The sequence below is a fragment of the Rhizobium sp. BK399 genome (assembly GCF_014194695.1).
GTDB lineage: Bacteria > Pseudomonadota > Alphaproteobacteria > Rhizobiales > Rhizobiaceae > Rhizobium.
In genome coordinates this window covers 112531-167233 of sequence record NZ_JACIAH010000001.1, presented here as the reverse complement: position 1 = coordinate 167233, position 54703 = coordinate 112531, and the positions used below count along the sequence as shown (strand labels likewise).

The 54703-nt window shown below is 59.5% G+C and carries 66 protein-coding genes and 2 pseudogenes (2 of these 68 running past the window's edge); 44 read left to right on the top strand and 24 right to left on the bottom strand.

Annotation, left to right across the window (positions count from 1 at the left end; all coding sequences use genetic code 11):
* A protein-coding gene (gene rpoB, locus FHT97_RS00885) for a DNA-directed RNA polymerase subunit beta (RefSeq protein WP_183859270.1) crosses the window boundary here: on the top strand, positions 1-628 show its 3' portion. Its footprint begins 3512 nt before the window's first position; 628 of the gene's 4140 nt are visible here — the last part of the coding sequence; the start codon falls outside the window, past its left edge; the stop codon is at positions 626-628.
* 186 nt (positions 629-814) lie between these two features.
* Positions 815-5026 carry a DNA-directed RNA polymerase subunit beta' gene (rpoC, locus tag FHT97_RS00880; protein WP_016553545.1) on the top strand — a complete coding sequence of 1404 codons (4212 nt, stop codon included), beginning with the start codon at positions 815-817 and terminating at the stop codon, positions 5024-5026.
* A gap of 78 nt (positions 5027-5104) precedes the next feature.
* Here the strand turns inward: rpoC and FHT97_RS00875 are convergent.
* Positions 5105-5533 (bottom strand): annotated as a pseudogene (locus FHT97_RS00875) (NUDIX hydrolase).
* Between the two features lie 7 nt (positions 5534-5540).
* On the bottom strand, positions 5541-5834 hold the full coding sequence (locus tag FHT97_RS00870) for a hypothetical protein (protein WP_007792012.1): 294 nt from the start codon (positions 5832-5834) through the stop codon (positions 5541-5543).
* Positions 5835-6319: 485 nt separating this feature from the next.
* Between FHT97_RS00870 and rpsL the strand changes: the two genes are divergently transcribed.
* From rpsL to FHT97_RS00710, 32 genes and pseudogenes are all read left to right on the top strand, one after another.
* Positions 6320-6691, top strand: a complete 372-nt coding sequence (rpsL, locus tag FHT97_RS00865; RefSeq protein ID WP_003547537.1) for a 30S ribosomal protein S12 — start codon at positions 6320-6322, stop codon at positions 6689-6691.
* A 77-nt stretch (positions 6692-6768) separates the two neighbouring features.
* Entirely contained in the window at positions 6769-7239 is a 471-nt protein-coding gene (gene rpsG, locus FHT97_RS00860; RefSeq protein WP_016553547.1) for a 30S ribosomal protein S7, read from the top strand.
* Positions 7240-7268: 29 nt separating this feature from the next.
* Entirely contained in the window at positions 7269-9368 is a 2100-nt protein-coding gene (fusA, locus tag FHT97_RS00855) for an elongation factor G (RefSeq protein ID WP_114712282.1), read from the top strand.
* Between the two features lie 70 nt (positions 9369-9438).
* Positions 9439-10614, top strand: a complete 1176-nt coding sequence (tuf, locus tag FHT97_RS00850; RefSeq protein WP_016558834.1) for an elongation factor Tu — start codon at positions 9439-9441, stop codon at positions 10612-10614.
* Positions 10615-10925: 311 nt separating this feature from the next.
* Positions 10926-11234 (top strand): 30S ribosomal protein S10, encoded by a 309-nt coding sequence (rpsJ, locus tag FHT97_RS00845; protein WP_003547547.1) that lies wholly within the window; start codon positions 10926-10928, stop codon positions 11232-11234.
* Positions 11235-11268: 34 nt separating this feature from the next.
* Positions 11269-11910 carry a 50S ribosomal protein L3 gene (gene rplC / locus FHT97_RS00840; protein WP_183756879.1) on the top strand — a complete coding sequence of 214 codons (642 nt, stop codon included), beginning with the start codon at positions 11269-11271 and terminating at the stop codon, positions 11908-11910.
* A 13-nt stretch (positions 11911-11923) separates the two neighbouring features.
* Complete coding sequence (rplD, locus tag FHT97_RS00835; RefSeq protein WP_016553550.1) at positions 11924-12544, top strand: 50S ribosomal protein L4; 621 nt, start codon at positions 11924-11926, stop codon at positions 12542-12544.
* On the top strand, positions 12541-12834 hold the full coding sequence (locus tag FHT97_RS00830; RefSeq protein WP_016553551.1) for a 50S ribosomal protein L23: 294 nt from the start codon (positions 12541-12543) through the stop codon (positions 12832-12834). Before rplD ends, FHT97_RS00830 begins: the two co-directional genes overlap by 4 nt.
* 11 nt (positions 12835-12845) lie before the next feature.
* Complete coding sequence (rplB, locus tag FHT97_RS00825) at positions 12846-13682, top strand: 50S ribosomal protein L2 (protein ID WP_183756878.1); 837 nt, start codon at positions 12846-12848, stop codon at positions 13680-13682.
* Positions 13683-13697: 15 nt separating this feature from the next.
* On the top strand, positions 13698-13976 hold the full coding sequence (gene rpsS, locus FHT97_RS00820) for a 30S ribosomal protein S19 (RefSeq protein WP_007531666.1): 279 nt from the start codon (positions 13698-13700) through the stop codon (positions 13974-13976).
* 2 nt (positions 13977-13978) lie between these two features.
* Positions 13979-14368 carry a 50S ribosomal protein L22 gene (rplV, locus tag FHT97_RS00815; RefSeq protein WP_018857110.1) on the top strand — a complete coding sequence of 130 codons (390 nt, stop codon included), beginning with the start codon at positions 13979-13981 and terminating at the stop codon, positions 14366-14368.
* Entirely contained in the window at positions 14368-15087 is a 720-nt protein-coding gene (gene rpsC, locus FHT97_RS00810; RefSeq protein WP_007531669.1) for a 30S ribosomal protein S3, read from the top strand. Before rplV ends, rpsC begins: the two co-directional genes overlap by 1 nt.
* A gap of 36 nt (positions 15088-15123) precedes the next feature.
* Entirely contained in the window at positions 15124-15537 is a 414-nt protein-coding gene (rplP, locus tag FHT97_RS00805) for a 50S ribosomal protein L16 (protein WP_003573792.1), read from the top strand.
* A 12-nt stretch (positions 15538-15549) separates the two neighbouring features.
* Entirely contained in the window at positions 15550-15750 is a 201-nt protein-coding gene (rpmC, locus tag FHT97_RS00800) for a 50S ribosomal protein L29 (protein WP_007531673.1), read from the top strand.
* A gap of 11 nt (positions 15751-15761) precedes the next feature.
* Complete coding sequence (rpsQ, locus tag FHT97_RS00795) at positions 15762-16001, top strand: 30S ribosomal protein S17 (RefSeq protein ID WP_007787739.1); 240 nt, start codon at positions 15762-15764, stop codon at positions 15999-16001.
* Positions 16002-16261: 260 nt separating this feature from the next.
* Complete coding sequence (gene rplN, locus FHT97_RS00790) at positions 16262-16630, top strand: 50S ribosomal protein L14 (RefSeq protein ID WP_007787738.1); 369 nt, start codon at positions 16262-16264, stop codon at positions 16628-16630.
* A gap of 12 nt (positions 16631-16642) precedes the next feature.
* Positions 16643-16945 (top strand): 50S ribosomal protein L24, encoded by a 303-nt coding sequence (gene rplX, locus FHT97_RS00785; protein ID WP_037127218.1) that lies wholly within the window; start codon positions 16643-16645, stop codon positions 16943-16945.
* Entirely contained in the window at positions 16945-17502 is a 558-nt protein-coding gene (gene rplE, locus FHT97_RS00780) for a 50S ribosomal protein L5 (RefSeq protein WP_016553557.1), read from the top strand. The genes rplX and rplE overlap by 1 nt, the downstream gene beginning before the upstream one ends.
* A 32-nt stretch (positions 17503-17534) precedes the next feature.
* Positions 17535-17840 carry a 30S ribosomal protein S14 gene (gene rpsN, locus FHT97_RS00775; RefSeq protein ID WP_016553558.1) on the top strand — a complete coding sequence of 102 codons (306 nt, stop codon included), beginning with the start codon at positions 17535-17537 and terminating at the stop codon, positions 17838-17840.
* Between the two features lie 12 nt (positions 17841-17852).
* Positions 17853-18251: a 30S ribosomal protein S8 gene (rpsH, locus tag FHT97_RS00770; protein ID WP_183756877.1), complete on the top strand. Its 399-nt coding sequence runs from the start codon at positions 17853-17855 to the stop codon at positions 18249-18251.
* Positions 18252-18293: 42 nt separating this feature from the next.
* On the top strand, positions 18294-18827 hold the full coding sequence (gene rplF / locus FHT97_RS00765) for a 50S ribosomal protein L6 (protein WP_016553559.1): 534 nt from the start codon (positions 18294-18296) through the stop codon (positions 18825-18827).
* A 12-nt stretch (positions 18828-18839) separates the two neighbouring features.
* Positions 18840-19202 carry a 50S ribosomal protein L18 gene (rplR, locus tag FHT97_RS00760; protein WP_037127225.1) on the top strand — a complete coding sequence of 121 codons (363 nt, stop codon included), beginning with the start codon at positions 18840-18842 and terminating at the stop codon, positions 19200-19202.
* 133 nt (positions 19203-19335) lie between these two features.
* Entirely contained in the window at positions 19336-19905 is a 570-nt protein-coding gene (gene rpsE, locus FHT97_RS00755; RefSeq protein ID WP_016553561.1) for a 30S ribosomal protein S5, read from the top strand.
* A 14-nt stretch (positions 19906-19919) separates the two neighbouring features.
* Positions 19920-20129, top strand: a complete 210-nt coding sequence (gene rpmD, locus FHT97_RS00750; RefSeq protein WP_007531681.1) for a 50S ribosomal protein L30 — start codon at positions 19920-19922, stop codon at positions 20127-20129.
* Between the two features lie 15 nt (positions 20130-20144).
* Positions 20145-20621 carry a 50S ribosomal protein L15 gene (gene rplO, locus FHT97_RS00745; RefSeq protein WP_114712283.1) on the top strand — a complete coding sequence of 159 codons (477 nt, stop codon included), beginning with the start codon at positions 20145-20147 and terminating at the stop codon, positions 20619-20621.
* Positions 20622-20860: 239 nt separating this feature from the next.
* Positions 20861-22201: a preprotein translocase subunit SecY gene (gene secY, locus FHT97_RS00740; protein WP_016553564.1), complete on the top strand. Its 1341-nt coding sequence runs from the start codon at positions 20861-20863 to the stop codon at positions 22199-22201.
* Entirely contained in the window at positions 22198-22848 is a 651-nt protein-coding gene (locus FHT97_RS00735) for an adenylate kinase (protein ID WP_183859268.1), read from the top strand. The genes secY and FHT97_RS00735 overlap by 4 nt, the downstream gene beginning before the upstream one ends.
* Before the next feature lie 224 nt (positions 22849-23072).
* Positions 23073-23441, top strand: a complete 369-nt coding sequence (gene rpsM, locus FHT97_RS00730; protein ID WP_007531685.1) for a 30S ribosomal protein S13 — start codon at positions 23073-23075, stop codon at positions 23439-23441.
* 135 nt (positions 23442-23576) lie between these two features.
* On the top strand, positions 23577-23966 hold the full coding sequence (rpsK, locus tag FHT97_RS00725) for a 30S ribosomal protein S11 (RefSeq protein ID WP_003547577.1): 390 nt from the start codon (positions 23577-23579) through the stop codon (positions 23964-23966).
* A gap of 100 nt (positions 23967-24066) precedes the next feature.
* Positions 24067-25077: a DNA-directed RNA polymerase subunit alpha gene (locus FHT97_RS00720; RefSeq protein WP_007787729.1), complete on the top strand. Its 1011-nt coding sequence runs from the start codon at positions 24067-24069 to the stop codon at positions 25075-25077.
* 44 nt (positions 25078-25121) lie between these two features.
* On the top strand, positions 25122-25547 hold the full coding sequence (gene rplQ / locus FHT97_RS00715; protein ID WP_183756874.1) for a 50S ribosomal protein L17: 426 nt from the start codon (positions 25122-25124) through the stop codon (positions 25545-25547).
* Between the two features lie 169 nt (positions 25548-25716).
* Positions 25717-26098 (top strand): annotated as a pseudogene (locus tag FHT97_RS00710) (VOC family protein).
* A 54-nt stretch (positions 26099-26152) separates the two neighbouring features.
* Here FHT97_RS00710 and msrQ read toward each other — a convergent pair.
* Positions 26153-26809, bottom strand: coding sequence for a protein-methionine-sulfoxide reductase heme-binding subunit MsrQ (gene msrQ / locus FHT97_RS00705; protein WP_183859266.1), 657 nt, complete (start codon positions 26807-26809; stop codon positions 26153-26155).
* Positions 26809-27756, bottom strand: a complete 948-nt coding sequence (gene msrP / locus FHT97_RS00700; protein WP_183859264.1) for a protein-methionine-sulfoxide reductase catalytic subunit MsrP — start codon at positions 27754-27756, stop codon at positions 26809-26811. Before msrP ends, msrQ begins: the two co-directional genes overlap by 1 nt.
* 318 nt (positions 27757-28074) lie before the next feature.
* Here msrP and ilvD point away from each other — a divergent pair, with 318 nt between their 5' ends.
* Entirely contained in the window at positions 28075-29913 is a 1839-nt protein-coding gene (gene ilvD / locus FHT97_RS00695) for a dihydroxy-acid dehydratase (RefSeq protein WP_183859263.1), read from the top strand.
* A gap of 36 nt (positions 29914-29949) precedes the next feature.
* Here ilvD and FHT97_RS00690 read toward each other — a convergent pair whose 3' ends face one another.
* Positions 29950-30300 (bottom strand): hypothetical protein, encoded by a 351-nt coding sequence (locus FHT97_RS00690; RefSeq protein ID WP_183859261.1) that lies wholly within the window; start codon positions 30298-30300, stop codon positions 29950-29952.
* A gap of 13 nt (positions 30301-30313) precedes the next feature.
* Complete coding sequence (locus FHT97_RS00685) at positions 30314-30703, bottom strand: DUF1232 domain-containing protein (protein WP_183859259.1); 390 nt, start codon at positions 30701-30703, stop codon at positions 30314-30316.
* A gap of 138 nt (positions 30704-30841) precedes the next feature.
* Between FHT97_RS00685 and FHT97_RS00680 the strand changes: the two genes are divergently transcribed.
* Together FHT97_RS00680 and FHT97_RS00675 are read left to right on the top strand one after the other, a co-directional pair.
* The gene (locus FHT97_RS00680) at positions 30842-32245 is read left to right on the top strand and encodes a DegQ family serine endoprotease (protein ID WP_183859257.1); all 1404 of its coding nucleotides are present in this window, start codon (positions 30842-30844) and stop codon (positions 32243-32245) included.
* Entirely contained in the window at positions 32242-33558 is a 1317-nt protein-coding gene (locus FHT97_RS00675) for a replication-associated recombination protein A (RefSeq protein WP_183859255.1), read from the top strand. The genes FHT97_RS00680 and FHT97_RS00675 overlap by 4 nt, the downstream gene beginning before the upstream one ends.
* On the opposite strand, the gene FHT97_RS00670 is transcribed toward FHT97_RS00675, so the two are convergent.
* From FHT97_RS00670 to FHT97_RS00655, 4 genes are all read right to left on the bottom strand, one after another.
* On the bottom strand, positions 33559-33861 hold the full coding sequence (locus FHT97_RS00670; protein WP_016553576.1) for a DUF1883 domain-containing protein: 303 nt from the start codon (positions 33859-33861) through the stop codon (positions 33559-33561).
* 105 nt (positions 33862-33966) lie between these two features.
* Positions 33967-34230, bottom strand: a complete 264-nt coding sequence (locus FHT97_RS30730) for a hypothetical protein (RefSeq protein WP_246712541.1) — start codon at positions 34228-34230, stop codon at positions 33967-33969.
* A 111-nt stretch (positions 34231-34341) separates the two neighbouring features.
* Positions 34342-35253: a 4-hydroxy-tetrahydrodipicolinate synthase gene (gene dapA, locus FHT97_RS00660; protein ID WP_183859251.1), complete on the bottom strand. Its 912-nt coding sequence runs from the start codon at positions 35251-35253 to the stop codon at positions 34342-34344.
* A gap of 7 nt (positions 35254-35260) precedes the next feature.
* Entirely contained in the window at positions 35261-35404 is a 144-nt protein-coding gene (locus FHT97_RS00655; protein WP_183860776.1) for a hypothetical protein, read from the bottom strand.
* A gap of 289 nt (positions 35405-35693) precedes the next feature.
* Here FHT97_RS00655 and FHT97_RS00650 point away from each other — a divergent pair, with 289 nt between their 5' ends.
* Positions 35694-36584, top strand: coding sequence for an aminoglycoside phosphotransferase family protein (locus tag FHT97_RS00650; protein ID WP_183859249.1), 891 nt, complete (start codon positions 35694-35696; stop codon positions 36582-36584).
* 166 nt (positions 36585-36750) lie between these two features.
* Positions 36751-37158: a DoxX family protein gene (locus FHT97_RS00645; RefSeq protein WP_114712294.1), complete on the top strand. Its 408-nt coding sequence runs from the start codon at positions 36751-36753 to the stop codon at positions 37156-37158.
* 15 nt (positions 37159-37173) lie between these two features.
* On the opposite strand, the gene FHT97_RS00640 is transcribed toward FHT97_RS00645, so the two are convergent.
* From FHT97_RS00640 to FHT97_RS00605, 8 genes are all read right to left on the bottom strand, one after another.
* Positions 37174-37950, bottom strand: a complete 777-nt coding sequence (locus FHT97_RS00640; RefSeq protein WP_183859247.1) for a DUF4239 domain-containing protein — start codon at positions 37948-37950, stop codon at positions 37174-37176.
* A 101-nt stretch (positions 37951-38051) separates the two neighbouring features.
* Entirely contained in the window at positions 38052-38843 is a 792-nt protein-coding gene (locus FHT97_RS00635) for a sulfite exporter TauE/SafE family protein (RefSeq protein ID WP_183859245.1), read from the bottom strand.
* A 15-nt stretch (positions 38844-38858) separates the two neighbouring features.
* Entirely contained in the window at positions 38859-39791 is a 933-nt protein-coding gene (gene argC / locus FHT97_RS00630) for an N-acetyl-gamma-glutamyl-phosphate reductase (RefSeq protein WP_183859244.1), read from the bottom strand.
* Positions 39792-39854: 63 nt separating this feature from the next.
* A complete protein-coding gene (speB, locus tag FHT97_RS00625; RefSeq protein ID WP_183859242.1) occupies positions 39855-40814 on the bottom strand; it encodes an agmatinase in 960 nt (319 codons plus the stop codon).
* 97 nt (positions 40815-40911) lie between these two features.
* The gene (locus FHT97_RS00620) at positions 40912-41214 is read right to left on the bottom strand and encodes an antibiotic biosynthesis monooxygenase (RefSeq protein WP_183859240.1); all 303 of its coding nucleotides are present in this window, start codon (positions 41212-41214) and stop codon (positions 40912-40914) included.
* A gap of 135 nt (positions 41215-41349) precedes the next feature.
* Positions 41350-41817 (bottom strand): 30S ribosomal protein S9, encoded by a 468-nt coding sequence (rpsI, locus tag FHT97_RS00615; protein WP_183756858.1) that lies wholly within the window; start codon positions 41815-41817, stop codon positions 41350-41352.
* Positions 41818-41819: 2 nt separating this feature from the next.
* Complete coding sequence (rplM, locus tag FHT97_RS00610; RefSeq protein ID WP_183756857.1) at positions 41820-42284, bottom strand: 50S ribosomal protein L13; 465 nt, start codon at positions 42282-42284, stop codon at positions 41820-41822.
* Positions 42285-42508: 224 nt separating this feature from the next.
* Positions 42509-42940, bottom strand: a complete 432-nt coding sequence (locus FHT97_RS00605; RefSeq protein WP_183859238.1) for a PaaI family thioesterase — start codon at positions 42938-42940, stop codon at positions 42509-42511.
* A gap of 73 nt (positions 42941-43013) precedes the next feature.
* Between FHT97_RS00605 and FHT97_RS00600 the strand changes: the two genes are divergently transcribed.
* A complete protein-coding gene (locus tag FHT97_RS00600; protein ID WP_183859236.1) occupies positions 43014-43847 on the top strand; it encodes an enoyl-CoA hydratase in 834 nt (277 codons plus the stop codon).
* Here the strand turns inward: FHT97_RS00600 and FHT97_RS00595 are convergent, their stop codons facing one another.
* The gene (locus FHT97_RS00595; protein WP_183859234.1) at positions 43848-44684 is read right to left on the bottom strand and encodes an EamA family transporter; all 837 of its coding nucleotides are present in this window, start codon (positions 44682-44684) and stop codon (positions 43848-43850) included.
* Between the two features lie 410 nt (positions 44685-45094).
* Positions 45095-45424 carry a hypothetical protein gene (locus FHT97_RS00590; RefSeq protein ID WP_183859232.1) on the bottom strand — a complete coding sequence of 110 codons (330 nt, stop codon included), beginning with the start codon at positions 45422-45424 and terminating at the stop codon, positions 45095-45097.
* A 104-nt stretch (positions 45425-45528) separates the two neighbouring features.
* Between FHT97_RS00590 and FHT97_RS00585 the strand changes: the two genes are divergently transcribed.
* From FHT97_RS00585 to FHT97_RS00575, 3 genes are all read left to right on the top strand, one after another.
* Entirely contained in the window at positions 45529-45957 is a 429-nt protein-coding gene (locus FHT97_RS00585) for a CoA-binding protein (RefSeq protein ID WP_183859230.1), read from the top strand.
* 109 nt (positions 45958-46066) lie between these two features.
* Positions 46067-47350, top strand: a complete 1284-nt coding sequence (locus FHT97_RS00580; RefSeq protein ID WP_183859228.1) for an O-acetylhomoserine aminocarboxypropyltransferase — start codon at positions 46067-46069, stop codon at positions 47348-47350.
* 3 nt (positions 47351-47353) lie between these two features.
* Entirely contained in the window at positions 47354-47698 is a 345-nt protein-coding gene (locus tag FHT97_RS00575; RefSeq protein WP_183859226.1) for a cupin domain-containing protein, read from the top strand.
* A 68-nt stretch (positions 47699-47766) separates the two neighbouring features.
* Here the strand turns inward: FHT97_RS00575 and FHT97_RS00570 are convergent, their stop codons facing one another.
* A complete protein-coding gene (locus tag FHT97_RS00570) occupies positions 47767-49125 on the bottom strand; it encodes a sigma-54 dependent transcriptional regulator (RefSeq protein ID WP_183859224.1) in 1359 nt (452 codons plus the stop codon).
* Entirely contained in the window at positions 49122-50984 is a 1863-nt protein-coding gene (locus FHT97_RS00565; RefSeq protein WP_183860702.1) for a sensor histidine kinase, read from the bottom strand. Before FHT97_RS00565 ends, FHT97_RS00570 begins: the two co-directional genes overlap by 4 nt.
* 240 nt (positions 50985-51224) lie before the next feature.
* Between FHT97_RS00565 and FHT97_RS00560 the strand changes: the two genes are divergently transcribed.
* Positions 51225-52559 carry a dicarboxylate/amino acid:cation symporter gene (locus tag FHT97_RS00560; protein WP_019279768.1) on the top strand — a complete coding sequence of 445 codons (1335 nt, stop codon included), beginning with the start codon at positions 51225-51227 and terminating at the stop codon, positions 52557-52559.
* Positions 52560-52632: 73 nt separating this feature from the next.
* Here the strand turns inward: FHT97_RS00560 and FHT97_RS00555 are convergent, their stop codons facing one another.
* A complete protein-coding gene (locus FHT97_RS00555; protein WP_183859222.1) occupies positions 52633-53877 on the bottom strand; it encodes a cytochrome P450 in 1245 nt (414 codons plus the stop codon).
* A gap of 41 nt (positions 53878-53918) precedes the next feature.
* On the bottom strand, positions 53919-54703 hold the 3' portion of the coding sequence (locus tag FHT97_RS00550) for a GGDEF domain-containing protein (RefSeq protein ID WP_246712540.1). The gene runs 421 nt beyond the window's last position; only the last 785 of its 1206 coding nucleotides appear in the window; the start codon falls outside the window, past its right edge; it ends in the stop codon at positions 53919-53921.

Here is a 54703-nt window from a genome sequence, read left to right as displayed (position 1 = left end):
CGACGTTGTCGGCGACGGTCCGAAGGCGGAACAGGTCAAGGACTTCGACGATGACTCGGTCCTGCGTCTGGCTGACCAGTGGAAGCGCGGCGTTTCGATTGCAACGCCGGTCTTCGACGGTGCGCATGAAGGTGACGTCAACGCTATGCTGGCTCTGGCTGGGCTCAAGGAAAGCGGTCAGTCGACCCTGTACGATGGCCGTACCGGCGAGCAGTTCGACCGCCAGGTCACGGTTGGCTACATCTACATGCTGAAGCTGAACCACCTGGTTGACGACAAGATCCACGCTCGTTCGATCGGTCCTTACTCGCTCGTTACCCAGCAACCGCTGGGCGGCAAGGCGCAGTTCGGCGGTCAGCGCTTCGGCGAAATGGAAGTCTGGGCTCTGGAAGCATACGGTGCGGCCTACACGCTGCAGGAAATGCTTACGGTCAAGTCGGACGACGTCGCCGGCCGTACCAAGGTCTACGAAGCCATCGTCCGTGGCGACGATACGTTCGAAGCCGGTATTCCGGAAAGCTTCAACGTTCTCGTCAAGGAAATGCGCTCGCTGGGTCTCTCCGTCGAACTCGAGAATTCGAAGGTCGAGGAGCAGCAGGCCAGCCAGTTGCCGGACGCTGCCGAGTAACCACCAATAGGGTGTGCGCTGTCATGCAGCGCACACCGTTCCCGCTCTGGCCCCGTATGTGTCGGCCGGGCAGGGACGATTTCGCCGCATTCTGCGGTTATTGTCGTTTTGAGCGTTGGCGCGGCTCCCGGGATTTGCCGCCGTCCATGCAAGATAAGGGCGCATTCGCCCATGAAGGAGACAGGCATGAACCAAGAGGTCATGAATCTTTTCAATCCGCAGGTGCCTGCACAGAACTTCGATTCCATCCGGATTTCGATTGCTTCTCCGGAGAAGATTCTTTCCTGGTCTTACGGTGAGATCAAGAAGCCGGAAACCATCAACTACCGTACGTTCAAGCCGGAACGCGACGGTCTCTTCTGCGCGCGTATCTTCGGACCGATCAAGGACTACGAGTGCCTGTGCGGTAAGTACAAGCGCATGAAGTACAAGGGCATCATCTGCGAAAAGTGCGGCGTCGAAGTCACGCTGTCGCGCGTTCGCCGTGAGCGCATGGGCCACATCGAGCTCGCAGCTCCCGTTGCCCACATCTGGTTCCTGAAGTCGCTGCCGAGCCGTATTTCGACGCTGCTCGACATGACGCTGAAGGATGTCGAGCGCGTTCTCTACTTCGAAAACTACATCGTCACCGAGCCGGGCTTGACTGCTCTCAAGGAGCACCAGCTCCTCTCGGAAGAAGAGTACATGCTCGCCGTCGACGAATACGGCGAAGACCAATTCACGGCCATGATCGGTGCTGAAGCGATCTACGAGATGCTGGCCTCGATGAACCTCGAAAAGATCGCTGGCGATCTGCGCTCCGAGCTTGCCGACACCACGTCGGATCTCAAGCAGAAGAAGCTGATGAAGCGCCTGAAGATCGTCGAGAACTTCATGGAGTCCGGCAACCGTCCGGAATGGATGATCATGAAGGTCGTTCCGGTCATCCCGCCGGACCTGCGTCCGCTGGTTCCGCTCGATGGCGGCCGTTTCGCAACGTCGGACCTCAACGATCTGTATCGTCGCGTCATCAACCGTAACAACCGTCTGAAGCGCCTGATCGAACTGCGCGCTCCGGGTATCATCATCCGCAACGAAAAGCGCATGCTGCAGGAATCTGTAGATGCGCTGTTCGATAACGGCCGTCGCGGCCGCGTCATCACCGGCGCCAACAAGCGTCCGCTGAAGTCGCTGTCCGACATGCTGAAGGGCAAGCAGGGCCGCTTCCGTCAGAACCTGCTCGGCAAGCGCGTCGACTATTCCGGTCGTTCGGTCATCGTGACAGGTCCGGAACTGAAGCTGCACCAGTGCGGTCTTCCGAAGAAGATGGCGCTCGAACTCTTCAAGCCGTTCATCTACGCCCGCCTCGACGCCAAGGGTTACTCCTCGACCGTCAAGCAGGCCAAGAAGCTGGTTGAAAAGGAAAAGCCGGAAGTTTGGGATATCCTCGACGAGGTCATTCGCGAGCATCCGGTTCTCCTGAACCGCGCACCGACGTTGCACCGCCTGGGCATCCAGGCCTTCGAACCGATCCTGGTCGAAGGCAAGGCGATCCAGTTGCATCCGCTCGTCTGCACGGCCTTCAATGCCGACTTCGACGGTGACCAGATGGCCGTTCACGTGCCACTGTCGCTCGAAGCCCAGCTTGAAGCCCGCGTTCTGATGATGTCGACGAACAACATCCTGCACCCTGCAAACGGTGCACCGATCATCGTTCCGTCGCAGGACATGGTTCTCGGCCTGTACTACCTCGCGATCATGAATCAGAACGAGCCGGGCGAAGGCATGGCCTTCTCCGACCTCGGCGAACTGCATCATGCGCTAGAAACCAAAACCGTTACGCTGCACACCAAGATCCGCGGTCGCTTCAAGTCGATCGACGAGGACGGCAAGCCGTACTCTAAGATTTACGAAACGACGCCGGGCCGCTTGCTCATCGGCGAGCTCCTGCCGAAGAACGGCAAGGTGACCTTCGACGTCTGCAACCAGGAAATGACCAAGAAGAACATCTCCAAGATGATCGACACGGTCTACCGCCATTGCGGCCAGAAGGACACGGTCATTTTCTGCGACCGCATCATGCAGCTCGGCTTCAGCCATGCCTGCCGCGCCGGTATTTCGTTCGGCAAGGACGACATGGTCATTCCGGAAACCAAGGCAAAGATCGTTGGCGACACCGAAAACCTGGTCAAGGAATACGAGCAGCAGTACAACGACGGCCTGATCACTCAGGGCGAGAAGTACAACAAGGTCGTTGACGCCTGGGGCAAGGCAACCGAAAAGGTCGCTGAAGACATGATGGCCCGCATTAAGGCTGTCGAGTTCGATCCGAACACCGGTCGTCAGAAGCCGATGAACGCCATCTACATGATGTCGCACTCGGGTGCCCGTGGTTCACCGAACCAGATGCGTCAGCTGGGCGGCATGCGCGGCCTCATGGCCAAGCCGTCGGGTGAAATTATCGAAACGCCGATCACGTCGAACTTCAAGGAAGGTCTGACAGTCAACGAGTACTTCAACTCGACGCACGGTGCCCGTAAGGGTCTGGCAGACACCGCGCTGAAGACGGCTAACTCCGGTTACCTGACCCGTCGTCTCGTCGACGTCGCACAGGATTGCATCGTCAACCTCGTGGATTGCGGTACCGACAAGGGCCTCACGATGACCGCCATCGTCGATGCCGGTCAGGTCGTTGCCTCGCTCGGCGCGCGTATCCTCGGTCGTACGGCCCTGGATGATATCGATCATCCGGTTACCGGCGAGCGTCTTGTCGACGCCGGCAAGATGATCCTCGAGCCCGATGTCATCGAGATCGAAAAGGCTGGTATCCAGTCGATCCGCATCCGTTCGGCCCTGACCTGCGAAGTGCAGACCGGTGTTTGCTCGGTTTGCTACGGTCGCGACCTTGCACGCGGTACGCCCGTCAACATGGGCGAAGCAGTTGGCGTTATCGCGGCTCAGTCGATCGGCGAGCCAGGCACGCAGCTCACCATGCGTACGTTCCACCTTGGTGGCACGGCAAATGTGGTCGACCAGTCGTTCCTGGAAGCCTCGTACGAAGGTACGATCCAGCTCAAGAACCGCAACGTTCTGCGCAACTCGGAGAACGTCCTGGTCGCGATGGGCCGCAACATGACCGTCCAGATCCTGGATGAGCGTGGTGTCGAGCGCTCCTCTCAGCGCGTTGCTTATGGTTCGAAGCTGCACGTCGACGAAGGCGACAAGGTCAAGCGCGGTCAGCGTCTGGCAGAGTGGGACCCCTACACCCGTCCGATGATGACGGAAGTGGCCGGTACCGTTCAGTTCGAAGACGTTGTCGACGGTCTCTCGGTTCTCGAAGCGACCGACGAATCCACGGGCATCACCAAGCGTCAGGTCATCGACTGGCGTTCGACCCCGCGCGGTTCGGACCTCAAGCCGGCGATCGTCATCCTTGATGCAAGCGGCAACGTCGTTAAGCTGCCGCGCGGTGCAGATGCACGCTTCCAGCTGTCGGTCGATGCGATCCTGTCGGTCGAGCCCGGTCAGAAGGTGTCCCAGGGTGACGTGCTTGCGCGTTCGCCGCTGGAAAGCGCCAAGACCAAGGACATCACCGGTGGTCTGCCGCGTGTTGCCGAACTGTTCGAAGCTCGTCGTCCGAAGGACCACGCGATCATCGCTGAGATCGATGGTACGATCCGCCTCGGCCGCGACTACAAGAACAAGCGTCGCATTATCATCGAGCCGGCGGAAGACGGTGTCGAGCCTGTCGAATACCTGATCCCGAAGGGCAAGCCCTTCCACCTTCAGGAAGGCGACTATATCGAAAAGGGTGATTACATCCTCGACGGTAACCCGGCTCCGCACGACATCCTGGCGATCAAGGGCGTCGAAGCACTCGCTTCTTACCTGGTCAACGAAATCCAGGAAGTCTATCGCTTGCAGGGCGTTGTCATCAACGACAAGCACATCGAAGTGATTGTTCGTCAGATGCTGCAGAAGGTGGAAATCACCGATGCAGGCGACTCGACCTATATCGTCGGCGACAACGTCGACCGTATCGAGCTCGAAGATGTCAACGATGCACTGATCGAGCAGGGCAAGAAGCCTGCTTACGGCGATCCGGTTCTGCTCGGTATCACCAAGGCGTCGCTGCAGACACCGTCGTTCATCTCGGCTGCGTCGTTCCAGGAGACCACCAAGGTTCTCACGGAAGCTGCGATCGCCGGCAAGACCGACGGCTTGCAGGGTCTGAAGGAAAACGTCATCGTCGGTCGCCTGATCCCGGCGGGTACTGGTGGCACGATGACCCAGATCCGCCGCATCGCCACGTCGCGCGACGAGATGATCCTCGAAGAGCGCCGCAAGGGCACGGGTGCGGATGTCGCAACCCCGATGCTGCAGGATCTCGCAGGCGAGAGCGCACCTGCTGCCGAATAATCGGCAGTCTGGTTCTCAGAATTAAGAAAGCCGCCCGGAGCGATCCGGGCGGCTTTTGTTTTGGGTTCGTGCGACGTTTCAGCTAAGCAGGGGCAGTCCATGCTGCATGCCATAGCCCAGCCACGTTCGGGCGTCGTCGAAATTTGAGCCAGAAGAAACGGAAGAGGATTGGACCACCGCCGCGAGCGGCGTCATTTCCTGACGCAGCCAGGTGGCGGATTGTTCGCCCTTGAGGGGAGTGTGGAAGTAGTGCCGTCGGTGCCGAACCTCGGTTCCGCTTTGGCAAAGCAATAGTCGTGAACGGTAAGAGGGGTGAGGGGCGTTTCCGGTCAGATACCGGTCTCTTCATAGAATTCGCGAAGTGCTGCGGTGGCTATATCTTCGTCGGTCTCCACTGTGCCGCCTGGAGCCTGAAGCTCGCGCTCCGGAACGTCGGGGCATGTCGAAAACCGGGAGCCGGTTGCGCCAGGTGGCATAGTTCAGCACCTTGAGCGCATCCGGCTTCATCGGAGTCTCAGCTGAAACGGATGATCGCGACTTCGCCGTCGACCGCGCCCTGATAGGCGGAAGCGTGTGGCTCCTCTTCCGGCACTTCGGTCAGCATGCCGATCTGGTCGAGGTCGGCCTCGATGAAGCCTTCCTCGGCGAGGGCATTCAGGGCCTCACGCACGGCGCTGTCGTCATCGGCGGCCTTGAGCATTATGTGGAGGTCGACGCCGTCGCTGTCATCGGACTGATAGCCCTTGCCGATGATGATGAAGACCATCGGTCCTTCGGAATTGTTGTCGTTGTCGGGGGCGGTAATCATCGGATGTCCTTCGATTCGAGATTTGAATCTGATTTCATGCGCTTAGCGGCTGCAGTCAGTGATTCCATAGCTGCTTTTTGATCCAATGCTCAAGTTTATCTTGGCGACCGGTGGCGAATTCCCTTAGAAGCCGCAAAAGAGCGCGCAATGGCCGGGTTTCAAGGCGTTCCGCCGAAGTTTATTTCTTAACGGCCTTGACGAGACGACGGGAAACCAGTAGTACCCGCGCCATCCGGACCCATGTGAGGCATGGCCATTCGAGGCGACGCGCCCCGGAGATCACCTCAAACAAGGTTCGAAACGCACGTTGAAGATATGTTGCCTGCACGCATGACGCATTTCTTTTGCGTCCTCTGCTCTCTGTGGTCCATCTGCGAAAGCGGATCGGGCCACGTTTTGCGCATTGAGACAAGCGTGTGGTCTTGCCGGAGACGGCGCGAGTTACGCCCGTAAGGGATTGAGATATAAACGTAAGGGATGGTTGAATGCCTACCGTAAACCAGCTTATCCGCAAGCCGCGTCAGGCGAACGTAAAGCGTAATAAGGTTCCTGCGCTGCAGGAAAACCCACAGAAGCGCGGCGTTTGCACCCGCGTTTACACGACGACCCCGAAGAAGCCGAACTCGGCTCTCCGTAAGGTCGCCAAGATCCGTCTGACCAATGGCTTTGAAGTCATCGGCTACATTCCGGGCGAAGGTCACAACCTGCAGGAACACTCTGTCGTCATGATCCGTGGCGGCCGCGTAAAGGACTTGCCGGGCGTTCGTTACCATATCATTCGCGGCGTTCTCGATACCCAGGGTGTCAAGAACCGCAAGCAGCGCCGTTCGAAGTACGGTGCGAAGCGTCCGAAGTAATTCGGTTTTGAAATCCCGGCGCTGCGCGAGGTCCTCCGCGTGGTAGAGCGCCTTTAACAATTGAAGAGACGAGAAGTATGTCCAGACGTCACAGAGCAGAAAAGCGCGAGATCAACCCGGACCCGAAGTTCGGCGATCTGGTTGTTACCAAGTTCATGAATGCAATCATGCTTGACGGCAAGAAGTCCGTCGCTGAAAGCATTGTCTACGGCGCATTTGACTCCGTACAGGGCAAGTCCAAGCAGGAGCCGCTCGGTGTGTTCCATCAGGCTCTGGACAACATTGCTCCGCACGTAGAAGTCCGTTCGCGCCGCGTGGGTGGTGCTACGTACCAGGTTCCGGTTGATGTCCGTCCGGAGCGCCGTCAGGCCCTGGCGATCCGCTGGCTGATTGCTGCCGCGCGCAAGCGCAACGAAACGACCATGGTCGACCGACTGTCGGGCGAGCTTCTCGATGCATCCAACAACCGTGGTTCCGCGGTCAAGAAGCGCGAAGACACGCACAAGATGGCTGACGCCAACCGTGCGTTCTCGCATTATCGCTGGTAATCCCGAACGGGTTCGAAAGGCAGTCCACAATGGCTCGCGAATATAAAATCGAAGACTACCGAAATTTCGGTATCATGGCGCACATCGACGCCGGCAAGACCACGACCACCGAGCGTATCCTTTATTACACCGGCAAGTCGCACAAGATCGGTGAAGTCCACGATGGCGCAGCCACGATGGACTGGATGGAGCAGGAGCAGGAGCGTGGCATCACGATCACCTCCGCCGCCACCACGACCTTCTGGAAGGGCCGTGACGGCAAGATGCGCCGCTTCAACATCATCGACACCCCCGGCCACGTCGACTTCACCATCGAAGTCGAGCGTTCGTTGCGCGTTCTCGACGGTGCGATTGCTCTTCTCGACGCCAACGCAGGCGTAGAGCCGCAGACGGAAACCGTCTGGCGTCAGGCTGAGAAGTACAACGTTCCGCGCATGATCTTCTGCAACAAGATGGACAAGACCGGCGCAGACTTCTACCGCTCCGTCGAGATGATCAAGACCCGTCTCGGCGCAACGGCTGTCGTCATGCAGCTGCCGATCGGCGCCGAAACCGAGTTCAAGGGCGTTATCGACCTGATCGAGATGAATGCTCTCGTCTGGCGCGACGAATCGCTCGGCGCCCAGTGGGACGTCGTCGAAATCCCCGATGACATGAAGGCGAAGGCTGAAGAGTATCGCGAAAAGCTGATCGAGACCGTTGTCGAGATCGACGAAGCCGCGACCGAAGCCTACCTGGAAGGCAACCTTCCCGACAACGATCAGATCCGCGCGCTCGTTCGCCGCGGCACGATCGACGTGAAGTTCCATCCGATGTTCTGCGGCACCGCCTTCAAGAACAAGGGCGTTCAGCCGCTTCTCGACGCGGTTGTCGACTACCTGCCGTCGCCGCTCGACATTCCGGCGATCAAGGGCATCGACTTCAAGACCGAAGCCGAGATCGAGCGTCATGCCGATGACAACGAGCCGCTTTCGATGCTCGCTTTCAAGATCATGAACGACCCCTTCGTCGGCTCGCTGACCTTCGCCCGTATCTACTCGGGCAAGCTCGAAAAGGGCGCGTCGGTCATGAACACGGTCAAGGACAAGCGCGAGCGCGTCGGCCGCATGCTGCAGATGCACTCGAATTCGCGTGAAGACATCGAAGAAGCCTTCGCAGGCGACATCGTTGCTCTCGCCGGTCTCAAGGAAACCACCACGGGCGATACGCTCTGCGATCCGCTGAAGCCGGTCGTTCTCGAGCGCATGGAATTCCCGGAGCCGGTTATCCAGATCGCTATCGAGCCGAAGACCAAGGGCGACCAGGAAAAGATGGGCCTCGCGCTCAACCGTCTGGCTGCTGAAGATCCGTCCTTCCGCGTGAAGACTGACCAGGAATCTGGCCAGACGATCATCGCCGGCATGGGCGAACTTCACCTCGATATCATCGTCGACCGCATGCGTCGCGAGTTCAAGGTTGAAGCAACTGTCGGCGCGCCGCAGGTTGCCTACCGCGAAACCATCACGCGTCAGCACGAAGAAGACTACACGCACAAGAAGCAGTCCGGTGGTACCGGTCAGTTCGCTCGCGTCAAGATCGTCTTCGAACCGAACCCGGATGGCGAAGACTTCAAGTTCGAATCCAAGATCGTCGGTGGTGCTGTTCCGAAGGAATACATCCCGGGCGTTCAGAAGGGTATCGAAAGCGTTCTGTCTTCCGGTCCGCTCGCAGGCTTCCCGATGCTCGGCGTCAAGGCGACGCTCGTTGACGGTGCTTTCCACGACGTTGACTCGTCGGTACTGGCGTTCGAAATCGCTTCACGTGCCTGCTTCCGTGAAGCAGCCAAGAAGGCCGGCGCTCAGCTCCTCGAGCCGATGATGAAGGTCGAAGTGGTAACGCCGGAAGATTACGTCGGCGACGTCATCGGCGACCTGAACTCCCGCCGTGGTCAGATCCAGGGCCAGGAAAGCCGCGGCGTGGCCGTTGTCATCAACGCCAACGTTCCGCTGGCGAACATGTTCAAGTACGTCGATAACCTGCGCTCCATGTCGCAGGGCCGTGCTCAGTACACGATGACCTTCGATCACTACGCGCCGGTTCCGTCGAACGTCGCAACTGAAATCCAGGCAAAGTATTCCGGTCAGAAGTGACCGGAATACCAATTGACCGATAACAAGAATTAGATCCCTCAGGGGACCTTAAAAAGAGTGGAGAGCCCACATGGCAAAGAGTAAGTTTGAGCGCAACAAGCCGCACGTTAACATCGGCACGATCGGCCACGTTGACCACGGCAAGACGTCTCTGACGGCAGCGATCACGAAGTACTTCGGCGAGTTCAAGGCGTACGACCAGATCGACGCTGCTCCGGAAGAAAAGGCTCGCGGCATCACCATTTCGACGGCGCACGTCGAGTACGAGACCCCGAACCGTCACTATGCTCACGTTGACTGCCCCGGCCACGCCGACTACGTCAAGAACATGATCACCGGTGCCGCCCAGATGGACGGCGCGATCCTGGTTTGCTCGGCTGCCGACGGCCCGATGCCGCAGACCCGCGAGCACATCCTGCTTGCTCGTCAGGTTGGCGTTCCGGCAATCGTCGTGTTCCTCAACAAGGTCGACCAGGTTGACGACGCCGAGCTTCTCGAGCTCGTCGAGCTGGAAGTTCGCGAACTTCTGTCGTCCTACGACTTCCCGGGCGACGACATTCCGGTCATCAAGGGCTCGGCTCTTGCTGCTCTGGAAGATAGCGACAAGAAGATCGGCGAAGACGCGATCCGCGAGCTGATGGCTGCTGTTGACGCCTACATCCCGACGCCTGAGCGTCCGATCGACCAGCCGTTCCTGATGCCGATCGAAGACGTGTTCTCGATCTCGGGCCGTGGTACGGTTGTGACCGGCCGCGTCGAGCGCGGTATCGTCAAGGTTGGCGAAGAAGTTGAAATCGTCGGCATCCGCCCGACCTCGAAGACGACGGTTACCGGCGTTGAAATGTTCCGCAAGCTGCTCGACCAGGGCCAGGCTGGCGACAACATCGGCGCGCTGGTTCGCGGTGTGAACCGTGACGGCGTCGAGCGTGGTCAGATCCTGTGCAAGCCGGGCTCTGTCAAGCCGCACAAGAAGTTCATGGCCGAAGCCTACATCCTCACGAAGGAAGAAGGCGGCCGTCATACGCCGTTCTTCACGAACTACCGTCCTCAGTTCTACTTCCGTACGACTGACGTGACTGGCATCGTTTCGCTGCCGGAAGGCACGGAAATGGTTATGCCTGGCGACAACGTCACGGTTGCCGTCGAGCTGATCGTTCCGATCGCGATGGAAGAGAAGTTGCGCTTCGCGATCCGCGAAGGCGGCCGTACCGTCGGCGCCGGCATCGTCGCTTCGATCGTCGAGTAAGCTTCGCAGCGGCCACCTCAACCGGGTGGCCGCTTCGATGACAATATTATGAAGCAAGTGGCTTTGGCCGCTTGCTTATTACAAGAAAATGTTGCACATGGCGCGCGAGCGCTATTTGCGCCCTGCTTCGCTCGTTGAAGCGGGTGACTACAGCAAACAATAAGGTGGGCTGAAAGGCCTGAAGACTGGATAGGGGCACGGTAACCCGGAGCCTCTCTCGATCTTTGAAACCGGTGGTCCGCCTTAGGAATAAGAACAGCCCGTGCCTACCCAAAAGGCGCACGGGATAACAAACACAAGGATAACGTCGAATGAACGGCCAAAATATCCGCATTCGCCTGAAGGCGTTCGATCACCGCATTCTCGACGCTTCGACGCGCGAGATCGTGTCGACGGCGAAGCGCACCGGCGCAAGCGTCCGGGGCCCCGTTCCGCTTCCGACTCGCATCGAGAAGTTTACGGTCAACCGGTCCCCACACATCGACAAGAAGAGCCGCGAGCAGTTCGAGATGCGCACTCATAAGCGCCTCCTCGACATCGTAGATCCGACCCCGCAGACGGTAGACGCGCTGATGAAGCTCGATCTCGCCGCCGGTGTCGATGTTGAGATCAAGCTCTGAGCCTTGCTCGAGCGGATTTGGAAGGATTGAACCGATGCGTTCAGGTGTGATTGCACAGAAGGTGGGCATGACCCGCGTCTACAACGACGCTGGCGAACATGTCCCGGTAACAGTACTGCGTCTGGATGGCTGCCAGGTTGTGGCCCAGCGCACTGTCGAAAAGAACGGCTACGCCGCAGTCCAGCTTGGTGCTGGCACGGTAAAGGTCAAGAATACGTCGAAGGCAATGCGTGGTAACTTTGCTGTTGCCAACGTTGAGCCGAAGGCCAAGCTGACGGAATTCCGCGTCACGGAAGACAATCTCCTCGAGGTTGGCACCGAGCTTAAGGCTGGTCACTTCGCCGCTGGTCAGCTCGTCGATGTGACGGGTACGACGATCGGTAAGGGCTTTGCTGGCGTCATGAAGCGTCACAATTTCGCCGGTGGCCGCGCCACTCACGGTAACTCGGTTTCGCACCGCTCGCACGGTTCTACCGGTCAGCGCCAGGACCCGGGCAGGGTTTTCAAGAACAAGAAGATGGCTGGTCACATGGGCCAGACGCGCGTAACGACTCAGAACCTTGAAGTGGTTTCGACCGACGAAGATCGTGGTCTGATCCTGATCAAGGGTGCAGTACCCGGTTCCAAGGGTGCCTGGATCATCGTGCGCGATGCCGTCAAGTCGGCAGCGAAGTAAGGGAGCCGGACCAATGGAATTCAACGTCAAGACCCTCGAGGGAAAAGACGCAGGGAAGGTTTCTCTTTCTGACGCGATTTTCGGCCTTGAGCCCCGCGAAGACATTCTCGCCCGCGTCATCCGCTGGCAGCTTGCCAAGAAGCAGCAGGGCACGCACCAGGCAAAGGGCCGCGCGGACGTTTCGCGCACCGGCGCCAAGATGTACAAGCAGAAGGGTACGGGCCGCGCTCGTCACCATTCGGCTCGCGCTCCGCAGTTCCGCGGCGGTGGTAAGGCTCACGGCCCGGTCGCTCGCAGCCACGAACACGACCTTCCGAAGAAGGTTCGCGCTCTCGGCCTGCGTCACGCCCTCTCGGCCAAGCTGAAGTCCGACGATGTCATCATCATCGACAGCCTGGTTGCTGCAGAAGCAAAGACCAAGGCACTGGCATCGACTTTCGAGACGCTCGGCCTGACCAACGCGCTCTTCATCGGCGGCGCTGAACTTGATGGCAACTTCAAGCTCGCAGCACAGAACATCCCGAACATCGATGTTCTGCCGATCCAGGGCATCAACGTTTATGACATCGTGCGCCGCGGCAAGCTCGTGCTTTCCAAGGCTGCCGTTGAAGCTCTAGAGGAGCGTTTCAAGTGACCGATCTTCGCCACTATGATGTGATCGTCTCGCCGGCGATTACCGAAAAGTCCACGCTGGTATCGGAAAACAACCAGGTTGTTTTCAATGTCGCCAAGAAGGCGTCGAAGCCGGAAATCAAGGCTGCAGTCGAGGCGCTCTTCGGCGTCAAGGTCACGGCCGTCAACACGCTGCTCCGCAAGGGCAAGACCAAGCGTTTTAAGGGTTTTGTCGGCAAGCAGCAGGACGTGAAGAAGGCTGTCGTGACGCTGGCTGAAGGCCAGACGATCGACGTCTCCACCGGTCTCTGAGGAATTAAACAATGGCATTGAAAACATTCAATCCTACGACCCCGAGCCAGCGTCAGCTGGTCATCGTCGACCGTTCCGGCCTCTATAAGGGCAAGCCGGTCAAGGCGCTGACGGAAGGTCTGACCAAGAGCGGCGGTCGTAACAACCTCGGCCGTATCACTGCCCGCTTTATCGGCGGCGGTCACAAGCGTACCTATCGTCTGATCGACTTCAAGCGTCGCAAGTTCGACGTCGAAGGCACGGTCGAGCGTATCGAATACGATCCGAACCGCACCGCGTTCATCGCGCTCGTATCCTACGCCGACGGCGAACAGGCCTACATCCTCGCTCCGCAGCGCCTTGCTGCCGGCGACAAGGTCATCTCCTCGGAGAAGGCTGTCGACGTGAAGCCCGGCAACACCATGCCGCTGCAGTACATCCCGGTCGGCTCCATCATCCACAACGTGGAAATGAAGCCGGGCAAGGGTGGTCAGATCGCACGTTCGGCTGGCGGTTACGCACAGCTCGTCGGTCGCGACGCGGGTCTGGCGATCCTTCGCCTGAACTCCGGCGAACAGCGCCTCGTTCCTGGCTCCTGCCTTGCTTCGATCGGTGCGGTTTCGAACCCTGACCATGCCAACATCAACGACGGCAAGGCCGGTCGTACGGTTTGGCGCGGCAAGCGTCCGCATAACCGCGGTGTTGTCATGAACCCTGTTGACCATCCGCACGGCGGTGGTGAAGGCCGTACCTCTGGTGGTCGTCACCCGGTTACTCCGTGGGGCAAGCCGACCAAGGGCAAGCGCACGCGGTCGAACAAGTCGACCGACAAGATGATCATGCGCTCGCGTCATCAGCGTAAGAAGTAAGAGAGGAAGTCTCCAATGGCTCGTTCAGTATGGAAAGGTCCGTTCGTTGACGGCTATCTTCTCAAGAAGGCTGAGAAGGTTCGTGAAGGCGGACGTGCAGAAGTAATCAAGATCTGGAGCCGTCGCTCCACGATCCTGCCGCAGTTCGTCGGTCTCACCTTCGGCGTCTACAACGGCAGCAAGCATGTTCCGGTCAGCGTCAATGAAGACATGGTCGGTCACAAATTCGGTGAATTCTCTCCGACCCGGACCTACTACGGTCACGGTGCGGACAAGAAGGCAAAGAGGAAGTAACAATGGGCAAGGCAAAAGCCGAACGCCGGCTGAAGGACAACGAGGCGCAAGCAGTCGCCCGCACGCTCCGCGTCAGCCCACAGAAGCTCAACCTCGTTGCCGCGGTTATCCGTGGCAAGAAGGTCGATCGTGCACTCGCTGAGCTGGAATTCTCCCGCAAGCGCATCGCAGGCGCCGTGAAGAAGACGCTCGAATCTGCGATCGCCAACGCCGAGAACAACCACGACCTCGACGTCGACTCCCTGGTCGTCGCCGAAGCCTATGTCGGCAAGTCGATCGTCATGAAGCGTTTCCACGCTCGTGGCCGCGGCCGCGCTTCTCGCATCGAGAGGCCGTTTGCGCACCTGACGATCGTTGTCCGCGAAGTGCAGGCACAAGAGGAGGCCGCATAATGGGTCAGAAAATTAATCCAATCGGTTTCCGTCTTGGCATCAACCGTACCTGGGATAGCCGCTGGTTCGCGGACAATGCCGAGTACGGTCAGCTGCTGCACGAAGACCTGAAGATGCGCAAGTTCGTCATGAGCGAACTGAAGCAGGCTGGTATCGCCAAGGTGGTCATCGAGCGTCCGCACAAGAAGTGCCGCGTTACGATCCACTCGGCTCGTCCGGGCCTGATCATCGGCAAGAAGGGCGCAGACATCGACAAGCTCCGCAAGAAGCTGTCGGAGATGACGAATTCCGAGACGCACCTCAACATCGTTGAAGTTCGCAAGCCGGAAGTCGACGCTACGCTCGTCGCACAGTCGATCGCTCAGCAGCTTGAGCGTCGTGTTGCTTTCCGTCGCGCCATGAAGCGTGCCGTTCAGTCTGCAATGCGTCTTGGCGCCGAAGGCATCAAGATCACCTGCGCAGGCCGTCTCGGCGGTGCTGAAATCGCTCGTACGGAATGGTACCGCGAAGGTCGCGTTCCGCTGCACACGCTGCGCGCTGACATCGACTACGGCACAGCTGAAGCGGAAACCGCTTTTGGCATCTGCGGCATCAAGGTTTGGATCTTCAAGGGCGAAATCCTTGAGCATGATCCGATGGCCTCCGAGCGCCGCGCACTCGAGGGTGACGCTCAGGGTCCGGCAAGCCGTGATCGCGATCGTCGCCGCGACAACGCTTAATAGCGTTGGTGGCAGATAAGTTCGGAGAATAAGAAAATGTTGCAGCCAAAGCGTACCAAGTACCGCAAGCAATTCAAGGGCCGCATCAAGGGCGTCGCCAAGGGTGGTTCTGACCTGGCCTTCGGTGAATTCGGCCTTAAGGCTCAAGAGCCGAACCGCGTCAATGCACGCGAGATCGAAGCGGCCCGCCGCGCGATCACGCGCTACATGAAGCGCGCCGGCCGTGTATGGATCCGCGTGTTCCCGGATGTTCCGGTAACCGCAAAGCCGACCGAAGTCCGTATGGGTAAGGGCAAGGGCTCTGTCGAATACTGGGCATGCAAGGTCAAGCCAGGCCGTATGATGTTCGAAATCGACGGCGTCAGCGAAGAAATCGCTCGTGAAGCGCTTCGCCTCGGCTCTGCCAAGCTCTCGGTCAAGACGCGCTTCGTTCAGCGCATTGCAGAGTAAGGAGCAAGGCAGATGAAAGCCGAAGAAGTACGCGGCCTCACGGCCGACCAGCTCAAGGACAAGCTCGCTGACCTGAAGAAGGAGCAGTTCAACCTGCGCTTCCAGAAGGCAACCGGTCAGCTGGAAAAGTCCTCGCGCATCAACGAAGTCCGCAAGGACATCGCCCGCGTGAAAACCATTGCCCGCCAGAAGGCGGCAGAAGCAAAGGCGTAAAGGAAAACATCATGCCGAAGCGCATTCTGCAGGGCGTTGTCGTTGGCGACAAGAACGAGAAGACTGTCGTAGTTCGCGTTGAGCGTCGTTTCGCTCACCCGCTGCTCCAGAAGACCGTTCGTCGTTCCAAGAAGTACAAGGCCCACGACGAAAACAATCAGTACAAGATCGGCGATACCGTATCCATCGAGGAATGCGCGCCGATCTCCAAGGACAAGCGTTGGACGGTCGTTTCCGCCCAGGCCAAGTAAGATTTTTGCGCGAGGCCTTGCGTCTCGCGGAAATATCTGTATGAAGCAGCGTCAGAACGCTCGTTCGTCGAGCGTTCTTTTGCTTTGAGCGCACGGAAGGTCCCATTGGGGAAACCACCCTGGCACGATCGATCCCGCGCTATTCAAGCTATGCCGTGTTTTCGCCTGCCTCGTGGCAAGCGGCCGGCTGACAATTTTCATAAGCCGGGGAAGGGGGCTTCTAGCCCAACCATTCCGGTAAACCAAAAAGGCGACCTGATATGATTCAGATGCAAACAAACCTCGACGTGGCGGATAATTCCGGCGCACGTCGTGTCATGTGCATCAAGGTGCTGGGCGGCTCGAAGCGCAAGTATGCCGGGATCGGCGACGTTATCGTCGTTTCGATCAAGGAAGCGATCCCGCGCGGCCGCGTGAAGAAGGGTGACGTGATGAAGGCGGTGGTCGTTCGTACCGCCAAGGAAATCCGTCGCGTTGATGGTTCTATCATCCGCTTCGACACGAATGCAGCAGTCCTCATCGACAACAAGAAAGAGCCGATCGGCACCCGTATCTTCGGACCGGTTCCGCGCGAACTTCGCGCCAAGAACCACATGAAGATCATCTCGCTGGCTCCCGAAGTACTGTAAGGAGCGCGAACGATGCAAAAGATTCGTAAGGGCGACAAGGTCGTCATGCTCGCAGGCAAGGACAAGGGCCGCACTGGCGAAGTCCTCCAGGTTCTGCCTAAGGAAGATCGTGCCGTTGTTCGTGGCATCAACGTCGTAAAGCGCCATCAGCGCCAGACGCAGAGCCAGGAAGCCGGCATCATCAGCAAGGAAGCTGCTGTTCACCTGTCCAACGTTGCGATCGTCGACAAGGACGGCAAGCCGACCCGCGTCGGTTTCAAGGTTGTTGACGGCAAAAAGGTCCGTGTGGCCAAGCGTTCCGGTGAGGTGATCTGATGGCTGACGCAAAGTACGAGCCGCGGCTCAAGAAGGAATATGTCGAGCGCATTCGTGCGGCGATGCAGGAGAAGTTCTCCTACGCCAACGAAATGATGATCCCGAAGCTCGACAAGATCGTAATCAACATGGGTGTTGGTGAAGCAACGGCTGATTCGAAGAAGCCGACTGTTGCTGCAGCTGACCTGGCCGCTATCGCTGGTCAGAAGCCGGTCATCACCCGTGCACGCAACTCCATCGCGGGCTTCAAGGTCCGTGAGCAGATGCCGATCGGCGCAAAGGTTACCCTGCGCGGCGCTCGCATGTACGAGTTCCTGGACCGTCTCGTGAACATCGCGCTTCCGCGCGTTCGCGACTTCCGCGGCCTGAACCCGAAAAGCTTTGACGGCCGTGGCAACTTCGCCATGGGCATCAAGGAGCACATTGTGTTCCCTGAGATCAACTACGACAAGGTTGATCAGATGTGGGGCATGGACATCATCGTTTGCACGACGGCAACGAAGGACGACGAAGCGCGGGCTCTCTTGACAGAGTTCAACTTCCCGTTCCGTCAGTAACCGTAACGACGAGCGTAGAAAAGGAACCGCACATGGCGAAGACAAGCGCAGTTGAAAAGAACAAGCGCCGCCGTACCACGGTCGCTAACCAGGCTGCCAAGCGCGCAGCTCTGAAGGCGATCATCATGAACCAGGCTCTTCCGATCGAAGACCGGTTCAAGGCCTCGATCAAGCTGGCATCCCTGCCGCGCGATGGATCCAAGACCCGCATTCGCAACCGTTGCGAAGTATCGGGCCGTCCGCGCGCATACTACCGCAAACTGCGCATGTCGCGTATCGCGCTGCGTGAACTCGGCAATCTCGGCAAGGTGCCGGGCATCGTCAAGTCGAGCTGGTAAGGAGCAGGTTAGATGACAATGACTGATCCGTTGGGCGATATGCTCACTCGCATCCGCAACGGTGCTTCTCGCCGCAAGTCGTCGGTTTCGACGCCTGCTTCGAAGCTCCGTGCACGCGTTCTCGATGTTCTGCAGTCCGAAGGCTACATCCGTGGCTATTCCCTTGTCGATTTCGGCAATGGCAAGTCGGAGCTCAACATCGAGCTGAAGTACTATGAAGGCGCATCGGTGATCCGTGAGATCGGCCGTGTGTCCAAGCCGGGCCGCCGGGTTTATGTCTCGGTCAAGTCCATTCCGCAGGTCGCGAACGGCCTCGGCATCACCATCCTTTCGACCCCGAAGGGCGTGATGGCCGATCACCAGGCTCGCGAACAGAACGTTGGTGGCGAGGTTCTTTGCTCGGTCTTCTAAGGCTGAGCAAGGATCTCCATAGCGAACAGACAGGATTGAAACATGTCTCGTATCGGTAAAAAGCCCGTTCAGGTGCCTGCTGGGATCACGGCTACGGTCGATGGCCAGAAGGTTACCGCTAAGGGCCCGAAGGGCGAGCTGTTCTTCGTCGCAAATGACGAAGTCGGCGTGAAGCTCGAAAACAATGCGGTTGTCGTAACGCCGCTCACCCAGACGAAGAATGCTCGTGCAAAGTGGGGCATGTCCCGCACGATGATCGAGAACATCTTCAAGGGCGTTAAGGACGGCTTTGAGCGCAAGCTCGAAATCAACGGCGTCGGTTACCGCGCGTCGCTCCAGGGCAAGAACCTGCAGCTGGCACTCGGCTTCAGCCATGACGTTGTTTACGAGCCGCCGCAGGGCATTACGATCGCTGTGCCGAAGCCGACGGAAATCGTCGTCACCGGCATCAACAAGCAGCAGGTCGGCCAGGTTGCCGCTGAAATCCGCGAATACCGCGGTCCTGAGCCTTACAAGGGCAAGGGCGTCAAGTATGCCGAAGAGCGGATTGTCCGCAAAGAAGGCAAGAAGAAGTAAGGATCACGCGAAATGGCTAGCAGGAAAGAAGCACTTGCACGTCGTGCCAACCGCGTGCGCCGTCACCTCAAGTCGGTGGCCAATGGCCGTCCGCGCCTGTCGGTTCATCGCTCCTCGAAGAACATTTATGTTCAGGTCATCGACGATGTCGCTGGTAAGACGCTTGCGTCCGCCTCGACTCTCGACAAGGACCTGCGCGGTTCTCTGAAGACCGGTGCTGACACCGCAGCAGCTGCCCTCGTAGGCAAGCTCGTTGCAGAGCGCGCAAAGAAGGCAGGCGTCAACGAGGTCGTATTCGACCGCGGCGCCTTCATCTACCATGGCCGCATCAAGGCTCTGGCCGATGCGGCTCGCGAAGGCGGTCTGTCCTTCTGATTAAGATTTCCGGCCGGGGCTTCAGGCTTCCGGCCGGATGTTCACCGGACCGCAAACACTCTTCCTAAGGAGAGGTTGATGCGGTCTTCGTTTTGTTTGCCGTTCCACCCGCAAAAGAAAAAGGAAAAGGACAATGGCACAGGAAAGAAGAGGTTCTCGCGACGATCGCCAGAACCGTGAGGAACGCGATAGCGAGTTCGTCGACAAGCTGGTCGCGATCAACCGCGTTGCTAAGGTTGTTAAGGGTGGCCGCCGTTTCGGTTTCGCCGCTCTCGTCGTCGTTGGTGACCAGAAGGGCCGCGTTGGCTTCGGTCACGGCAAGGCACGTGAAGTGCCGGAAGCAATCCGTAAGGCGACTGAAGCTGCCAAGCGCGAACTGATCTTCGTACCGCTGCGTGACGGCCGTACGCTGCATCACGACGTTCATGGCCGCCATGGCGCCGGCAAGGTTCTGCTTCGTTCGGCCAAGGTCGGTACCGGTATCATCGCCGGTGGTCCGATGCGCGCCGTTTTCGAAACGCTCGGCGTTCACGACGTTGTCGCCAAGTCGACCGGTTCCTCGAACCCATACAACATGGTTCGCGCTACCTTCGACGCTCTGAAGCACCAGGTTCACCCGAAGGACATCGCAGCTCAGCGCGGCATCAAGTATGCAACGCTCCAGGCTCGCCGTGCCGCTTCTGGCAATGCCTCTGAAGAATAAGAGGAGTCTGACAGATGGCTAAGGCTACCAAGAAGACTGAAGCGAAGACGGTTACTGTCGAACAGATCGGCAGCCCGATTCGTCGTCCGGATGTCCAGCAGCGCACGCTGATCGGCCTCGGACTCAACAAGATGCACCGTCGCCGCACGCTGGAAGATACCCCTTCCGTTCGTGGCATGATCCGTGCCGTCCAGCATCTCGTTCGCGTCGTCGACGAGAAGTAAGCCGGGAGATTCGCTATGAAACTCAATGAAATCAAAGACAACGAAGGTTCGACCCACAGCCGCAAGCGCCTCGGCCGCGGTATTGGTTCGGGCTCGGGCAAGACCGGTGGTCGCGGTGTCAAGGGTCAGAAGTCCCGTTCCGGCGTCGCCATCAACGGTTTCGAAGGCGGCCAGATGCCAATCTACCGTCGCCTGCCGAAGCGCGGCTTCAACAACATCTTCAAGGCCGACTTCGTCGTCGTGTCGCTGGAGCGTGTTCAGGCTGCGATCGACGCTGGCAAGCTCGACGGCAAGTCCACGGTTGATGCGGCAGCTCTCAAGGCTGCCGGCGTTATCCGTCGCGTCAAGGACGGCGTTCGCGTTCTCGCCGACGGCGAGCTGAAGGCAAAGGTCAAGTTTGAAGTTGCTGGCGCTTCCAAGCCGGCGATCGAAAAGATCGAAAAGGCTGGCGGCTCCGTCACGCTTCTTTCTGCCGCAGCAACGGCTGAATAATTAATGCTATGATAAGTCGCCCGGGGTGCTTCACACCGGGCGATTTTGCTCCCATATGTGAGCCTCACAAAAACCGGCTGGACGCACGTGCGTCATAAACGGTAGGAACGAACACAAGGGTGAGGCATAGGTTGCGTTCGCAATCCGTCCGAAGCCCGCTTTTGAATAATTCAGAATGCTGATTCCGGGTACTGCACCTCGCTTGGCTAGAGCCCGAAATCGGTAGCGCGGAGAATCGCATGGCGTCTGCAGCGGAACAGTTGGCTTCCAACCTCAATTTCTCGACCTTCGCCAAAGCCGAGGATCTCAAGAAGCGCCTGTGGTTCACACTGGCAGCTCTCCTCGTCTACCGGCTCGGTACCCACATTCCGCTCCCCGGGCTCAATCCAGAAGCTTATGCCCAGGCCTTCCGTGGCCAGGCAGGCGGCATTCTCGGCCTCTTCAACATGTTCTCGGGCGGCGCCGTGCAGCGCATGGCAATCTTTGCGCTCGGCATCATGCCTTACATTTCCGCTTCGATCATCGTGCAGCTGATGACGTCGGTCGTCCCGGCGCTCGAGAACCTGAAGAAGGAAGGCGAGCAGGGTCGCAAGATCATCAACCAGTACACCCGCTACGGCACGGTGCTGCTCGGTGCTCTGCAGGCCTACGGCATTTCCGTCGGCCTTGAGAGCGGCAACGGCCTCGTCGTTGATCCGGGCATCTTCTTCCGCATTTCGACGGTTGTCACGCTGCTCGGCGGCACGATGTTCCTGATGTGGCTCGGCGAGCAGATCACCTCGCGCGGTATCGGCAACGGTATTTCGCTGATCATCTTCGCCGGTATCGCTGCAGGCCTTCCGCAGGCTCTCGCCGGTACACTGGAACTTGGCCGCACCGGCGCTCTGTCGACGACACTGATTCTCGCTGTGATCATCATTGCGATTGCTGTCATCGCCATCATCGTTTTTGTCGAGCGTGCACAGCGGCGCCTGCTGATCCAGTATCCGAAGCGCCAGGTCGGCAATCGGATGTTCCAGGGCGATACCTCGCATCTGCCGCTGAAGCTCAACACCTCGGGCGTCATCCCGGCGATCTTCTCGTCCTCGTTGCTGCTGCTGCCGGCGACGCTCGCGGGCTTCGCCAACACCACATCATTGCCTGCATGGGCAACCTCGATCGTGGCCGCGCTCGGCCATGGCCAGCCGCTCTACATGCTGCTCTACGGCCTGTTGATCGCGTTTTTCGCCTTCTTCTACACGGCTATCGTCTTCAATCCGAAGGACACCGCCGACAATCTGAAGAAGCATGGGGGCTTCATTCCGGGCATCCGTCCGGGCGAGCGGACTGCCGAATACATCGATTACGTGCTGACCCGCATTACGGTGATTGGCGCGATTTACCTCGTCTTCGTGTGCATCCTGCCGGAAATTCTTGTGTCGCAGACGGGCATTCCGTTGTCCCTGGGTGGCACTTCTCTCTTGATCGTGGTTAGCGTAACTCTCGATACGGTGGCACAGATTCAGGGTCATCTGATCGCACAGCAGTACGAAGGTCTGATCAAGAAATCGAAGTTGCGCGGAGGAAAGAGGGGGCGATGAGACTCATACTGTTAGGGCCGCCGGGCGCGGGTAAGGGGACCCAGGCTCAGCGGATCGTGGAGAAGTACGGAATTCCGCAACTTTCCACGGGCGACATGCTCCGCGCAGCCGTTGCGGCAGGCACGGAAGTAGGCAAGCGTGCGAAGGCCGTCATGGACGCTGGCAAGCTTGTCTCGGATGAGATCGTCAATGCCATCGTTTCCGAGCGTCTCGACGCTCCAGACTGCGCCAAGGGCTTTATTCTTGACGGCTATCCGCGCACGTTGGTTCAGGCCGACGCGACGGAAAGCATGCTGAAGGGCAAGGGGCTCGAGCTCTCGACAGTGATCGAGATCCAGGTCGACGACAAGGTGCTGGCCGATCGGGTATCCGGCCGCTACACCTGCGCCAATTGCGGCACCGGCTATCACGATACCAATGTGAAGCCGAAGGTAGACGGTGTCTGTGATCGCTGTGGTTCGACGCATTTCAAGCGCCGCCCGGATGACAACCGCGAAACGGTCGTCACGCGCCTCCAGGCATACTACAAGGAAACCTCGCCGCTGATCGGCTACTACTATGCCAAGGGCAAGTTGAAGTCGGTGGACGGCATGGCGGACATCGATCACGTCACGAACGAGATCGAAGCCATTCTTTCGAAGCTTTAGGGCTTTGGAAATAAACTTGGCGGAAGCGGTTGCTTTTAAGCGCTGATTCCGCTAAACACCGCGCCAACTCGCGATATCTCATGCGATCGGCGCGGACTTCCCAAGGGAACTCCGGGTTCGATCGTTTTGACTTGTTGAGAACCTGAATTGTAATTGCGGCCATCCAAGGCCGTGTAACGAGACACCACTTGCCGGATGGCAACTGGAACGCAAGGAGAATAGGCGTGGCACGTATCGCTGGCGTCAACATCCCGACTGCAAAGCGCGTTGTAATCGCGCTGACGTATATCCACGGGATCGGTCCGAAATTCGCGCAGGAAATCATGGAAAAGGTTGGCCTGCCGGCTGACAAGCGCGTCCATCAGCTGACGGACTCCGAAGTCCTGCAGATTCGCGAAACCATCGACCGTGATTATCAGGTCGAAGGTGACCTGCGTCGCGAGACCTCGATGAACATCAAGCGCCTGATGGACCTCGGTTGCTACCGCGGCCTGCGTCATCGCCGTGGCCTTCCGGTCCGCGGTCAGCGCACGCATACCAATGCTCGTACCCGCAAGGGCCCGGCAAAGGCTATCGCTGGTAAGAAGAAGTAATTTCCGGGAAACCGGAGGTGAGGGGGCTGGCGGTCTGCGCCGGCCTCTTTTGAGTTTCGGGCAGGGCCGCAAGGTCTCGTTCCGGTGTAGCCGCTGGCATTACGGCGGTGCAGAGATCCAAGAAAGGGATATTAAATGGCCAAGGAAGCCGTACGCGTTCGCCGTCGCGAACGTAAAAACATTTCGTCTGGCGTAGCTCACGTCAACTCGACCTTCAACAACACGATGATCACGATCACCGACGCACAGGGCAATGCGATTGCTTGGTCGTCTGCTGGCGCCAAGGGCTTCAAGGGCTCGCGCAAGTCGACCCCGTTCGCTGCTCAGATCGCTGCTGAAGACTGCGCCAAGAAGGCTCAGGAACATGGCATGAAGTCGCTGGAAGTTGAAGTTTGCGGTCCGGGTTCGGGTCGTGAATCCGCTCTGCGCGCGCTCCAGGCTGCCGGTTTCATGATCACGTCCATCCGCGACGTGACGCCGATCCCGCACAATGGTTGCCGCCCGCGCAAGAAGCGCCGCGTCTGATCATCGCCATTCACAACACCGGTGAGCGGCTTTTCGCTCCCGGTGCTTCTCAAGCTCGGTTGCCACGATTGGATGGTGGTAACGAACGGAAGGCAAAAATATGATTCAGAAAAACTGGCAGGAATTGATCAAGCCGAACAAGGTCGAGTTCTCTTCGAGCTCGCGCACCAAGGCGACGCTCGTAGCAGAGCCGCTGGAGCGCGGTTTCGGCCTCACCCTCGGCAACGCGCTGCGCCGCGTTCTGCTGTCCTCGCTGCGCGGTGCCGCAGTGACGGCCGTGCAGATCGATGGCGTGCTGCATGAGTTCTCGTCGATCCCGGGCGTCCGCGAAGACGTCACGGACATCGTCCTCAACATCAAGGAAATCGCCATCAAGATGGATGGCGATGACGCAAAGCGCATGGTCGTGCGCAAGCAGGGCCCGGGCGTTGTAACGGCTGGCGACATCCAGACCGTCGGTGATATCGAAATCCTCAACCCCGAGCATGTCATCTGCACGCTCGACGAGGGCGCCGAAATCCGTATGGAATTCACCGTCAACAACGGCAAGGGCTACGTTCCGGCCGACCGCAATCGCGCGGAAGATGCTCCGATCGGTCTCATCCCGGTCGACAGCCTTTATTCGCCGGTCAAGAAGGTGTCCTACAAGGTTGAAAATACCCGCGAAGGACAGGTTCTCGACTACGACAAGCTGAACATGACGATCGAAACCGACGGTTCGATCTCCGGCGAAGATGCCGTCGCTTTCGCGGCTCGCATCCTGCAGGATCAGCTTGGCGTGTTCGTCAACTTCGACGAGCCGCAGAAGGAAACCGAAGAGGAAGCAGTCACCGAACTCGCTTTCAACCCGGCGCTCCTCAAGAAGGTGGACGAACTCGAACTGTCTGTTCGCTCGGCAAACTGCCTGAAGAACGACAACATCGTCTACATCGGCGACCTCATTCAGAAGACCGAAGCAGAAATGCTCCGCACACCGAATTTTGGTCGCAAGTCGCTGAACGAAATCAAGGAAGTTCTCGCTTCCATGGGCCTGCACCTCGGCATGGAAGTGCCGGCATGGCCGCCCGAGAACATCGAAGATCTCGCCAAGCGTTACGAAGACCAGTACTAACATTCAAACGGCAGGCGGATGCCTGCAAGTGAAGGAGAATAGCAATGCGCCACGGTAAAGCCGGCCGCAAGCTGAACAGAACCGCTAGCCACCGTAAGGCAATGTTTGCCAACATGGCGGCTTCGCTCATCACGCATGAGCAGATCGTGACGACCCTGCCGAAGGCAAAGGAAATCCGCCCGATCGTTGAAAAGCTCGTCACCCTCGGCAAGCGCGGCGACCTGCACGCTCGTCGTCAGGCGATCTCGCAGATCCGCGACGCCGCTGTCGTTGCGAAGCTCTTCGACGCGATCGCTTCGCGCTACGCAACCCGCAACGGCGGCTACCTGCGTATCATGAAGGCTGGCTTCCGCCAGGGCGACAACGCTGCTCTCGCAGTCGTTGAGTTCGTTGATCGCGACACCTACGCCAAGGGCGCAGCCGACAAGGCTCGCGTTGAAGCCGAAGCTGCAGCAGCTGAAGCCGCTTAATCCTTTTCGGTTCGCCGGAAGCAAAACAGCCGGGCTGCAAAGCCCGGCTGTTTTCGTTTGTGGTCGCGCGTCTGTTGAATGAATTTCGCATCAGGGCTCGCCGTCGCCGTCGCCGTCGCCGTCGCCGTCGCCGTCGCCGTCGCTGTCAGCGTCTCGAAGAGCGTGCAAAGTGATCGACCACATAACCATTGCCGTTAGTGATCTGAAAGAGCAAGTTGTTCTACGAACAAGCTCTTGTCCCATTGGGCCACAAGCTCTCATTCGGGAAGGAGGGCGCGTTTTGGTCCTTCGATGTTGGCGACGGTGGGCTGTTTGAGATCCAGGAGGCAGACACGCCGCCACCCTTTACGCGCCTGCACGTGGCCTTCCGTGCACGCAACAAGGCGGAAGTTGACGCTTTCTACCAGGCTGCACTTGAGGCCGGCGCCAAGGACAACGGTGGCCCCGGCCCAAGACCGCAGTACACGCCCGACTACTACGCCTGCTTCGTCCTCGATCCCGACGGTTACAACATCGAAGGGATGATCAATCAGCCAGCCACGGACGTCTAACTGGTTGCTGGCCCGGCGCCTCGAGGGCGATCCTTGCCGCAGCCCTGTGGAAGATCACGAGATGGTTGCCGCTGCCCGGGTGCGTTCGCGTCCCTGACCGCGTTTGCGGCTGCGCGCGATCGGTCGCCATGATCGGTAGAGGATCAGCACGATGATCAGGCCGACGTAGACGTACTGCTCGAGGTCGAGGATCTTCGTCGAAAGCCCGAAATGCACGGCACCAGCGGCGGCGATGATGTAGACGAGGCGGTGCAGCCGCACCCAGTTCAGGCCGAGGCGACGGATCGAGAAGTTGTTGGACGTCACCGCGAGCGGAACGAGCAAGGCAAGCCCGGCCATGCCGAACATGATGAAGGGCCGCTTTAGCACATCGTTCACGACCGCAGAGAAATCGAGTGCCTGGTCGAGCACCATGTAGACCGTGAAGTGCATCAGGGCGTAGTAGAAGGTCAGAAGTCCTAGAGCGCGGCGATAGCGAAGGTAGTTCCATCCGAGCAGGTCGCGCGCGGGCGAGACGGCCAGCGTCAGGATGAGGAAGCGGATCGTCCAGAGGCCGAGGAACAGTTCGAAAGTCTTCACCGGGTCAGCGCCAAGCTGATCGGTGGCGCCGAGATAGAAGGTCCAGGCGGCAGGCAGCAGTCCGAGAGAGTAGAGAGCCCAGACAGAGGCCGACTGCCAGCGCTTTGGAAGACTGAACGAAAAACCTGCCATCAGAAGTTCTTCCGCAGATCCATGCCGCTATAGAGGCTTGCGACCTCGTCGGCGTATCCGTTGAACGGCAGCGTGGGGTGGCGGCTCGCACCAAAGAAGCCGCTTTCGCCGATGCGCCGTTCGCTCGCCTGGCTCCAACGCGGGTGATCGACCTCCGGATTGACGTTGGCGTAGAAGCCGTATTCTTGCGAATTGGTCACCTGCCAGGTGTTCTTCGGCTCCTTGTCAGTGAGCGTGATCCGAACGATCGACTTGATGCCCTTGAAGCCGTATTTCCACGGCACGACCAAGCGGATCGGCGCACCGTTCTGGTTTGGCAGCGTTTGGCCGTAAAGACCGACGGCGAGCAGCGTCAGCGGGTGGCGAGCCTCGTCGAGCCGCAGGCCCTCGACATAAGGCCAGTCGAGCGATTGGAAGATGCCCTTCTGCCCCGGCATCTCGTCTGGGCGTACGACGGTTTCGAAGGCGACGTACTTTGCGCTCCCGAGCGGTTCCACCTTGTTGAGTAGAGAAGCGAGCGGGAAGCCGTCCCACGGAATGACCATCGACCACGCCTCGACGCAGCGCATCCGATAGGTGCGGTTCTCGATCGGGAATTCCTTCATCAGCGCTTCGATATCGAACGTGCCCGGCTTGTTGACCATGCCGTCGACCTTGATTGTCCAGGGCAGCGGCTTGAAGTCGCCGGAGAGCGCGGACGGATCACCCTTATCGAGACCAAATTCATAGAAGTTGTTGTAGGTCGTCACGTCCTTGAGCGGCGTCGCCTTCTCGTCAACCGTATATTTGCTGTCGATGACCGATAGTGCCGCAGCGCTGGCCTTCCCGGCGCCGTAAAGCGCCATGGCGCCTAGTGTTGCAGCGCCGAGGAACTCGCGACGCTTCAGATAAACCTGCTGCGGTGTAATCTCCGAGGAGGCGATCTTGGGGGGACGATAGGCTGGCATCGGAAACCTCCTGAGCACGAGAGCTCGGTATAAACCTTCAACGCATCGAATGCGTCTTTGGATCATTGTTTATGCCTACTGGCCTGGCTGCGGAAAGCCAACTTTTTGTGTACGCTGTTTGATGGAATAGTCTGTAACAAAACCACTGTTCCGACCGTATATGGTCGATGCACCCGGCAGCGCAGGCGTACCGGTTTCGGCCTTCCCGGTAGTGACAGCCAACACCGTTTGCATTACGACGATTGCAAAAGCAGCGATAGCCTGGAGGCTTCAGCGTCCCGCATCGCCGACGATTTCCGACACGCAAGGAATACACCAATGCCAGCTTATCGTTCCAGAACCACGACCCACGGCCGCAATATGGCGGGTGCGCGCGGCCTTTGGCGCGCAACGGGCATGAAGGATTCGGACTTCGGCAAGCCGATTATTGCGGTGGTGAACTCCTTCACCCAGTTCGTGCCCGGTCACGTCCACCTGAAGGATCTCGGCCAGCTCGTGGCCCGCGAAATCGAAGCCGCCGGTGGTGTTGCCAAGGAATTCAACACGATCGCCGTCGACGACGGTATCGCGATGGGCCATGACGGCATGCTCTATTCGCTGCCCTCGCGCGAACTGATCGCCGACAGCGTCGAGTATATGGTCAACGCCCACTGCGCAGACGCCATGGTCTGCATATCGAACTGTGACAAGATCACGCCCGGCATGCTGATGGCCTCGCTGCGCCTCAACATCCCGACGGTCTTTGTCTCCGGCGGTCCGATGGAAGCCGGGAAGGTCGTGCTGAACGGCAAGACCCATGCGCTCGATCTCGTCGATGCCATGGTTGCCGCTGCCGACGACAAGGTCAGCGACGAGGACGTCAAGGTCATCGAACGCTCTGCCTGTCCGACCTGCGGCTCGTGCTCGGGCATGTTCACCGCCAATTCGATGAACTGCCTAACCGAAGCGCTCGGGCTGTCGCTGCCCGGCAACGGCTCGACGCTGGCAACGCACGCCGATCGCAAGCGTCTGTTCGTGGAAGCCGGTCACCTGATCGTTGATCTCGCCCGCCGTTACTACGAGCAGGACGACGTCAAGGCCCTGCCGCGCACGATCGCCTCCAAGCAGGCGTTCGAGAATGCCATGGCTCTCGACATCGCCATGGGTGGCTCGACGAATACCGTCCTGCACATCCTGGCGGCCGCACACGAAGGCGAGATCGACTTTACGATGGCCGACATCGACGGGCTGTCGCGTCGCGTTCCGTGCCTCTCCAAGGTCGCCCCGGCAAAGAGTGACGTCCACATGGAAGACGTTCATCGCGCTGGCGGCATCATGTCGATCCTGGGCGAGCTCGATAAGGGCGGCCTTCTTAACCGCGACTGCCCGACCGTCCATGCCGAAACTCTCGGCGATGCGATCGACCGTTGGGATATCACCCGCACCACCAGCGAAACGGTCCGCAAGTTTTACCGCGCGGCCCCCGGCGGCATCCCGACCCAGGTTGCCTTCAGCCAGGAAGCGCGTTGGGACGAACTGGATACCGACCGCGAAAAGGGCGTCATCCGTTCCGTCGAGCATCCCTTCTCCAAGGACGGCGGACTTGCCGTTCTGAAGGGCAATCTGGCGCTCGACGGCTGCATTGTGAAGACCGCAGGCGTCGATGAATCCATCCTGAAATTCTCCGGCCCGGCCAAGGTCTATGAGAGCCAGGATGCTGCCGTGAAGGCGATCCTGTCGAACGAAGTCGTCGCTGGCGATGTCGTCGTCATCCGCTACGAAGGCCCGAAGGGCGGTCCCGGCATGCAGGAAATGCTCTATCCGACGAGCTACCTGAAGTCGAAGGGCCTCGGCAAGGCCTGCGCGCTGATCACCGACGGTCGCTTCTCGGGCGGCACCTCCGGTCTCTCGATCGGCCACGTTTCGCCTGAAGCGGCGAACGGCGGCACGATCGGTCTGGTTCGCGGAGGCGATATGATCGACATCGACATCCCGAACCGCATCATCAGCCTGCGCGTCGATGACAAGGAACTGGCGAACCGCCGGGCCGAGCAGGAGGAGAAGGGTTGGCATCCGGCCGAACAGCGCAAACGCAACGTCACGACTGCGTTGAAGGCGTATGCTGCTTTTGCCACCAGCGCCGACCGCGGCGCCGTTCGCGACCTTGGCAACCGCTAAGCCCCGGATAAAAAATATCGAGACATGAACCGGCCGTTAAAGCGGCCGGTTTATTTTTTTGTAGGTCTCGTCCAGCTGCTTCAGGCGCTCGTCGTAGGCGGCCTTGATGCAGGCAGCGTTTGAGCCGCATTCCTGACGCTTCGTCAGCCAGGCTGTTTGTTCGTCCTGCAGGGTGCCGCGCGAGCCCATCGCCATCAGTCCCGACAGCAGGTCAAAGGTCGTGACCATCTTCACATCAGCGTCGTTCAATGCGCGGTTCTCGCAGATCGCTTTCTCATCCGGCTTCAGCTCTTTCGCATTGCAATCGAAACTCGCGGCCTGCGCCGCACACGGCAGCGTCAGTAGGGCAAGGGCGGCAATTGCGAGTGGGAGCTTGCGAGATTTCATTATGCATCGGTTCCTATTTGTTGAGTATCCGGCTGGAGAAAGCCGTCACGACGAAGATGATGCAGCATGCCCATAGGGCAAGGATAAAGATCAAGCCGAGGCGGCTCGACGGCCGGTCGAGGCGCGCTGCCGCCCTTGTGCGCAGGTCCTCCATGACATCAGCTGGAACGAGGCGAAGGGCCAGCATGATGCCAAGCGGCACGATCACCAGATCATCGAGATATCCGAGCACAGGTATGAAATCGGGGATCAGATCGACCGGCGAAAGGGCGTAGGCCGCGACCGCACCGGCGACAGCCTTGGCAGGCCAAGGGACACGTGGGTCGCGCGCGGCAAGCCACAGCGCAACGATGTCACGCTTCAGTGACTTTGCCCATGCTTTGAGCTTTGATATCAGATGCATACCAGCCGTTCCTGAATCAATTTGGCAACTGCGTTCAGCAGTTCGTGAGCTGCCTCATTCTTCCATGCTTCCGCCCTCTTTCCTTTCTAGCGTCCGGCGCTACAACGTCTTCACAAGAGAATTTCAGAAGGAATACCCATGCATGACCTGTTGAAGCGCGCAGCCCTGCCTTTCCTGGCTCTGGTGATCGCGCTACCGGTTTCCGCCAACGCTCAAACCGCGAAGACCGTGCCGCAGAGCCAGATGGAAATGCAGCTTTCCTTTGCGCCGCTCGTCAAGCAGACAGCCGGGGCTGTGGTGAACGTTTATGCCGAGAAGACGGTGCGCCGACAATCTCCCTTTGCCGGCGATCCCTTCTTCGAGCAGTTCTTCGGCCAGCAGATGCCGAACCGCAGCGAGAAGCAATCGTCACTGGGATCGGGCGTCATCGTTGAGGCGAACGGCACGATCGTTACCAACAACCACGTCGTGGAAGGCGCAGATGATATCAAGATCGCGCTCTCCGACGGACGCGAGTTTCCATGCAAGGTCGTCTTGAGAGACGACCGGGTCGACCTCGCCGTTCTCAAGGTCGATACGAAGGAAACCTTCCCGACGCTCCAGCTTGGTAATTCCGATGCCGTCGAGGTCGGTGATCTGGTGCTGGCGATTGGCAACCCATTTGGCGTCGGCCAGACAGTCACGAGCGGTATTGTTTCGGCCCTGGCGCGCAACCAGGTCGTGAAGAACGAGTTCGGCTTCTTCATCCAGACTGACGCGTCGATCAACCCCGGCAATTCCGGCGGCGCGCTGATGAACATGAAGGGCGAGCTGATCGGCATCAACACGGCGATCTTCTCGCGCGGTGGCGGCTCAAACGGTATCGGCTTTGCGATTCCTGCCAATCTCGTCAAGGTATTCCTCGCCTCGGCCGATGCCGGCGTGAAGTCGTTTGAGCGGCCTTATGTCGGCGCCACGTTCGATGCGGTGACATCCGAGGTTGCCGAAGCGCTCGGGCTCAACAAGGCGCGCGGCGCCCTCATCGTCAAGGTGACAGACGGCAGCCCGGCGGCAAAGGCCGGATTGAAGGCAGGGCAGATCGTGTCCGCCGTCGATGGCATTCCGGTCGAGCACCCGGACGCGCTTCTCTATCGCCTGACGACAGCCGGTCTCGGCAAATCGGTGCAATTGACTGTGGTGGAGAACGGCCGCGAGCAACAAATCGCCCTTGCGCTCGACAGAGCCCCTGAGACCGCCCCGCGCGATCAGCGCACGATTGGCGGCCGTACGCCCTTTACCGGCGCCGTGGTCGAAAACCTGTCGCCTCGCGTCGCGGACGAACTGCGCATGCCCTCGGAATCGACCGGCGTTGTGGTTTCCGAAGTCACGGAGGACTCCCTTGCTGCCCGTCTCGGCTTTGAGCCCAAGGACATCATCATTTCGATCAATGGTGCGGAAGTGAAGACCACCAAGGAACTCGCGGCGATCGCCGACGAAGATCCCAACTTCTGGCGCGTTGAGATCGAGCGCGATGGTCAGCGCATCCGACAGTTCTTCCGATGAGCGATGACCTCTTTGCACCCCGTATTCCTGAAGAGGTCGCCAATCGGCGGCCTCTCGCAGATCGCCTGCGGCCACGTTCGCTTTCGGAGGTCACTGGTCAGGAGCATTTGACCGGAGAGGACGGCGTGTTGCGGCGGATGATCGAGAGCGGTTCGCTAGGCTCGATGATTTTCTGGGGACCGCCCGGAACCGGCAAGACGACCGTTGCCCGGTTGCTGTCGGGTGAAGCCGGCCTGGCGTTCGAGCAGATATCGGCGATCTTTTCCGGTGTGGCGGACCTCAAGAAGGTATTCGAGGCGGCGCGTTTGCGTCGGATGGACGGCCGGCAGACGCTCCTCTTCGTCGACGAGATCCATCGCTTCAACAGGGCACAGCAGGACAGCTTCCTTCCGGTAATGGAAGACGGCACCGTCATCCTCGTCGGCGCGACGACCGAGAATCCCTCTTTCGAACTGAACGCGGCGTTGCTGTCGCGCGCACGTGTGCTGACCTTCAAGTCGCATGACGATGACAGTCTCCTGGAGTTGCTGAAGCGCGCAGAGGCGGCGGAAGGAAAAGCGCTGCCGCTGACGGACGATGCGCGGGCAAGTCTGCTGCGAATGGCAGACGGGGATGGTCGCGCCGTGCTGACGCTTGCCGAGGAGGTATGGCGCGCTGCGCGAGAGACAGAAACCTTCGACACCGAGGGCCTGACGCGGATCGTACAGCGCCGCGCGCCCGTCTATGACAAGGCCCAGGATGGCCACTACAATCTCATTTCAGCACTGCACAAGTCTGTTCGCGGTTCCGACCCCGACGCCGCGCTCTACTATCTCGCTCGCATGTTCGACGCGGGCGAAGATCCGCTTTACCTCGGGAGGCGTCTCGTCCGCATGGCGGTCGAGGACATCGGCCTTGCCGATCCGCAAGCGCTAGTGATCTGCAATGCCGCGAAGGATGCCTATGACTACCTCGGCTCGCCCGAGGGCGAGCTGGCGTTGGCGCAGGCGTGCGTTTATCTGGCAACCGCGCCGAAGTCGAACGCGGTCTACACGGCCTTCAAGGCTGCGACGATGGCTGCCAAGCAGAATGGGTCGCTCCTGCCGCCGAAGCATATTCTGAACGCCCCCACGAAGCTGATGAAGGGGGAAGGTTACGGCGAGGGCTATCGCTACGATCACGATGAACCGGACGCCTTTTCCGGCCAGGACTATTTCCCGGAGAAGATGGGCCGGCAGACCTTTTACGATCCGCCGGAGCGCGGTTTCGAACGGGATATCCGCAAGCGGCTTGAATGGTGGGCGAAGCTCAGGAAAGAGCGCAATCAGCGCTGATCAGGAAGCGCGCATCTGCCCCGCAGGCGCGACGAGCTTTACGGCCGATTCCGCCAGGCCGTGATGGCCTTCCATGTCCACGACGAGATGCCAGTGGCCGCTATCGGGAATGGAAAGGCGGATGGGAGATTTCCGCGCGACACCGCCCACATATTTGAAGTCGAGGACTTCGGTAAAGCGCTGATAGTTCGGCGCCGTCATCAGGCGCACGTTCGCAACGGCGTTCAACGTCACCTCGATGATCGTCCCGGCGCGCTGTTCATTCAGATCGTAGTGGGTAAAGCGGAAATTCGGTTTCGGCATCGGTCTGTGGCGTGGCTCGTCTCTGCCTGCACCATAGGCCATTGCAGTTAAGGAAGCGTTTGCCGTCTTGCGGCGAGCCAGCAGCCCGCCGCCGCGAAGGTCGTATTAGTGGATATCGTTGTCGCCGCGGTCGAGCGCTGTGAACGGCAAGATAATGCCATCGGCTGCGCGGCAGATCTGCTCGGGGTGATGATCACACTCGTCTGCTGCAAAATGACGGGCGGCGTGCTCGCTGATGAATACGCCTCCAACGAGCCCCTGACGGTCCTGTACGACCCAGCGACCGTTTCGATCCTGGCCAATGGTAAAGCGTGCTGAACTTTGACGTTGGAGAGGCTCGATTTTGAAAGCAGATTGAAGAGAAGGCATCGATTTTCCTTTCGAATTGTCTTCTGCCCCTCGGGGCAGTGCCACATGCATGAAGCTAATGGCACCCACATGCGTCTTCCATTGGTCTTGATAGGAGAAAATATAAAAATATCATATAGATAAGTACGAATCGTGAGCATCGGAAGCGCGCAGCATGGCTTGCGATATCGACTGCTTCTCGTTAGCATCGACGGCGAGGAGTGGCAGACGAACCTCCGGATCAATCAACCGCAAGGTCTGCAGGGCGTGTTTGATCGCAGCTGGGTCTGCATCTGCGCCCAACACGGCTGTTAGCGGAGCCAACCTGTCCTCGAGCAAGCGCGCAGCCGGCAGATTGCCGCCGCAGGCCGCCTGCTGCAACGACGCATAGAGACGTGGGTACAGGTTTGCGCCGGCGGAGATGACGCCGCTGCCGCCTGTGCTCAGAAAGGATCGTGCGGTTGCGTCGCAATCGGAAAGAAGCAAGAAACGCTGACGCCAGTCCGGCGGCAGGGCACGTGCAGCGCCGCTGCCGTCGGCAAGGAGAAAGCCGATGACTGACGGGATATCGGCGAGGGCTTTCAGCGCCGGTAACGTCATATCGATGGCCGTGCGGAGCGGATTGTTCTCGACGATCAGCGGGAGGCTGGTTGCGAAGGCAAGCTGAGCGAAGTGACTGGCGATCCCCTTCTGACCCGGTTTTGAATAGTAGGGTAGCGTGACGAGGGCCGCCGCCGCACCCAGTTCTTCGGCATCGCGTGTCAAGGCGATCGTGCTTGCGGTCGCATTTGTACCGGTTGCTGCAATCACGGGAACACGCCCAGCGGCAACCCGGACGCAGGTAAGGATAACTGCGGCGCGCTCGCTTCTGGTGAGCGTCGCCCCTTCGCCGGTCGGTGTGCAGACCGCAAGCCCGTCAACGCCACTTTGGATCTGCCACTCTACGAGTTGCTCCAGCGTGGAAAGATCGGCCGCTCCCTCCCGAAACGGTGTGACAAGCGCCGTCGTTGTGGGGCCGAGGCGCAATGTTCTGTCTGCGGGCATACTCTGCTCAGAAGCTGCCGAGGATGACGTAGAGTTCGACCGCGGCTAGCACGAGGCCGAACAGCACCAGCGCCTGAGCGGTTCGTCGTTCGCGCATTTGCCGTTTCGGTGTCGTGCGTCGCGGGCGGGCGATTGGAGCGTTCGATAGCATGAAGTCTCGCATGGCATTCAACCTTCGCATTTCCTGGGAAGGCTAACGCCGCTCACGGTAGGAATTCCATTCGGCTGCGAGCGCGGACATATAGAAATCACATAAAGGAAGGGGGCAGGCCAAAGCTGACCGCTTCAGATAAAATTCCCGAAATTGCAGATAGTTGTCGCAAGATTCCGAATCATCCTCTTAGGAACTTGATTCAACGTCGGAGGAGCCGAAGGCAAACCGATGGTTGATCTCGGCGGCGAAACCCGAACAATATGCCCGTAGAAGGAGTGCCAGGATAATGGATGCCCCGGTAATCGATACGGCACTGGTGCGTCGGCTGATTGCCACGCAATTTCCAAGATGGTCCGCTCTGCCAATCAGACCGGTTGAGTTTGGCGGATGGGACAACAGGACCTTTCATCTGGGCGCCGGCATGACGGTTCGGCTGCCGAGCGCTGCTCACTACGCCGATCAGGTCGCCAAGGAGCAGCAATGGCTCCCGATCCTTGCATCGCAGCTGCCGTTGCCCATACCCGTGCCGCTGGCGATGGGACGGCCGGACGAGAGCTACCCGTGGCCATGGTCCGTCTATGAATGGCGTGATGTTGAGACGGCGCTGGTGGAACGCATTGACGACCTGAAAGAATTCGCCGGCACATTGGCCGGCTTCCTCGATGCACTGCAGGCAGCAGACGCGACTGGAGGACCGCCGCCCGGCCCGCATAACTTCTTTCGCGGCGGATCGCTGGATGTGTACGACGGGCAAACGCGCGAAGCGCTTTTTCGCCTGGATGGCAGGATCGATACACGAGCTGCAACGGAGGTCTGGGAATTCGCGCTGTCGACTTCATGGCAGAACGCGCCGGTCTGGTTCCATGGTGACATTGCTTACGGCAACCTTCTGGTCAAGGACGGACGGCTCGATGCCGTCATCGATTTTGGGACGTCCGGCGTCGGCGACCCGGCTTGCGACCTGGCAATCACCTGGCACCTCTTTGCGGGAGAGAGCCGGCAGGTTTTTCGCAAAGCCCGTGCGCTGGATCCGGGCACCTGGGCGAGGGGCCGCGGTTGGACGTTGTGGAAGGCCCTGATAGTCGCCGCCGGCATGGCGGGCGCAAATCCCGCAGACATCAAGAAGTCCTGGCAAGTCATTGAAGACGTGCTGGCCGATCACTTGGCTTGGGCCTGACATGACGCAGTGTCGGCTCGCCAGAAGAAATAATGCTCGCGGCTTGTCGGATGGGAGCATCCGGCGGCGTCCTTTGGGCGAAGGCTGAAGGCATCGCCCAGAGTTGATGTGGTAGCCGGAAGCCTCGACAATTTTGCTGAACGGCTTCGGCCGGGGGAGAGATGACATGAGCAAGACATTTGCAGTTCTGCTGGCGCGACTGATCTTTGGCGCCGTTTTCGCGATGGCCATGAGCTTCAAGTTCATGGATATGCAATCCACCGCAAGCTATATCGCTGCGGCAGGCTTTCCATTCCCGCTTTTTCTGGCGTGGGTGGCGGCCTTCTTCGAACTGGCTCTGACGCTGGCCTTCCTGACGGGAGCCTTCTTTTCGGAAGCTTCCTTCCTTGCGGGTATCTACGTCGTGTTTCTGGCCTTTGCGTTCCACGGCCCGAGCCACTGGAGTGGCAATCAGGCAGAGTTTGGCTTCTTTATCGATCACTTCACCTTCCTGGCCGGATTGCTATTTGCTGCCGTCCACGGTCCGGGAGACACGCTGGTCGTCAGGACGCGGTCCCCGCTTCTGGCTCGGTAGCAATGGACGGTCGCACTATCCGGAGGCGGGTGGTGTCGCCAATTCGTCGAGCAGGCGTTCGAACGCCGTCGGCTTCAGGGTAGCCGGCGGATTGTACGGGTCAGAGAACGCGTAGATGAAGAAGAGGATGATGCCTGTGAACGCGCCGAGCACCGACAGCAGCAGCAGGTTTCGTGCATCGGGCGGATATGGATAGTAGCCGAGTGCCATGAACACAACGCCCGAGACTGCTGCGAACCAGAAGATGCTGCTGATGGAGTCGGTGCCGCTGTTTTCGCGTTTATCCCGTGACTCAGCGATGCTGTGGACGTCGATCAGCATGTGTTCGCGAATGCTTTGTTGACGCGCGTTGGTTGGCGTCAGGTCGAGCACCCGCTGGTAGACATTGTCCCACTTGTTCCAAGCCGTCGGAGAGAGCTGCCCGGTTCGTCCAAGCATTTGCCATTCTTCATCGACAACGATCTGCACGTATTCGAAGAGCGCTTGCTGGATGGGGGCGGCTTTATCGTCGGCGCCGTAACGGTTGGCATCGAAATATATATCGGCAATGGCGTTCGCTTCGGTGACGCTCTCGAACTTCAATTGCTGATACTCGATCATCTCCTGCGCGAAGACGAGAGCGAGGATGAGCGCATGCAATGACGAGATGCGCATGACGACGGCGCCGGCAAGTTCCCTGTCCTTACCGGTCGGATCGCCGCCCATGATCAGACGCATCAGAAAATAAAAGCTGAGCGTTACGACGATCGTCCCGCCAACAAAGGCAATGCCAAAAAAGACAACGGCACTCATGCGCGCTCCCCCAAAGGTCACTGGTGACTTTAGGGGGCGGACGAATTTTGATCAACGATGGTTGCACCACAGCGCGGCTTTATCGCTTCGAGGGCGTCGAGCTATCGCAGGATCTCGTCGAGCGCTGGCATTCCCAATATGGCGGAGGCCGCGATCAGCAGATAGCAGATCGTCCGGAACGTGCTCTCCTTGGCGAGCCCAAACAGCTTCGAGCCGGCATAGAGGCCGATGGCGTAGCTCGGCAGGATAACAATGGTCAGTGCAAAGACGGCGTCAACGAAAAGTCCGCCGAAGTAGTAGCTGACGACGCTGAAGCAAGTTGAAATCGCGAAATAGAGAATGATGTTTGCGCGGACCCGGCCAAAATCGGTCTTGCCGCCGAGCCAGTAGGCAACGACCGGCGGCCCGCCGAGCTGCGCTGCGCCGCTGAAAAGGCCCGCAATGAGACCTGTCAGGGACGTGAGCGGCATTCGTGGTTCGCCGTGGTAGCGCCAACCGGAAACAAGTAGTGCGAGCAGACAAACGGCAACTGCCGTAATCGCCCAGCGCAGTGAAAGTGGATCCATCAAGGCGAGCGTCGCCGTCCCGGCCGGTACGCCAAGGAATGCGCCTGCAGCCATCGTGAAGACTTCACGGCGGTTAGCGCTGCGCCAGGCAGGTGGGATCATACCGAGCGTTGCCAGTCCGTCTATGACAAGCAGGACTGGCGAGATCAGCTTTGGGCCGATGATGGCTCCACCCAGCGGAACGAAGATCAGCGCTGCACCGAATCCGGAGAAGCCGCGCGCAAGCCCGGCAATCAAGGCAATGGCAATGAGCGACAGAATGCCGTGATCCGGCAAGGCGGCGACAAACCACGCGCTCGTGCTCGCCAGCAGCGTATCAAACGACATCGATTGGTTCCGAAATTAGGAGGCGAGCATGAGGTCCATGTTCTGGACGGCAGCACCCGACGCACCCTTGCCGAGGTTGTCGAGCAAAGCAACGAGGTTGACCTGCGAAGCACCGGGCGTGCCGAACACGAAGAGCTTCATCGTATCCTCGCCGGCAAGCTCGACTGCATCGATGCGGGGCAGCTTGCGGGTCTCGTCCAGCGGCACAACTGTCACGATCTCCTGGCCGGCATAGTGGGCGACAAGAGCGGCATGGATGCCTTCGAGCGTCGTGCCCTCGGCAAGATCGTCGAGATGCAGCGGCACCTGAACGATCATTCCCTGCGGGAACTTGCCGACGGACGGGGAGAAGATCGGCGCGCGGTCCAGAAGACCGTGGATCTTCATCTCGGGCACGTGCTTGTGCGTCAGCGTCAATCCGTAAAGAAAGTGCGGAGCGGAGATCGCATCGTCGCGGCTCGGATCTTCCATCTGAGCGATCATCTGCTTGCCGCCGCCGGTGTAGCCGGAAACTGCGTTGACGGTGACCGGATAGCCATCGGGCAGGATGCCGGCGGCGCGCAGCGGCCGAATGAGGCCGATCGCACCGGTCGGGTAGCAGCCCGGATTGGCGACGAAGCGCGCCTCCTTGATCCTTTCGGCCTGCTCCTTGTCCATCTCCGCAAAGCCGTAGGCCCAGGAAGGATTGACACGGAAGGCGGTGGAGGTGTCGATGACCCGCACGTTGTTGTTGCCGGAGACCATCTGCACGGCTTCTTTCGAAGCATCATCCGGCAGGCAGAGGATCGCGACATCGGCGCTGTTCAGCATATCCTCGCGCATCGCGGCGTTGCGACGCTCGGCTTCCGGGATCGACAGAAGTTCGACATCGCGACGGCCGGCCATGCGCGTGCGGATCTGCAAGCCCGTCGTGCCGTGTTCGCCATCGATGAAGATCTTCGGTGCCATTGTCTCGCTCACACTTTCAATAGGTTAGAAAGAAGTCCGGAATCATTTTGTAAGAGGGATGAGTCAGCCGTGTGACGCGCTCGCGCGGCGCTCGGCATGTAGGCCAAGCATATACATCGCGACCGTCGCCCCCGCAATGGCAGTGATATCCGCGTGGTCATAGGGCGGTGACACCTCAACGACGTCGCCGCCCCTGATGTCCAACTGGTGCAGACGCTGCAGAACCGAGAGAATTTTGGCGCTCGAGGGGCCGCCGGATACGGGTGTACCGGTGCCGGGCGCATAGGCAGGGTCAAGGCAGTCGATATCGAAGGTCAGATAGGCCGGCGCACCGCGGGTATGCGAGATGATCGTCGAGGCGATATCGCTCGCACTCATCTCTTCAAGCTGATGACCATAAAGAATATGAATGCCGAAATCCTCTGGCGCATGCGTGCGGATACCGATCTGGATCGACCTGTCAGGATCGATGATGCCGTCCCGCGCAGCCCGCGCCACGAACGAGCCATGGTCGATCCGCCTGTTGTCGTCGAACCAGGTGTCTTGGTGAGCATCGAACTGGACGAGCGCCAGCGGCCCGTGCTTGGCTGCATGCGCCTTCAGGATCGGCCAGGTGACGAAATGGTCACCGCCAAGGGTCAGCATGAAGGCGCCGCTGTCGACAATGGTCTTTGCCTGCCGCTCGATTGCCGCGGGCGTCTCGGGGTGGTTGCCGTAGTCGAGGAGGCAGTCGCCGTAGTCGATGACGGCCATCTCGGCAAAGAGATCCCGGTTAAAGGGATATTGCGGGTCGTTGTCGAAGATCGCCGAGGCGCGCCGGATCGCCTGCGGCCCGAACCGTGTTCCGGGCCGGTTGGAGGTCGCGGCATCGAAGGGGATGCCCCAGACAACGGCATCTGCGCCAGTCAGGTCCTTGGTGAAGCGACGTCGCATGAACGACAGCGCTCCGGCGAAGGTCGGGTCGGTGGCTGCCGATGTCAGGCTCGTTGCCGTGAAGGCGTGGTCGATCGACTTGTTGGCCAAGAGATGCTCCTTGAGGGGTGTGCTGTGCCTATGCCTACCAGAAACGAATCTCAAACCGAAAGGCCAAAACGGTGCCGGTCGCTCGGCCAAGCTGGTTTTACCGTGGCAGCTTGTCCGCCAGCACTTCGGGAGTCTTCAGTTGCGGCGCCTCGGCAAGCAGTTCAGCCGCTCGTGCCATCAGCGCTGCGGCCACCTTGCCGTTCAAATGTGCTTGCCGACCGGCCTCATCATTGAACGCATCGAAGATGGCAAACGTGCTCTGGTCGTACCGAACGGCAAACCACGTCACCGTACCGGGTTCCTGTTCGACAAGTGCCTGCGCGCTTTTCAAGAACGCGGCCACTTCCTCTTCCTTGCCGGACTTTGCTTTCAGTTCGACATAGATTGCTTGCTTGGTCATTCCTGCCTCCCTTGGCACGCGCTTGAAGCGCCTGGAATGCGGTAGAACTGGCAAGGGAACGAGCGGCTTCAAGCGGCGGCCAAAAGAAAAGGCCGGGCAAGAGCCCGGCCTTCGCATTTCCATAGTCCGAAGCGATTAACGCTTGGAGAACTGGAACGAACGGCGGGCCTTGGCCTTACCGTACTTCTTGCGTTCAACGACGCGGCTGTCGCGGGTCAGGAAGCCACCCTTCTTCAGGACCGAGCGCAGGCCCGGCTCGAAGTAGGTGAGAGCCTTGGAAACGCCGTGGCGAACAGCACCGGCCTGGCCGGAAAGGCCGCCGCCGGCGACCGTTGCAACGATGTCGAACTGGCCTTCGCGGGCAGCAGCAACGATCGGCTGGCGCAGGATCATCTGCAGAACCGGGCGTGCGAAGTATTCCGCGAATTCCTTGCCGTTGACGATGATCTTGCCGGAGCCCGGCTTGACCCATACGCGGGCGACGGCGTTCTTGCGCTTGCCGGTCGCGTAGGAACGGCCAAGCGAGTCGACCTTACGGACGTGTGCCGGAGCCGAAGCTTCGGTAGCCGTGCCGAGATCCTTCAGGGAGGAGAGGTCAGCCATTCTTAGGCGCTCCTTACGTTCTTCTTGTTCAGCTTGGCGACGTCGAGAGCGACAGGCTGCTGTGCTTCATGGGGATGGTTTGAACCAGCGTAGACGCGGAGGTTCTTCATCTGACGACGGCCGAGCGGACCACGCGGAACCATGCGCTCAACGGCCTTCTCGAGAACGCGCTCCGGGAAGCGGCCTTCGATGATCTGGCGAGCGGTACGCTCCTTGACGCCGCCGGCGTAACCCGTGTGCCAGTAGTAAACCTTGTCGGAGTACTTCTTGCCGGTGAATACGACCTTGTCGGCATTGATGACGATGACGTTGTCGCCGTCGTCAACGTGGGGAGTGAAGGTTGCCTTGTGCTTGCCGCGCAGACGCATAGCGATGATGGAAGCGAGACGGCCAACGACCAGCCCTTCGGCGTCGATGATGACCCACTTCTTCTCCACCTCTGCAGGCTTCTGGGAGAAAGTTGCCATAGTAGTTACTCTCTTTTGGATCCCTCGGCCCGAAGGCGAGAGGGCGTTTCTTGTTGCTTGGTTTGGTGGGCCGAAGACGCACCAAAAAGAAAGCAGCCCGGAAAGGCTGCATTTCTGGCGGTGTGTATAAAGACAAAGGGCTGTGCGGTCAATGACGATGGATCGCGAGAGCGTAAAAATATTAAAGCAAAATCAATATGTTATACGTGTGGTATCATGTTACCTCATATTTCTCGGGGCGGAATCGAGTAAGTGGCGGTTGCGTGGGCGATCAGCTCATCCGCATTTTCCTGGAAAATCGATGCCTCGATGACCGCGAGCCGCTTTCCGAGCTTGAGAATTCGGCAGGTGCAGGTCGTCGGTCTTGGCTTTGGCAGGCGCAGGAAATTGATGCTGAGATTGGTGGTAACAGCCAGAGCCACCGGTCCGATATGCGCGAGCACTGCCGCATAGGCTGTCACATCCGCCAAGGTGAAGAGGGCGGGGCCGGATACGGTGCCGCCGGGTCGCAAATGCCTTTCGCTGGGGTCGAGCCGCATCGAGACGCTACCTGGGCTGATCGCAGTGATCGTGAACACGCGCCCGTCTGTGTGGATCTGAGGAAAATCCGTGTCCAAAAAACGGTGAAGCTCATCGATCGTCATGATTGGCTGCATGAGTTTGCCTCGAAATTGCTTGTCGCCTGTGGCAGAACAATTAGCACGAAAGAACAATGCAGGGAGTTAGACCATGGCCGAAGTCGTATCCTTTCGGAAGGACCCGAGCAAAGCGGGTGAGGGTGCGCTCGTCATCCCGCAATTGAGCGATGGCGTGCTGCGGCTGACGCTCAGCAATCCGCCTGCGAATGCGCTCTCGATCGCCGTCATGGAAACCCTGATCGGTGAACTGCAGAGCGCCGCCGAAGACGCTGCCGTTCGCGTGGTCATCATCGCATCGACCGGCAATGTCTTTTCTGCCGGCCACGACCTCAAGGAATTGACCGCGCATCGCGCCGATGAGGACAACGGCGAGGCATTCTTTGAGGAAACCTTTGCGCTGGCTGCGGATCTCATGCTGGAGATCACACGCTTGCCAAAACCGGTCATTGCCGAGATCGACGGCCTCGCAACGGCTGCCGGGTGCCAGCTTGTCGCTTCCTGCGATCTGGCGATCTGCACCGATACGGCGACCTTCTGCACCCCCGGCGTCAATATCGGCCTGTTCTGCTCGACACCGATGGTGGCAGTCTCGCGGGCAGCCCATCGCAAGCAGGCAATGGAAATGCTGCTTACCGGTGAGACGATCGACGCCTCGACCGCCAAGGATTTCGGGCTCGTGAACCGCATCGTGCCGAAGCAGTATCTGACTCAGGTCGTCACCAAATATGCCTCCGTCATCGCAAGCAAATCGCCGCTGACGCTGAAGATCGGCAAGGAGGCATTCTACCGCCAGCTCGAAATGCCGATCGAGGAGGCATACAGCTATGCCGCTCAGGTCATGGTCGACAATATGCTGACGGCCGATGCCGAAGAGGGAATCGGAGCCTTCCTTTCCAAGCGCATGCCGCAGTGGACGGGCGAATAGCTAGCCGAGTTTCAGGACCAGCCCGCCGAGCGCGATGATCGCGCCGGCGAGATAGCGCCACGGGCTGGCCTTTTCCTTCAGCACGATCACGGAAATAAGCAGCGCAAAGAGGATCGACGTCTCGCGCAGCGCGGCAACGGTCGCAACCGGCGCCTTGGTCATCGCCCAAAGCGCGAGACCGTAGGAGGCGATAGATCCGCCGCCACCAATCAGACCACGCCACCAGTTGTAGCGGACATGCACGGCGACTGCGACGCTACCGCGCTTGACGATGGCCCAGGCGAATAGCAGTACCGGCGGTAGCAGCGACATCCATAGCGTATAGGACACCGCATTGCCGGAGATGCGGGCGCCGATTCCGTCGACATAGGTATAGGTCGCAATCACGCAGGCATTCGCTAGGGCCAGCCGGATGGCGTGCCCGCCGCCTTTTCGTGCTTCGAAGGCCAGTGTCAGGATGCCGGCGCAGACCGTCATCGTGCCAATGAGGGCACCTGTCGACAACGTTTCGTTCAGGATGAAACCGCTGGTGGCCGCAATCAGGAGCGGCGCGCACCCGCGCATGAGCGGATAGACAAGGCCGATATCGCCCGCGCGATAGGCGCCGGCGACGAGCTGGAAATACACGAACTGCAGAATAGCCGAAGCGCCGATGAAGGGCCATGCGGCCGAATTCGGCAACGGCAGGAACAGCAGAAACGGAAGCGCGCAGACTGCCCCGCCAGCCGATATCAGGCTTGCATCCAGCGACTTATCGGTGCCCGCCTTGATCATGGCGTTCCAGGTTGCGTGCAGCAGAGCACCAAACAGAACGAGTAGGATGATGTGGAGAGGCAAAAAACCACCAAATGGTGTGAAAACTGATCGCTGGATGCTTGTTACGCGGCTGTTGGCAAAAAGCAATCCCGTTCGATGACGTGATGAATAGCGTTCGAGCAGCTCCTGCGCCCCGCGGCAACCGGAAGATGCCGTGTGGCCCCCAACCAAAAAGAGGAACGTACACCAGAGGTATTCATCGCCCAGCCGTCATTTCAACTATGAGGCGTCTCTAACATACGCGTGAACATATGCGAACATATACGGGATATACATAGAACAATGATGGTGCGCGAAGCTGGGTCGCCGCAAATTTTACAACAGTGTGACAAAGCCGTCACGGAATCGGTCGATCCCTAAACGGGTAAGCGCCGGGCGCGATTGTATTCGCAGGCTCGTGGATCATGATTTTGCTCTGGAGCCATGCTGTTTCATAGCGTGTTATAAGGGGCGAGAAACATCCCGTCAAAGTTGTCGATATTCTGGCAATTCAGCACGCGACACCTCGGGTTGTCCTTCGTCGGGATGGTCGTCCATTCAGCATATTGGTGGGCGTCGCAATAGGTGCTGTCGCGAATGTAACGGTCGAACAACGTCATGCCGCTCACCCGCTTTGACGGATACCGGAGGATCACCGCGCCCTCGTTATGGATCGAGGCGCGCGCCGCCTGGCAGCTGATACTGAGCGAATTATATCGGGAGATTGCAAGCGCCGGAGAGGCCGCCATGACGAAGGCGATTACAACAACGAATTTTTTCATGGAAACTACCTCCTTAGGAGCCCTAGTTCCTATATACGCGCAAACTAGCTGGTGGTTTCAGCGAATTGCCACGTAAACGCGATTGTTATTGGAGGTCGACGTTCTTGAATCACGATAGATATGAGGATGACTACATCCTCGACATTCTGCGTTCCGTGAAGACCATTGCCCTGACGGGCGCTTCGCCCAATCCCGCCCGACCGAGTAACGGCGTGATGGGGTATCTGCTGTCCAGGGGATACAAAGTCATCCCGGTGAACCCGGGGCAGGCAGGCAAGCAGATCCAGGGCCAGCCGGTTCACGCCCGGCTGGCCGACGTCCCTGGAACAGTCGACATGGTAGAGGTCTTCAGGGCCTCGGAATATCTATCAGGCGTAGTGGACGAGGCATTGGCAATGAACCCGCGGCCGAAGGTGATATGGGCGCAACTTGGCGTCCGCGATGACGCGGCAGCGGCAAAGGCTGAGGCAGCCGGCATCAAGGTCGTCATGGATCGCTGCCCGGCCATCGAATATCCGCGGCTTATCGGCTGAGTGGGTGGATTTTTCAAATAACGTGCCTGGGTTGAAATAGAACGCGATTAACTTTTCGCGACCGTCGGCTATGCTCGCCGCCATTCGATCAACCGAAGGGGAGGGCTTCATGGCCAAGAACGGTCCGGGTTTCAATACGTTGGCAGTGCATGCGGGAGCTCAGCCGGACCCCGCGACCGGCGCGCGCGCCACGCCGATCTATCAAACGACCGCCTATGTTTTCAACGATTCGGATCATGCGGCCGCTCTCTTTGGCTTGCGGCAATTCGGCAACATTTACACCCGCATCATGAACCCGACCCAGGCGGTACTCGAAGAGCGCGTCGCGGCGCTCGAGGGTGGCACCGCAGCACTCGCCGTTGCTTCCGGCCATGCGGCGCAGGTGGTCGTCTTCCACACGCTCATGCGTGCCGGCGAAAACTTCGTGGCTGCGAAGCGGCTCTACGGCGGCTCTATCAACCAGTTCGGCCATGCCTTTGATAATTATGGCTGGCAGGTTCGCTGGGCGGATTCCGCCGATCCGGCGAGCTTCGAAAGTCAGATCGATGGCAAGACACGGGCAATCTTCATCGAGAGCCTCGCCAATCCCGGCGGCACCTTCGTCGACATTGCGGCGATCGCGGCGGTTGCACACAAGCATGGCCTGCCGCTGATCGTCGATAATACTATGGCCAGCCCCTATCTCATTAGGCCGATCGAACACGGCGCCGACATCGTCGTGCATTCGCTGACGAAGTTCCTCGGCGGTCACGGCAATTCCATGGGCGGCATGATCGTCGATGGCGGAACCTTCGATTGGTCGAAATCCGGCAACTACCCAATGCTTTCCAGCCCGCGCCCGGAATACAATGGCGTGGTGCTACACTCGACCTTCGGCAATTTTGCATTCGCCATCGCTTGCCGCGTGCTTGGCTTGCGCGATCTTGGTCCTGCCATCTCGCCCTTCAATGCGTTCCTGATCCTGACGGGCATCGAGACGTTGCCGCTGCGCATGCAGCGTCACAGCGACAACGCGATCGCGGTTGCAACGTGGTTGAAGGCGCACAGCAAGATCGCCTGGGTGAACTATGCGGGCCTCGAAGATGATCCTAACCATGCGCTGCAGCAGCGCTACTCTCCGAAAGGTGCCGGCTCAGTGTTCACCTTCGGGGTCAAGGGCGGCTATGAGGCAGGCAAGACTCTCGTCGAGGGTTTGGAACTGTTCTCGCATCTCGCGAACATCGGCGACACGCGCTCGCTGGTGATCCACCCGGCGTCGACCACGCATCGGCAATTGACGGATGAACAAAGGATCGCCGCCGGTGCCGGTCCCGATGTCGTTCGTCTTTCGATCGGGATCGAGGACGTGAAGGATATCATCGCCGATCTCGAGCAATCGCTGGCGAAGATCTGAGCCATGGCAAGCTACCTGACTTTTGACATCGACGACGTCGAACCGGAATTCGGCGCCCCCGATGCCGACCGGATATTGGCCGGCGACCCGCAGTTCAGGACCTGGAATCTGGAGGAGGCCGATGGCGGCCTCTATTCCGGCATATGGGAGGCGACGCCTGGCAAGTGGCGCATCGTTTATGCTGAGTGGGAATATTTTAACGTGCTTTCGGGCTACTCGATCGTCACGGAGGACGGTGGCGAGGCCGTGCATCTTCGTGCCGGCGACCGGATGATCCTCAGGCCCGGCTTTAAGGGAACATGGGAAGTCGTTGAAATAACTCGCAAGGACTACGTCATCCGGCTCTGATTTCAGGGTAGCGGAATAGTGGATATGCCGAAGGGTATCGCCGCTGATCTTGGCTGGTTTTGACAGAGCTAGCTGCTGTCGGAAGATGCGAAATCGCTACGGACGATGCCGTGGCGCTGGAGCTTGTCGTAGAATGTTTTCCGAGGAATGCCGAGGTCCGCGATCGTGCGGCGGACGTCGCCGCCGTTGGCGTTCAAAGCTTCGCGAATGATGTGGGCTTCGTAGCGTTCGAGCCGGTCCGGGAGCGATAGGGTTCCATCCGTTACCGGTTCTGCTGCCGCACGATCTGAGACCTGCCCGACGCCGAGCACGAACCGTTCGGCAAAATGCGACAGTTCGCGCACGTTGCCGGGCCAGTCGTACTCCCGCAGGTGGCGATGGATCGATGAAGGGATCGTGGGCACGTCGCGCTTGAAGCGGTTCGCGGCACGCTCGGCGAAGTAACCGAAGAGAAGCGGAATGTCATCTCGGCGCTCCTTGAGTGGCGGAATAGAGATCGTCACCACATTGAGGCGGTAATAGAGATCTTCGCGAAAGTCGCCGCGTTGGCGGGGATCGCCGAGATCGATCTTGGACGCAGCGACGACCCGCAAATCGACGGGTCGGACCTCGTTGGTGCCCAACGGCGCAACCTCGCGCATTTCGAGCACGCGCAACATCTGCACCTGCGTTGCCGGCGGCATGCTCTCGATCTCGTCGAGGAAGAGCGTTCCGCCACTCGCATATTCGATGCGGCCTACACGCTTCTTTTGCGCGCCGGTGAAAGCGCCGGGTTCGTGTCCGAAAAGTTCGCTTTCGACAACGCTTTCCGGCAGCGCTCCGCAGTTCAGGGCAACGAAATTACCAGATGCGCGCCGGCTCCAGCGGTGGAGCAGGCTTGCCACGACTTCCTTGCCGCTGCCGGTTTCACCCATTAGGAGCACGTCGACATCGGTGTCGGCAATTTGCCGCAAGGTATGGCGCAGCCGTTCCATCGCCGGCGTCTGGCCGATCAGCGGCAGGTCATCGCGCGCCTCGTCTGTCGCTTTCCGCAGAGATCTGTTTTCCATCACGAGACGGCGCTTTTCGGCAGCACGCCGCACGCTCTGAATGAGCCGGTCCGTCGCGAAGGGTTTCGTGATGAAGTCGTAAACGCCATCCTGCATGGCTTTGACCGCCATCGGAATGTCCCCGTGGCCGGTGACCAGGATAACCGGCAAATCCTCGTCCTGCCGTCGTACGCGGCTGAAGAGTTGGAGGCCGTCGATTTCAGGCATGCGGATATCGGAAACGACAACGCCTGCAAAATCCGGGTTCAAAGTCGCCAGGGCTTCGCCGGCGTCGGAAAAGGCGGAAACCGAAAAACCCGCGAGTTCGAGCGTTTGCTTGGTTGCGCGCAGCAAGTCCTTGTCATCATCGATTAGAAAGATCGGCGTCGCATCGTTCATGCCTTGGCCTTCCGCAGGTGGACCGTAAAACAGGTTCCGGTTTCGTCGCTCGTCACATCGATGCGGCCGCCATAGTCGGCGACAATGTCCTTCGAAATAACGAGACCGAGACCAAGGCCTTTTTCCTTGGAGGTGTTGAACGGCGTAAAGAGCGATTTCAGGATAGCGGGCGAAATACCGGGGCCGTTGTCGGCGACGTCGATCGCAACCTCGTCATCCGTCTCGGTAACAGAGACATCGACCTTCGCGTCCGCGCGCCCGTCGAGCGCTTCCAAGGCGTTCTGGAACAGGTTGATTAGAATCTGCTCAAGGCGAATGCGGTTGCCGAGCACACATTGGCCCGCTGGCGGCAGCCGGATGCTGAGTGCATTCAGTTGACCGGCAAATCGGCTTTTCAGCAGAACCACCGCCCCATCGATAACGCCACGCAGTTCCACAGGCTCCGGCGCCACGCGACCTTTTCGAGCGAATGCCTTCAACTCGTCGGTAATCGCGCCGATCCGTTCGGTGAGGCCGGCAATCGCTTCGAGGTTGTCGTCCACGGGGGCGGTCTGCTTGCGCTCCAGGAACACCCGGGCATTGTCTGCATAGGCGCGTATCGTCGCGACCGGTTGGTTGATCTCATGCGCGACGCCTGCCGCGACCTGTCCCAGGATCGCGAGCCGGTTCGCCTGCACAAGTTCCTGCTGAACGACCTGCAGCCTCGCTTCCGTCTCTCTATGGTCAGAGATTTCGGCCTGCAAACGATCGCGTGCCCGGCTGAGATCGTCGGTTCGCGCGGTGACCCGTCGCTCCAGCTCTTCGCGCATGCCCTGTTCTTCCGCGATCTTGGTTGCTGCCGCTTGGCGCCTCCACAGAATTAACGCCGCGATTGCGAGAACGGGCAGAAGAACGGCCAGTGACAACAGGCGCATTTCGCGAACGGACGCCGCAACTGGCGCATCAGTGGGTACAAGGTATTCGAGATGCCAAGGCGTAGTGGGAACGGGTGTCGTTAGGCGCAAATACTCGCCTTCGCCGCTACCCGGTAGCACGGCGGAAACGAGCGACGCCTCGGCGTCAACGGGCCGAGGGCGCATGACCGGCAGCGTCGCCAGCGGCGCATCGCCGAACTGCAGGCTGTTGCGGATGGCGGCAAGGTCAGCCTGCGGCACAGCGCTGTTCATCATGAAGCGCCAGGAGGGGATGCTGGTGATGAGAACGACGCCGCGATCATCCGTGACATAGACAGGGCGATGTGTGTCGCGCCAGTCGCTCTCAAGCCGATCGAACTCAAGTTTGACCACGACGACGCCGAGCGGCGCTGCCGCACTTCCCACGCGGCGAGAAATGTAGAGGCCCGGGCGCTTGCTGACACTGCCGAGGGCAAAATGCTCAGCCGTTCCGTCCTCCATCGCCTTTGTGAAGTAGTCGCGGAATGTGTAGTCGTTGCCGACGAAACTGACGGGCTCCCGCCAATTGCTCGAGGACACCGCAATGCCGTTGGGGCCGATGACGTAGAGCACGGCGGCCTGCGTTCCCGTGACCAGCCGCTCGAGCTTCCGGTTCAATATGTCGATCGCATCGCCGCCTTTGGACGAAAGGCCATCGAGAACTTGTTGGTCTTCGGCAAGAAGCAACGGCAGCGCGCGTGGCCTCTCCAGGACTGCGTTCAGGAGCGCGACTTTCAGGCTGGCGTCGGTCCGACCTTGGCCCGCGATCGCGTCAATGGCGGAGCGACGCCCATAAGCCTCCGCGCCAAACAGCACGGCAACGATGAGCACAGCCGAAATGGAGGCAAACAGAATCCACAGGCGTCGTGCGCGCCGGCGGACGCGGTCGAGGGAGCCAAAACCAGTGGTCGGTGCCGACTGAAGCATCATCTAACTTGTGCGTAATTCCGCACTCCCGTCAAATCAATTTGTGCGAAAATACGCTCGTTCGCTTGAGGTTGCGTAGGTCATTATAAAAAAAGAGATTAGGAAGCAATCACTTAGACGTCCGCATCGGAGTTGGCACGCATGTTGCAAAACCTCACCAAACAGCCAGCGTGGCTGTTGACTGGTAACGCAAATCGCCCCGGGAGGCCGCTTTTGGTTTTGGGGCACATGGAGGACATCATGGGTGCAGCACTTCCGGTCGCGGAGCCACGCGGCAAGGTTCCTTTTTATCGGCTTCTCTACGTGCAGGTTCTTGCCGCCATCTGCGCTGGCATCCTGCTCGGTCATTTCTATCCCGACATCGGCACGGCTCTGAAGCCGCTCGGCGATGCTTTCATCAAGCTCGTCAAAATGATCATCGCCCCCGTCATCTTCTTGACGGTTGCTACAGGTATCGCCGGCATGTCCGACCTGCAGAAGGTTGGGCGCGTCGCCGGCAAGGCAATGCTTTACTTCCTCGTCTTTTCGACGCTGGCACTGGCTGTTGGTCTGCTGGTCGCCAACGTCATACAGCCGGGTGCAGGCATGCACATCGATCCGGCGACGCTGGATGCCAAGGCCGTCGCAAGCTATGCGGAAAAGGCTCATGACTCGACCGTCACGGGCTTCCTGATGAACATCATTCCGAACACGATCGTAGGCGCCTTTGCCGACGGCGATATTCTGCAGGTGCTGTTCTTCTCTGTCCTGTTCGGCATCGCGCTTGCCATGGTCGGCGATCGCGGCCGTCCCGTTGTCGATTTTCTGCAGGCCCTGACGGCACCGGTCTTCAAGCTGGTGGCAGTCCTGATGAAGGCCGCTCCGATCGGCGCGTTCGGCGCCATGGCCTTCACCATCGGCAAATATGGCATCGGCTCCATCGCCAATCTGGCAATGTTGATCGGCACCTTCTACCTGACGTCGCTGCTCTTCGTGCTCGTCGTTCTGGGTGCGGTCGCCCGCTACAATGGGTTCTCGATCCTCGCGCTGATCCGCTATATCAAGGAAGAACTGCTGCTCGTGCTCGGCACGTCGTCTTCGGAAGCCGCACTTCCCGGTCTCATGGCCAAGATGGAGCAGGCTGGTTGCAAGCGCTCGGTCGTCGGTCTCGTCATTCCGACCGGCTACTCTTTCAACCTCGACGGCACCAATATCTATATGACGCTTGCTGCGCTCTTCATCGCTCAGGCGACGGACACGCCGCTGACGCTGGCAGACCAGATCCTGCTTCTGCTGGTCGCGATGTTGAGCTCCAAGGGCGCTGCCGGCATCACCGGCGCCGGCTTCATCACGCTCGCCGCAACGCTTTCCGTGGTGCCTTCGGTTCCCGTTGCCGGGATGGCGCTGATCCTCGGTATCGACCGCTTCATGTCGGAGTGCCGCGCCTTGACGAACTTTGTCGGCAACGCCGTCGCAACGGTTGTGGTCGCCCGCTGGGAAAATGAACTTGACCAGACGAAGTTTGCTGCCGCGATGGCCGGCAAGCTGCCGCAGGAGCCGCTGGATGGAGTGCCGGCGCTGCAGGCGGCGGAATAGCTTCACCGCCTGACTTTCAAAAGCGACGAAAAAGGTCCGCGTCCTCCGGGGCGCGGACTTTTCCATTGCTGACCTACCAAGCAAGGTCGAGGCGATCTAAACCGTGGAAATGATAGACATCTTTTACGACGGGCGTCCGGGCAAGTTTCAGTCCAGGCAGCCGCTCGAAGAGAATTGGTAGGACGACGTTCAATTCCAACCGCGCCAGCGGCGCCCCGATGCAGAAATGGATGCCGGCGCCAAACGACAGGTTAGGCGCTTCGTTGCGGTCGGGCTTGAAGGTAAGCGGATCGTCGTATTTCGTCGGATCGAGATTGGCTGCCGCCAGAATGAGGCTCACCTTGTCGCCTCGCTTGAACGAAATGCCGTCGATCTCGACCGGTTCCAACGCCCATCGCTGGAAGATGTGAACGGGTGCGCAGATACGCAGAGACTCTTCCACGGCTCGTTCGGTTGTCTCCTCGTCCTTAAAAAGGTCCGCCGGATTGTGCCCGCTCTCCAGGATAATGCGGACTGAATTGCCGATCTGGTGGACCGTCGCCTCGTGACCGGCATTGAGCAGCACGATTGTCGTCGAGACGAGTTCGTCCTCGGTCAGGTATTGCCCCTTGTGTTCCGTATGGATCATGTGGGTCAACAGGTCGTCCCGAGGGTTGGCTCGGCGCTCGGCGATGACTGTCTTCACATAGTCGGAGAACTCCTTCGCCGCCCGTTCGGCGCCATCCTCGTCCTCTCGCGTGCGACCGAATAGGTACATGCGGATATAGGCGTGCGACCATTTCAGAAGCTGCGGTCCCATCTCCTCCGGAATGCCGATCATGCGGGCAATCATCGTTACCGGAATAACGTCCGCAAATGCCGAAAGCAGCTCGACTTCGCTCTTCTTCTCGAAGCCGTCGATAAGCTTGCTGGCGAGCTCGGCAAGCTCAGGCTTCATCTTCTCGACGTGGCGAGAGACGAAAGCGCGGTTGACGAGTGTACGCAGACGCGTGTGCTCGGGCGGCTCCAGTTCGAGCAAGGAGTACCGTTCGGCCAGGTCGAAATTCGCCAGATGCTGGTCCGGCTCGGGAAGGCCGAGTTCCTCACGGCTTGCGATGTGCAGGATCTGGCGGCCGAAACGGCGATCGCGCAGCAAGCCGTTGACGTGGTCGTAACCTGTGAAAAACCACTGCTTCTGCTGCTCCCAATAGAATGTGGGACAGTGCGCGTGGAGAGCGGCATAGGCCGCGTTCGGGTCGCTGTAGAACGCCGGATTGCTGGCGTCGAGCGAAACGTGGCGTGTGGCAGGATCGATGGAAAGAAAAGGTGGGATCATCATGCTTCGAGGCTTAGCGGATTTGCCAAGCCTCGAAAAGATGCTCAACCTCTCGACAGGGATCCGACGCGGCGAAGCGCGTGGATCTGATCGTCGAGCGTGGGGACGAGCTCACCGCCGGTATGATCGGGCTCGACCGGCGGCGGCGCAGCAGCTTCAGCCTCACCGAAGATGATGGTGCAGTTGCGGCCGGCTGCCTTGGCGGCGTAAAGCGCGCGATCCGCCGCCGAAACCAGCTTGTCTCTATTTGCCTCGATGGAAGAGGCCATGGCGACGCCGATACTGACCGTGACCGGAATGATCGCATCGCCGGTACTGACGGGAACACGGCAGAACTCGGCACGGATCGATTCCGCCAGTGCTTCCGCTTCAGTTTGGTCGGCCACCGTCGTGAAGGCGGCGAACTCTTCCCCGCCCATGCGGCCGAAGACGCCGGCAGGAACGAATTGGCGGGCCATGCGAGCAAAGACCGTCAGTACGATGTCACCGGCCTGATGCCCGAACCGATCGTTGACGCGTTTGAAATGGTCGAGGTCGAAGAGCAGTACGGCGACCAGGCGGTTATTGTGGAATGCGCTCTCCTGAATGGCATCGAACCGTCCGAAAAGGCCACGTCGGTTCAACACACCGGTGAGGGAATCGGTGAGGCTGAGCATACGAAGATGCTTCTCCGAGCGCTCCATGATGAGAAGGCAGGTATGGGCGCATGCAAAGGTCAGCATGAAGCCCGTTGCCATGGCAGCGCCGCCGGCGAAATTGGCGGCTTCCGCGTCGGTTGGGCCGATGATTGCCATTGCCATTGCCATACCGAAGCATAGGAAACTCTGGA

Bases quoted from the DNA above. Each gene is read 5' to 3' on its own strand.
- rpsK (WP_003547577.1), top strand. From the start codon at position 23,577: ATGGCCAAGGAAGCCGTACGCGTTCGCCGTCGCGAACGTAAAAACATT.
- FHT97_RS00635 (WP_183859245.1), bottom strand. From the start codon at position 38,843: ATGTCGTTTGATACGCTGCTGGCGAGCACGAGCGCGTGGTTTGTCGCC.
- FHT97_RS00555 (WP_183859222.1), bottom strand. From the start codon at position 53,877: ATGATGATCCCACCTTTTCTTTCCATCGATCCTGCCACACGCCACGTT.
- FHT97_RS00720 (WP_007787729.1), top strand. From the start codon at position 24,067: ATGATTCAGAAAAACTGGCAGGAATTGATCAAGCCGAACAAGGTCGAG.
- FHT97_RS00620 (WP_183859240.1), bottom strand. From the start codon at position 41,214: ATGACCAAGCAAGCAATCTATGTCGAACTGAAAGCAAAGTCCGGCAAG.
- rpsL (WP_003547537.1), top strand. From the start codon at position 6,320: ATGCCTACCGTAAACCAGCTTATCCGCAAGCCGCGTCAGGCGAACGTA.
- FHT97_RS00870 (WP_007792012.1), bottom strand. From the start codon at position 5,834: ATGATTACCGCCCCCGACAACGACAACAATTCCGAAGGACCGATGGTC.
- rpsG (WP_016553547.1), top strand. From the start codon at position 6,769: ATGTCCAGACGTCACAGAGCAGAAAAGCGCGAGATCAACCCGGACCCG.
- FHT97_RS00590 (WP_183859232.1), bottom strand. From the start codon at position 45,424: ATGAAAAAATTCGTTGTTGTAATCGCCTTCGTCATGGCGGCCTCTCCG.
- FHT97_RS00670 (WP_016553576.1), bottom strand. From the start codon at position 33,861: ATGCCGAAACCGAATTTCCGCTTTACCCACTACGATCTGAATGAACAG.
- rpsQ (WP_007787739.1), top strand. From the start codon at position 15,762: ATGCCGAAGCGCATTCTGCAGGGCGTTGTCGTTGGCGACAAGAACGAG.
- rpsE (WP_016553561.1), top strand. From the start codon at position 19,336: ATGGCACAGGAAAGAAGAGGTTCTCGCGACGATCGCCAGAACCGTGAG.
- argC (WP_183859244.1), bottom strand. From the start codon at position 39,791: ATGGCACCGAAGATCTTCATCGATGGCGAACACGGCACGACGGGCTTG.
- FHT97_RS00640 (WP_183859247.1), bottom strand. From the start codon at position 37,950: ATGAGTGCCGTTGTCTTTTTTGGCATTGCCTTTGTTGGCGGGACGATC.
- FHT97_RS00565 (WP_183860702.1), bottom strand. From the start codon at position 50,984: ATGCTTCAGTCGGCACCGACCACTGGTTTTGGCTCCCTCGACCGCGTC.
- FHT97_RS00655 (WP_183860776.1), bottom strand. From the start codon at position 35,404: ATGCTATCGAACGCTCCAATCGCCCGCCCGCGACGCACGACACCGAAA.
- FHT97_RS00645 (WP_114712294.1), top strand. From the start codon at position 36,751: ATGAGCAAGACATTTGCAGTTCTGCTGGCGCGACTGATCTTTGGCGCC.
- rpsH (WP_183756877.1), top strand. From the start codon at position 17,853: ATGACAATGACTGATCCGTTGGGCGATATGCTCACTCGCATCCGCAAC.
- rplD (WP_016553550.1), top strand. From the start codon at position 11,924: ATGGAATTCAACGTCAAGACCCTCGAGGGAAAAGACGCAGGGAAGGTT.
- rpmD (WP_007531681.1), top strand. From the start codon at position 19,920: ATGGCTAAGGCTACCAAGAAGACTGAAGCGAAGACGGTTACTGTCGAA.
- msrP (WP_183859264.1), bottom strand. From the start codon at position 27,756: ATGCCAGCCTATCGTCCCCCCAAGATCGCCTCCTCGGAGATTACACCG.
- rpsS (WP_007531666.1), top strand. From the start codon at position 13,698: ATGGCTCGTTCAGTATGGAAAGGTCCGTTCGTTGACGGCTATCTTCTC.
- rpsJ (WP_003547547.1), top strand. From the start codon at position 10,926: ATGAACGGCCAAAATATCCGCATTCGCCTGAAGGCGTTCGATCACCGC.
- rpoC (WP_016553545.1), top strand. From the start codon at position 815: ATGAACCAAGAGGTCATGAATCTTTTCAATCCGCAGGTGCCTGCACAG.
- FHT97_RS00690 (WP_183859261.1), bottom strand. From the start codon at position 30,300: ATGAAATCTCGCAAGCTCCCACTCGCAATTGCCGCCCTTGCCCTACTG.
- FHT97_RS00575 (WP_183859226.1), top strand. From the start codon at position 47,354: ATGGCAAGCTACCTGACTTTTGACATCGACGACGTCGAACCGGAATTC.
- rplF (WP_016553559.1), top strand. From the start codon at position 18,294: ATGTCTCGTATCGGTAAAAAGCCCGTTCAGGTGCCTGCTGGGATCACG.
- FHT97_RS00675 (WP_183859255.1), top strand. From the start codon at position 32,242: ATGAGCGATGACCTCTTTGCACCCCGTATTCCTGAAGAGGTCGCCAAT.
- rplN (WP_007787738.1), top strand. From the start codon at position 16,262: ATGATTCAGATGCAAACAAACCTCGACGTGGCGGATAATTCCGGCGCA.
- FHT97_RS00580 (WP_183859228.1), top strand. From the start codon at position 46,067: ATGGCCAAGAACGGTCCGGGTTTCAATACGTTGGCAGTGCATGCGGGA.
- FHT97_RS00685 (WP_183859259.1), bottom strand. From the start codon at position 30,703: ATGCATCTGATATCAAAGCTCAAAGCATGGGCAAAGTCACTGAAGCGT.
- rpsI (WP_183756858.1), bottom strand. From the start codon at position 41,817: ATGGCTGACCTCTCCTCCCTGAAGGATCTCGGCACGGCTACCGAAGCT.
- rplM (WP_183756857.1), bottom strand. From the start codon at position 42,284: ATGGCAACTTTCTCCCAGAAGCCTGCAGAGGTGGAGAAGAAGTGGGTC.
- rpsC (WP_007531669.1), top strand. From the start codon at position 14,368: ATGGGTCAGAAAATTAATCCAATCGGTTTCCGTCTTGGCATCAACCGT.
- tuf (WP_016558834.1), top strand. From the start codon at position 9,439: ATGGCAAAGAGTAAGTTTGAGCGCAACAAGCCGCACGTTAACATCGGC.
- rplB (WP_183756878.1), top strand. From the start codon at position 12,846: ATGGCATTGAAAACATTCAATCCTACGACCCCGAGCCAGCGTCAGCTG.
- FHT97_RS00650 (WP_183859249.1), top strand. From the start codon at position 35,694: ATGGATGCCCCGGTAATCGATACGGCACTGGTGCGTCGGCTGATTGCC.
- rplV (WP_018857110.1), top strand. From the start codon at position 13,979: ATGGGCAAGGCAAAAGCCGAACGCCGGCTGAAGGACAACGAGGCGCAA.
- ilvD (WP_183859263.1), top strand. From the start codon at position 28,075: ATGCCAGCTTATCGTTCCAGAACCACGACCCACGGCCGCAATATGGCG.
- fusA (WP_114712282.1), top strand. From the start codon at position 7,269: ATGGCTCGCGAATATAAAATCGAAGACTACCGAAATTTCGGTATCATG.
- FHT97_RS30730 (WP_246712541.1), bottom strand. From the start codon at position 34,230: ATGCCTTCTCTTCAATCTGCTTTCAAAATCGAGCCTCTCCAACGTCAA.
- FHT97_RS00600 (WP_183859236.1), top strand. From the start codon at position 43,014: ATGGCCGAAGTCGTATCCTTTCGGAAGGACCCGAGCAAAGCGGGTGAG.
- dapA (WP_183859251.1), bottom strand. From the start codon at position 35,253: ATGCCCGCAGACAGAACATTGCGCCTCGGCCCCACAACGACGGCGCTT.
- FHT97_RS00560 (WP_019279768.1), top strand. From the start codon at position 51,225: ATGGGTGCAGCACTTCCGGTCGCGGAGCCACGCGGCAAGGTTCCTTTT.
- rplC (WP_183756879.1), top strand. From the start codon at position 11,269: ATGCGTTCAGGTGTGATTGCACAGAAGGTGGGCATGACCCGCGTCTAC.
- rplR (WP_037127225.1), top strand. From the start codon at position 18,840: ATGGCTAGCAGGAAAGAAGCACTTGCACGTCGTGCCAACCGCGTGCGC.
- rplE (WP_016553557.1), top strand. From the start codon at position 16,945: ATGGCTGACGCAAAGTACGAGCCGCGGCTCAAGAAGGAATATGTCGAG.
- FHT97_RS00735 (WP_183859268.1), top strand. From the start codon at position 22,198: ATGAGACTCATACTGTTAGGGCCGCCGGGCGCGGGTAAGGGGACCCAG.
- rpmC (WP_007531673.1), top strand. From the start codon at position 15,550: ATGAAAGCCGAAGAAGTACGCGGCCTCACGGCCGACCAGCTCAAGGAC.
- rplP (WP_003573792.1), top strand. From the start codon at position 15,124: ATGTTGCAGCCAAAGCGTACCAAGTACCGCAAGCAATTCAAGGGCCGC.
- FHT97_RS00570 (WP_183859224.1), bottom strand. From the start codon at position 49,125: ATGAACGATGCGACGCCGATCTTTCTAATCGATGATGACAAGGACTTG.
- rplX (WP_037127218.1), top strand. From the start codon at position 16,643: ATGCAAAAGATTCGTAAGGGCGACAAGGTCGTCATGCTCGCAGGCAAG.
- FHT97_RS00605 (WP_183859238.1), bottom strand. From the start codon at position 42,940: ATGCAGCCAATCATGACGATCGATGAGCTTCACCGTTTTTTGGACACG.
- FHT97_RS00680 (WP_183859257.1), top strand. From the start codon at position 30,842: ATGCATGACCTGTTGAAGCGCGCAGCCCTGCCTTTCCTGGCTCTGGTG.
- rplO (WP_114712283.1), top strand. From the start codon at position 20,145: ATGAAACTCAATGAAATCAAAGACAACGAAGGTTCGACCCACAGCCGC.
- msrQ (WP_183859266.1), bottom strand. From the start codon at position 26,809: ATGGCAGGTTTTTCGTTCAGTCTTCCAAAGCGCTGGCAGTCGGCCTCT.
- rpsN (WP_016553558.1), top strand. From the start codon at position 17,535: ATGGCGAAGACAAGCGCAGTTGAAAAGAACAAGCGCCGCCGTACCACG.
- secY (WP_016553564.1), top strand. From the start codon at position 20,861: ATGGCGTCTGCAGCGGAACAGTTGGCTTCCAACCTCAATTTCTCGACC.
- rplQ (WP_183756874.1), top strand. From the start codon at position 25,122: ATGCGCCACGGTAAAGCCGGCCGCAAGCTGAACAGAACCGCTAGCCAC.